Annotated in this window: 55 protein-coding genes and 2 tRNA genes (2 of these 57 cut by a window edge); 36 read left to right on the top strand and 21 right to left on the bottom strand. The window is 63.2% G+C overall.

The window, feature by feature from the left end:
• Positions 1–428, top strand: the 3' portion of a protein-coding gene (locus tag CTEST_RS09575) for a hypothetical protein (RefSeq protein WP_047253547.1). It extends 100 nt beyond the left edge of the window; only the last 428 of its 528 coding nucleotides appear in the window; its start codon lies off the left edge, out of view; the stop codon is at positions 426–428.
• Here CTEST_RS09575 and CTEST_RS09570 read toward each other — a convergent pair.
• The 6 genes from CTEST_RS09570 to CTEST_RS09545 form a co-directional block, all read right to left on the bottom strand.
• Entirely contained in the window at positions 425–1,453 is a 1,029-nt protein-coding gene (locus tag CTEST_RS09570; RefSeq protein ID WP_047253546.1) for an LLM class flavin-dependent oxidoreductase, read from the bottom strand. The genes CTEST_RS09575 and CTEST_RS09570 overlap by 4 nt on opposite strands.
• Positions 1,454–1,517: 64 nt before the next feature.
• On the bottom strand, positions 1,518–2,855 hold the full coding sequence (brnQ, locus tag CTEST_RS09565) for a branched-chain amino acid transport system II carrier protein (RefSeq protein WP_047253545.1): 1,338 nt from the start codon (positions 2,853–2,855) through the stop codon (positions 1,518–1,520).
• A 98-nt stretch (positions 2,856–2,953) separates the two neighbouring features.
• The gene (locus CTEST_RS09560) at positions 2,954–4,126 is read right to left on the bottom strand and encodes a hypothetical protein (RefSeq protein WP_047254378.1); all 1,173 of its coding nucleotides are present in this window, start codon (positions 4,124–4,126) and stop codon (positions 2,954–2,956) included.
• A 17-nt stretch (positions 4,127–4,143) separates the two neighbouring features.
• Positions 4,144–6,006, bottom strand: a complete 1,863-nt coding sequence (treS, locus tag CTEST_RS09555) for a maltose alpha-D-glucosyltransferase (RefSeq protein ID WP_083985548.1) — start codon at positions 6,004–6,006, stop codon at positions 4,144–4,146.
• A gap of 79 nt (positions 6,007–6,085) precedes the next feature.
• A complete protein-coding gene (locus CTEST_RS09550) occupies positions 6,086–7,252 on the bottom strand; it encodes a MalY/PatB family protein (RefSeq protein ID WP_047253544.1) in 1,167 nt (388 codons plus the stop codon).
• A gap of 20 nt (positions 7,253–7,272) precedes the next feature.
• A complete protein-coding gene (locus CTEST_RS09545) occupies positions 7,273–9,153 on the bottom strand; it encodes an ABC transporter ATP-binding protein (RefSeq protein ID WP_047253543.1) in 1,881 nt (626 codons plus the stop codon).
• Positions 9,154–9,299: 146 nt separating this feature from the next.
• On the opposite strand from CTEST_RS09545, the gene CTEST_RS09540 reads away from it, so the two are divergent.
• From CTEST_RS09540 to idi, 4 genes are all read left to right on the top strand, one after another.
• The gene (locus CTEST_RS09540; protein WP_047253542.1) at positions 9,300–9,815 is read left to right on the top strand and encodes a hypothetical protein; all 516 of its coding nucleotides are present in this window, start codon (positions 9,300–9,302) and stop codon (positions 9,813–9,815) included.
• A gap of 118 nt (positions 9,816–9,933) precedes the next feature.
• Positions 9,934–10,545: a DUF3558 domain-containing protein gene (locus CTEST_RS09535; protein ID WP_047253541.1), complete on the top strand. Its 612-nt coding sequence runs from the start codon at positions 9,934–9,936 to the stop codon at positions 10,543–10,545.
• Positions 10,529–12,190 (top strand): hypothetical protein, encoded by a 1,662-nt coding sequence (locus CTEST_RS09530; protein WP_144413262.1) that lies wholly within the window; start codon positions 10,529–10,531, stop codon positions 12,188–12,190. Before CTEST_RS09535 ends, CTEST_RS09530 begins: the two co-directional genes overlap by 17 nt.
• A 15-nt stretch (positions 12,191–12,205) precedes the next feature.
• Positions 12,206–12,757: an isopentenyl-diphosphate Delta-isomerase gene (gene idi, locus CTEST_RS09525; protein WP_047253539.1), complete on the top strand. Its 552-nt coding sequence runs from the start codon at positions 12,206–12,208 to the stop codon at positions 12,755–12,757.
• Here idi and CTEST_RS09520 read toward each other — a convergent pair.
• Complete coding sequence (locus tag CTEST_RS09520) at positions 12,754–14,016, bottom strand: carboxylesterase family protein (RefSeq protein WP_047253538.1); 1,263 nt, start codon at positions 14,014–14,016, stop codon at positions 12,754–12,756. The two genes, idi and CTEST_RS09520, sit on opposite strands and share 4 nt — an antisense overlap.
• A 42-nt stretch (positions 14,017–14,058) precedes the next feature.
• On the opposite strand from CTEST_RS09520, the gene CTEST_RS09515 reads away from it, so the two are divergent.
• The 3 genes from CTEST_RS09515 to CTEST_RS13765 are packed head-to-tail and all read left to right on the top strand — an operon-like array spanning position 14,059 to position 16,418.
• Entirely contained in the window at positions 14,059–16,065 is a 2,007-nt protein-coding gene (locus CTEST_RS09515) for a M3 family metallopeptidase (RefSeq protein WP_047253537.1), read from the top strand.
• Between the two features lie 9 nt (positions 16,066–16,074).
• Positions 16,075–16,266 (top strand): hypothetical protein, encoded by a 192-nt coding sequence (locus CTEST_RS09510; RefSeq protein WP_047253536.1) that lies wholly within the window; start codon positions 16,075–16,077, stop codon positions 16,264–16,266.
• 11 nt (positions 16,267–16,277) lie between these two features.
• The gene (locus tag CTEST_RS13765; protein ID WP_047253535.1) at positions 16,278–16,418 is read left to right on the top strand and encodes a hypothetical protein; all 141 of its coding nucleotides are present in this window, start codon (positions 16,278–16,280) and stop codon (positions 16,416–16,418) included.
• Here CTEST_RS13765 and malQ read toward each other — a convergent pair.
• Positions 16,415–18,559, bottom strand: a complete 2,145-nt coding sequence (gene malQ, locus CTEST_RS09500; protein ID WP_047253534.1) for a 4-alpha-glucanotransferase — start codon at positions 18,557–18,559, stop codon at positions 16,415–16,417. The genes CTEST_RS13765 and malQ overlap by 4 nt on opposite strands.
• A gap of 297 nt (positions 18,560–18,856) precedes the next feature.
• Here malQ and CTEST_RS09495 point away from each other — a divergent pair, with 297 nt between their 5' ends.
• Positions 18,857–20,623, top strand: coding sequence for an AMP-dependent synthetase/ligase (locus tag CTEST_RS09495; RefSeq protein WP_201774846.1), 1,767 nt, complete (start codon positions 18,857–18,859; stop codon positions 20,621–20,623).
• A gap of 5 nt (positions 20,624–20,628) precedes the next feature.
• The gene (locus CTEST_RS09490; RefSeq protein ID WP_144413261.1) at positions 20,629–21,933 is read left to right on the top strand and encodes a hypothetical protein; all 1,305 of its coding nucleotides are present in this window, start codon (positions 20,629–20,631) and stop codon (positions 21,931–21,933) included.
• Here the strand turns inward: CTEST_RS09490 and CTEST_RS09485 are convergent.
• Genes CTEST_RS09485 through CTEST_RS09475 form a run of 3 tightly spaced genes read right to left on the bottom strand, consistent with a single transcriptional unit; the run spans position 21,913 to position 23,530 of the window.
• Positions 21,913–22,566, bottom strand: coding sequence for a hypothetical protein (locus CTEST_RS09485; RefSeq protein ID WP_047253531.1), 654 nt, complete (start codon positions 22,564–22,566; stop codon positions 21,913–21,915). The two genes, CTEST_RS09490 and CTEST_RS09485, sit on opposite strands and share 21 nt — an antisense overlap.
• Positions 22,563–23,018 carry a hypothetical protein gene (locus CTEST_RS09480; RefSeq protein WP_144413260.1) on the bottom strand — a complete coding sequence of 152 codons (456 nt, stop codon included), beginning with the start codon at positions 23,016–23,018 and terminating at the stop codon, positions 22,563–22,565. Before CTEST_RS09480 ends, CTEST_RS09485 begins: the two co-directional genes overlap by 4 nt.
• A gap of 5 nt (positions 23,019–23,023) precedes the next feature.
• Entirely contained in the window at positions 23,024–23,530 is a 507-nt protein-coding gene (locus tag CTEST_RS09475) for a hypothetical protein (protein WP_047253529.1), read from the bottom strand.
• Positions 23,531–23,645: 115 nt separating this feature from the next.
• Between CTEST_RS09475 and CTEST_RS09470 the strand changes: the two genes are divergently transcribed.
• The 13 genes from CTEST_RS09470 (at position 23,646) to CTEST_RS09410 (ending at position 35,996) form a co-directional block, all read left to right on the top strand.
• Positions 23,646–24,323 (top strand): hypothetical protein, encoded by a 678-nt coding sequence (locus CTEST_RS09470; RefSeq protein WP_047253528.1) that lies wholly within the window; start codon positions 23,646–23,648, stop codon positions 24,321–24,323.
• The gene (hemW, locus tag CTEST_RS09465; RefSeq protein ID WP_047253527.1) at positions 24,323–25,438 is read left to right on the top strand and encodes a radical SAM family heme chaperone HemW; all 1,116 of its coding nucleotides are present in this window, start codon (positions 24,323–24,325) and stop codon (positions 25,436–25,438) included. The genes CTEST_RS09470 and hemW overlap by 1 nt, the downstream gene beginning before the upstream one ends.
• A 170-nt stretch (positions 25,439–25,608) precedes the next feature.
• Positions 25,609–26,619, top strand: a complete 1,011-nt coding sequence (gene hrcA, locus CTEST_RS09460; RefSeq protein ID WP_047253526.1) for a heat-inducible transcriptional repressor HrcA — start codon at positions 25,609–25,611, stop codon at positions 26,617–26,619.
• Positions 26,620–26,669: 50 nt separating this feature from the next.
• Entirely contained in the window at positions 26,670–27,794 is a 1,125-nt protein-coding gene (gene dnaJ, locus CTEST_RS09455; RefSeq protein WP_047253525.1) for a molecular chaperone DnaJ, read from the top strand.
• Positions 27,791–28,501 (top strand): 16S rRNA (uracil(1498)-N(3))-methyltransferase, encoded by a 711-nt coding sequence (locus CTEST_RS09450; RefSeq protein WP_047253524.1) that lies wholly within the window; start codon positions 27,791–27,793, stop codon positions 28,499–28,501. Before dnaJ ends, CTEST_RS09450 begins: the two co-directional genes overlap by 4 nt.
• 10 nt (positions 28,502–28,511) lie before the next feature.
• Positions 28,512–29,477, top strand: coding sequence for a PhoH family protein (locus tag CTEST_RS09445; RefSeq protein ID WP_047253523.1), 966 nt, complete (start codon positions 28,512–28,514; stop codon positions 29,475–29,477).
• On the top strand, positions 29,477–30,100 hold the full coding sequence (ybeY, locus tag CTEST_RS09440; protein WP_047253522.1) for an rRNA maturation RNase YbeY: 624 nt from the start codon (positions 29,477–29,479) through the stop codon (positions 30,098–30,100). Before CTEST_RS09445 ends, ybeY begins: the two co-directional genes overlap by 1 nt.
• Complete coding sequence (locus CTEST_RS09435) at positions 30,101–31,441, top strand: hemolysin family protein (RefSeq protein WP_047253521.1); 1,341 nt, start codon at positions 30,101–30,103, stop codon at positions 31,439–31,441.
• A gap of 28 nt (positions 31,442–31,469) precedes the next feature.
• Positions 31,470–32,321 carry a pyridoxal kinase PdxY gene (pdxY, locus tag CTEST_RS09430; protein ID WP_047253520.1) on the top strand — a complete coding sequence of 284 codons (852 nt, stop codon included), beginning with the start codon at positions 31,470–31,472 and terminating at the stop codon, positions 32,319–32,321.
• Positions 32,322–32,354: 33 nt separating this feature from the next.
• Positions 32,355–33,275: a GTPase Era gene (gene era / locus CTEST_RS09425; protein WP_047253519.1), complete on the top strand. Its 921-nt coding sequence runs from the start codon at positions 32,355–32,357 to the stop codon at positions 33,273–33,275.
• Between the two features lie 59 nt (positions 33,276–33,334).
• Positions 33,335–34,072 carry a DNA repair protein RecO gene (recO, locus tag CTEST_RS09420; protein WP_047253518.1) on the top strand — a complete coding sequence of 246 codons (738 nt, stop codon included), beginning with the start codon at positions 33,335–33,337 and terminating at the stop codon, positions 34,070–34,072.
• A 37-nt stretch (positions 34,073–34,109) separates the two neighbouring features.
• Positions 34,110–34,838 carry an isoprenyl transferase gene (locus tag CTEST_RS09415; protein ID WP_144413320.1) on the top strand — a complete coding sequence of 243 codons (729 nt, stop codon included), beginning with the start codon at positions 34,110–34,112 and terminating at the stop codon, positions 34,836–34,838.
• A gap of 18 nt (positions 34,839–34,856) precedes the next feature.
• Entirely contained in the window at positions 34,857–35,996 is a 1,140-nt protein-coding gene (locus CTEST_RS09410) for a VIT1/CCC1 transporter family protein (RefSeq protein WP_047253516.1), read from the top strand.
• Here CTEST_RS09410 and CTEST_RS09405 read toward each other — a convergent pair.
• Positions 35,993–36,421, bottom strand: coding sequence for a Fur family transcriptional regulator (locus tag CTEST_RS09405; RefSeq protein WP_047253515.1), 429 nt, complete (start codon positions 36,419–36,421; stop codon positions 35,993–35,995). The two genes, CTEST_RS09410 and CTEST_RS09405, sit on opposite strands and share 4 nt — an antisense overlap.
• A gap of 73 nt (positions 36,422–36,494) precedes the next feature.
• The gene (locus CTEST_RS13390; protein WP_083985546.1) at positions 36,495–36,962 is read right to left on the bottom strand and encodes an ArsR/SmtB family transcription factor; all 468 of its coding nucleotides are present in this window, start codon (positions 36,960–36,962) and stop codon (positions 36,495–36,497) included.
• A 312-nt stretch (positions 36,963–37,274) separates the two neighbouring features.
• Between CTEST_RS13390 and CTEST_RS09395 the strand changes: the two genes are divergently transcribed.
• The 3 genes from CTEST_RS09395 to CTEST_RS09385 are packed head-to-tail and all read left to right on the top strand — an operon-like array spanning position 37,275 to position 39,647.
• A complete protein-coding gene (locus CTEST_RS09395; RefSeq protein ID WP_047253514.1) occupies positions 37,275–38,654 on the top strand; it encodes a glycine--tRNA ligase in 1,380 nt (459 codons plus the stop codon).
• Between the two features lie 2 nt (positions 38,655–38,656).
• Positions 38,657–39,163 carry a hypothetical protein gene (locus tag CTEST_RS09390; protein ID WP_047253513.1) on the top strand — a complete coding sequence of 169 codons (507 nt, stop codon included), beginning with the start codon at positions 38,657–38,659 and terminating at the stop codon, positions 39,161–39,163.
• Between the two features lie 10 nt (positions 39,164–39,173).
• Complete coding sequence (locus CTEST_RS09385; RefSeq protein WP_047253512.1) at positions 39,174–39,647, top strand: hypothetical protein; 474 nt, start codon at positions 39,174–39,176, stop codon at positions 39,645–39,647.
• Positions 39,648–39,664: 17 nt separating this feature from the next.
• Here CTEST_RS09385 and CTEST_RS09380 read toward each other — a convergent pair whose 3' ends face one another.
• Entirely contained in the window at positions 39,665–41,704 is a 2,040-nt protein-coding gene (locus CTEST_RS09380; protein ID WP_047253511.1) for a TPM domain-containing protein, read from the bottom strand.
• Between the two features lie 108 nt (positions 41,705–41,812).
• Between CTEST_RS09380 and CTEST_RS09375 the strand changes: the two genes are divergently transcribed.
• The 3 genes from CTEST_RS09375 to CTEST_RS13110 all read left to right on the top strand — a co-directional run bounded on the left by CTEST_RS09375 (position 41,813) and on the right by CTEST_RS13110 (position 45,708).
• Positions 41,813–42,436, top strand: coding sequence for a YdcF family protein (locus tag CTEST_RS09375; protein ID WP_162488757.1), 624 nt, complete (start codon positions 41,813–41,815; stop codon positions 42,434–42,436).
• A gap of 45 nt (positions 42,437–42,481) precedes the next feature.
• On the top strand, positions 42,482–43,762 hold the full coding sequence (locus tag CTEST_RS09370; protein WP_047253510.1) for a deoxyguanosinetriphosphate triphosphohydrolase: 1,281 nt from the start codon (positions 42,482–42,484) through the stop codon (positions 43,760–43,762).
• 194 nt (positions 43,763–43,956) lie between these two features.
• A complete protein-coding gene (locus CTEST_RS13110) occupies positions 43,957–45,708 on the top strand; it encodes a hypothetical protein (RefSeq protein WP_052844361.1) in 1,752 nt (583 codons plus the stop codon).
• A gap of 26 nt (positions 45,709–45,734) precedes the next feature.
• Here CTEST_RS13110 and CTEST_RS09360 read toward each other — a convergent pair whose 3' ends face one another.
• The gene (locus tag CTEST_RS09360) at positions 45,735–46,160 is read right to left on the bottom strand and encodes a ribonuclease domain-containing protein (protein WP_047253509.1); all 426 of its coding nucleotides are present in this window, start codon (positions 46,158–46,160) and stop codon (positions 45,735–45,737) included.
• A 52-nt stretch (positions 46,161–46,212) separates the two neighbouring features.
• Between CTEST_RS09360 and dnaG the strand changes: the two genes are divergently transcribed.
• On the top strand, positions 46,213–48,126 hold the full coding sequence (dnaG, locus tag CTEST_RS09355; RefSeq protein ID WP_047253508.1) for a DNA primase: 1,914 nt from the start codon (positions 46,213–46,215) through the stop codon (positions 48,124–48,126).
• Here the strand turns inward: dnaG and CTEST_RS09350 are convergent.
• A complete protein-coding gene (locus CTEST_RS09350) occupies positions 48,123–48,365 on the bottom strand; it encodes a hypothetical protein (RefSeq protein WP_047253507.1) in 243 nt (80 codons plus the stop codon). The two genes, dnaG and CTEST_RS09350, sit on opposite strands and share 4 nt — an antisense overlap.
• A gap of 162 nt (positions 48,366–48,527) precedes the next feature.
• Here CTEST_RS09350 and CTEST_RS13690 point away from each other — a divergent pair, with 162 nt between their 5' ends.
• Together CTEST_RS13690 and CTEST_RS09345 are read left to right on the top strand one after the other, a co-directional pair.
• Positions 48,528–48,695, top strand: a complete 168-nt coding sequence (locus CTEST_RS13690; protein WP_158408160.1) for a hypothetical protein — start codon at positions 48,528–48,530, stop codon at positions 48,693–48,695.
• Between the two features lie 142 nt (positions 48,696–48,837).
• Positions 48,838–49,650, top strand: a complete 813-nt coding sequence (locus tag CTEST_RS09345) for a YwiC-like family protein (RefSeq protein WP_236686073.1) — start codon at positions 48,838–48,840, stop codon at positions 49,648–49,650.
• A gap of 51 nt (positions 49,651–49,701) precedes the next feature.
• Here the strand turns inward: CTEST_RS09345 and CTEST_RS09340 are convergent.
• Positions 49,702–49,774 (bottom strand) — tRNA-Asn (locus CTEST_RS09340).
• Positions 49,775–49,943: 169 nt separating this feature from the next.
• Here CTEST_RS09340 and CTEST_RS09335 point away from each other — a divergent pair.
• Positions 49,944–50,017: transfer RNA gene (locus CTEST_RS09335), tRNA-Ile, on the top strand.
• Between the two features lie 312 nt (positions 50,018–50,329).
• Here CTEST_RS09335 and CTEST_RS09330 read toward each other — a convergent pair.
• The 3 genes from CTEST_RS09330 to CTEST_RS09320 form a co-directional block, all read right to left on the bottom strand.
• Positions 50,330–51,274: an NADP-dependent oxidoreductase gene (locus CTEST_RS09330; RefSeq protein WP_047253506.1), complete on the bottom strand. Its 945-nt coding sequence runs from the start codon at positions 51,272–51,274 to the stop codon at positions 50,330–50,332.
• A gap of 400 nt (positions 51,275–51,674) precedes the next feature.
• Positions 51,675–52,196: an SRPBCC domain-containing protein gene (locus CTEST_RS09325; RefSeq protein ID WP_047253505.1), complete on the bottom strand. Its 522-nt coding sequence runs from the start codon at positions 52,194–52,196 to the stop codon at positions 51,675–51,677.
• Positions 52,197–52,198: 2 nt separating this feature from the next.
• Complete coding sequence (locus CTEST_RS09320; protein ID WP_047253504.1) at positions 52,199–52,501, bottom strand: metalloregulator ArsR/SmtB family transcription factor; 303 nt, start codon at positions 52,499–52,501, stop codon at positions 52,199–52,201.
• A gap of 102 nt (positions 52,502–52,603) precedes the next feature.
• Here CTEST_RS09320 and CTEST_RS09315 point away from each other — a divergent pair, with 102 nt between their 5' ends.
• The 3 genes from CTEST_RS09315 (at position 52,604) to uriH (ending at position 54,936) form a co-directional block, all read left to right on the top strand.
• The gene (locus tag CTEST_RS09315) at positions 52,604–53,395 is read left to right on the top strand and encodes a hypothetical protein (RefSeq protein ID WP_047253503.1); all 792 of its coding nucleotides are present in this window, start codon (positions 52,604–52,606) and stop codon (positions 53,393–53,395) included.
• 175 nt (positions 53,396–53,570) lie between these two features.
• A complete protein-coding gene (locus CTEST_RS09310; protein WP_052844360.1) occupies positions 53,571–53,978 on the top strand; it encodes a hypothetical protein in 408 nt (135 codons plus the stop codon).
• A 4-nt stretch (positions 53,979–53,982) separates the two neighbouring features.
• Complete coding sequence (uriH, locus tag CTEST_RS09305) at positions 53,983–54,936, top strand: uridine-preferring nucleoside hydrolase UriH (protein ID WP_047253502.1); 954 nt, start codon at positions 53,983–53,985, stop codon at positions 54,934–54,936.
• Here uriH and CTEST_RS09300 read toward each other — a convergent pair.
• Positions 54,927–55,531, bottom strand: partial view of an HAD-IIA family hydrolase gene (locus CTEST_RS09300; RefSeq protein WP_047254371.1) — the 3' portion only. Its footprint extends 196 nt past the window's final position; only the last 605 of its 801 coding nucleotides appear in the window; its start codon lies off the right edge, out of view; the stop codon is at positions 54,927–54,929. The genes uriH and CTEST_RS09300 overlap by 10 nt on opposite strands.

Below are 55,531 nucleotides of genomic sequence, written 5' to 3'. Positions count from 1 at the left end.
TCTTCCTTGGCCTGTATTTTTCCGCCCGCAGCCACAGCGATGACCGGCTGGCCTGGCTCTATCTGCTCGCCTCCGCCGCCCCCGCGGCTGGCATGCTCATTGCATTTCTCATGCTCATCAGCAGAATATGGAAGCGGACCCGACCGGTCCTGTTTATCGACGACCAGCGGGTCACCCTCCCGCGCACCGGCGTGAGCTTTCCGCTCGAACAGCTGGCACACCTACAGCTGTATTCGCGCCCGACAGAAGGCACTTTCCTGGTGGTGCTACCGCACCACGTCAGCGAACGGGTCCAGCGGCATCCCGAGGCGGTTGCCCCCTACACCGTTCGCTTTCCCGATGGGTCCACCCCGCAACCCTTCGAACTAGTCGAGTTGTTGCGGGCCCGAGTACCTGGACTCAGCGTGGACAAACTGGGCAGTATTTAGCCTCGCTGCCCCGGCGCCCCGGCGACGTGCGCCGGATCGAGCTCCCAAGCCTCCGCAAGCAGGTCGAGAGCCCGCAGGTTTTCGTCGTTGGAGGTGTTCTGCAGGGAGATCATGAGCTCATCCGCCTGGGCGAGCTCAGCGAAAGACTCCAAGTAGGAACGCACCTGAGCCCGATCGCCGACGGCGTTGTAGTGCAGCATCCCAGCAATCTGCTGGCCCTGATGAGAGGCCAAGAGGGCATCAGCCTGGGCATCGGTCAACTGACGGCCCTTTGCCAGCTGCGAGCGCACTCGGTTGCGGTACACGCCTTGTAGCTGGCGCTCAGCGTCCTCCGTCGTGTCGGCGGCCGTGACGTTGACCGCGGCGATGACATAGGGCTCGTTGAGCTCCTCCGAGGGCTGGAAGTTCTCCCGGTAGTAGGCCACGGCCTGCGTAAGCTGCTGCGGCGAGAAGTGCGAGGCAAAGGAGTAGGGCAGACCAAGGTTGGCAGCGAGGGAAGCACCGAACATCGAGGAACCCAAGATGTACAACGGCACGTTGGTGTTCGCGCCCGGAGTGGCGGCGACCCCCGGGATGGTGGATTCCCCGCGCAGGTAGCCATTAAGTTCCATGACATCCTGTGGGAAGGTCTCCGCGGCTCGCGGGTCCCGGCGCAGAGCCCGGCCCAAGGTGGTCATATCGGTGCCAGGCGCGCGGCCTAGACCGAGGTCGATGCGGTTGGGATAGAGCTCGGCGAGGGTGCCAAACTGCTCCGCGATGACATAAGGCGAATGGTTGGGCAGCATGACGCCGCCGGCACCGAGGCGAATCTTCTCCGTCTTCGCCCCGATGTGAGATATGAGCACGGCCGGTGCCGCGGAAGCGATCTGCGGCATGTTGTGGTGCTCGGAGTACCAGATGCGGGAATACCCCAACTGCTCTGCCCGCTGCGCCAAGGCCACCGACCGGGACATGGCAGACGCCGGGGTCTCGTCGGAGTAAATGAGGCAGAAGTCGATGAGAGAGAGGGGCAAGGGGGCTGACATGGAAAACCTTCCGTTTACGCTGACGTTGCTACCTCAGTGCAACGCCACGGACGGTGTCAATATTTCAGGCCGTGCTAGCTGCATGAAGCCGGCGGCGCGCCACCGCATCGATGCCGACACCCACGAGGAAGGCGGCCAGTGTCGGCAGCACCCAGCCGAGGGTGACATCGTGGAGCGGGGCCCAGGAAATGAGCGGATCAATGATCGAGCTGCCCCAGCCCAAGCCATCAAAGGTAATCAGGGCGGACCACACGACGGAGACCCAAATGGCCAGGCGGAAAGCCCAGTGGAAGGTGACCCACCGGCGCGCGAGGGGCTCGATGAGCGTGACAAAGATGAGCGTGATCGCCGGCGGGTAAATGAAACCGATGATGGGGGCCGCGATGGCGAGGACGGTGTCCAAGCCCATCGTCGCCATGGCGAAGGACATGACGGCGAAGATGACGGCCCACATCTTGTAGGACACGCGCGGCAGGAGCGAGGTGAAAAACTCGCTCGTCGCGGCGATGAGGCCCACCGCGGTGCTCAGGCAGGCGAGGAGGACGATGAGGCCGAAGACGAGCTGTCCGGGAAAGCCCATGGCTAGATGCGCGGCGTCGGCAAGCAGCCCGGCCCCATTGTCGTAGCGGCTGGGGTCGGGGATGATCTGGCCGATGTAGCCGAGGGCGACGTAGATGACGCCGAGGATCGCCCCCGCGCCAACTCCGGCGAGGATCGTGCCGCGGACCAGCGCCGAACCGGTGGGGAAGCTGCTGTGTTTGAGCGTGGAGATGACGATGATGCCGAACGCCAGCGACGCGATGGAATCCATCGTGAGGTAGCCCTCCAACAGCCCGGCCGCCAGCGGCGCATCGGCGTACTTCTCCGCCGGAGCTCCGGCGACGCCATCGAAGGTGCGCAGCGCGATGACCACGAGCACGAGCAGCAGGGCCAGCAGGACCGGGGTGAGGACCTTACCCAAATTATCGACGATCGCCGTCGGGTTCCACGCCAGCAGCAACGCCACACCGAAAAAACAGAAGTTAAAAGCCGCCGACGCGGTCAGCGTATCCCAGCCGGTCAGCGGCTGAAAAGCGGTCTCGAAGGAGACCGCACCGGTCCGGGGTAGCGCATAAAACGCGCCGATGGACAGGTATGCCACGACGGAAAACACCACGCCGAAGAACACGCCACCGCGGGAGGCGAGGTCGCGCATATCGTTGCCGGAGATGGCGATGGCCACGATCGCCAAGATCGGCAGCAGAACGCCGGTGCTGAGGAAGCCGATGATCGCCGGGGTGAAGCTCGTGCCCGCCTCCACTCCCAACATCGGTGGGAAGATGAGGTTGCCCGCTCCGAAGAACATGGAAAACAACATGAGCGCTGTGACAGCGATGGTCAACAGGGGCTTTTTCTTCGACATCTCTTCAGGGGTCCTCGCGCGGTGTGGTCAGGCAACAGAAAACGGAAACGTTTTCCCACGTTACCCGCACTTTCGGCCAGAAGCACAACCGAGGTGCGCTAAGGATTAAGCAAGCGACGCACCGCATCCAGCGGGATATCCACCCAATCTGGGCGGTTGTTGGACTCGTAGACCACCTCGTACAGAGCCTTATCCAAGACGTACGCATCGAGCAGGGACGACGGGGAAAGCTGATAGCCCTGCAAGAAGGCCTCCGTTGCCTCGGCCGCCCACGCTGCGGGATCGGCCGGGCCCGCGCCTTGGCCACTTCGGGCCGGGAAGTGCGCCGCGTAGTCGAAGGAACGAATCACCCCGGCGACGTCACGGAGCGGGGAATCCGGAAGGCGACGCTCCGCCAGCGGACGCGCCGGCTCCCCCTCGAAATCGATGAGCACGTAGGTGTCCTGGTTTCGCAACACCTGGCCCAAGTGGAGGTCACCGTGGATGCGCTGGATGGTCTGCTCCGCACCGTCACCATCACCGTCGGAGAGTAGACGGTAGACCTCACGGACAGAATCCTCATGCTCGGCGAGGACCGGGGCGCGGGTGATCATGTGGTCGAGGTGGTCTTCGAGGGTCGACACCACGCTCGCCAACGGCACAGACTGCGTGGGCAGCGCGTGAGCGAGGGCCTCGTGCACCGCGCGAGTAGCCTCCCCGAGGAGAGACGCCTCGGGCCCGAAATGGGCACCAAGAGCGGAGAAACCAAGGGCGTAGCGCCACCCATCATCGGCGTCGGGGATGAAATCCTGGATCATCGCCAACGTGTGATCCTCGCCATCGATGTTCTCAGTCACCCAGCCGCGCACCGCAGCCACGTGCGGCGAATCCGGGATCTGCGACAGTAACTCCACGTCCGGGTTCTGGCCCGCCTCCAGGTGGCGGAAGACCTTCACCATCGCGTTCTCGCCAAAGATCAGCGACGTATTGGACTGCTCGCCGCTGATCGCCCGGCCACCGCCATCCAGCCCGGGGGCGCTGCCGTGGAGCACACCGAACCCAGCGGGAGCACCGCCCGTGAGGGCGGCACCGTAGGTGCCAATGACCTCGGGCAGGTGGAAGACGTCGTTATCAGCGGCGTCGATAAGCACCTGATACAAATCGCTCGTGCCACCGTGATGGACGCGCACCACCTGCAACCGCCAACCATTAGCGATGGTGGCCTCACGGACGACATCGATGGAATCGATCGGCTCGGATTTCGCGCCGTAGAAGCGGGCGCCCTCCAGCATCCGGATGAGATTTTCCACTATTCCTCCTCGGACAAGTCAAACCAGAAGAAGCCATGCGGCGGCAACGTGACCACCCACGGATGCTCGCTGATCGGCGGGAACATCTCGCCGCCCGACAGCTCGCGCGGGGTGACACCGGCGTACTGCGCCAAATCCAGCGACACGGCCTGCGGGCGATCAGAAAGATTGTTCACGCACAGGATGCGCTCGCCGCGATATTCACGGATGAAGGTCAACACCGCATCGTTGGGGCAATCGACCTCCGTGTACGAGCCACGCCCGAAAGCGTGGTACTGCTGGCGGATGTGAATCTGCGCGCGCGTCCACTGCAGCAGCGAATTATCCCGCTTCATCTGCGTCTCGACGTTGACAGTGGCGTACCCGTACTGATCATTCTGGATCGCCGGCAAGTAAAGACGCTCCGGATCAGCCTTGGAAAAACCACCATTGCGGTCGCTTGACCACTGCATCGGGGTGCGCACCCCATCGCGGTCATAGAGCCAAATGTTGTCGCCCATACCGATCTCATCGCCGTAGTAGAGCACCGGCGAACCCGGCAGCGACAGCAGCAGCGCCGTGAACAGCTCCAGCTTGTTGCGATCACCATTGAGCAGCGGAGTCAGGCGGCGGCGAATACCCACGTTCGCCTTCATGCGCGGATCCTTAGCAAAATGCTTGTACATGTAGGCGCGTTCCTCGTCGGTGACCATCTCGAGGGTCAACTCGTCGTGGTTACGCAGGAAGATGCCCCACTGAGCGGTCTTCGGGATCGCGGGGGTATCCGCCAAGATCTCCGAGATCGGGGTCCGCGACTGCTGGTGCACACCCATGAAGATGCGCGGCATCACGGGGAAGTGGAAAGCCATGTGGCACTCATCGCCGAACTCCGGCTCACCGAAGTACTCGACGACATCATTGGGCAGCTGGTTGGCCTCGGCGAGCAGCACTCGGCCCGGGTACTCATCATCAATAACCCCGCGGACCTGCTTCAAAAACTCATGCGTCTCCGGCAAGTTCTCACAGTTCGTTCCCTCCCGCTCGAAGAGATAGGGGACCGCGTCGAGGCGGAAGCCATCCAGGCCCAAGTCCAACCAGAAGCGCATGACATCAAGCATGGCCGCGCGCACCGGCGGATGATCGTAGTTGAGGTCAGGCTGGTGGGAGAAGAAACGATGCCAGAAGTACTGCTTGCGCACCGGGTCATACGTCCAGTTGGACTCCTCGGTGTCAATGAAGATGATGCGGGCATCGGAGTACTCGGTCGGATCATCGGACCACACATAGAAGTCACCGTAGGGGCCCTCCGGGTCACGGCGAGATTCCTGGAACCAGGCGTGCTGATCCGAAGTGTGGTTCATGACCAAGTCCGTGATCACGCGGATGCCGCGCTTGTGAGCGTGGTCGATCAACTCGACGAAATCATCCACCGTGCCAAACTCCGGCAGCACCTCGCGGAAGTTACGAATGTCATAGCCGCCGTCCTTGAGCGGAGAATCATAGAACGGCGGAAGCCACAGGCAATCGATGCCCAGCCACTGCAAATAGTCCAACTTCTCCGTCACGCCCCGCAGGGAACCCGAACCCGTATTCTCCGGGTCGTAGAACGCGCGGACCAGGACTTCGTAGAACACCGCGTCCTTGAACCACTCGCGGTCCGGGCGCTCCCACGGGTTGTCACCGGGAGCGGGAGCTGGAGTTTCGAAGTCCTGCGACTTCGACTCCACGATGTAGCCCTGGGCATTCGTTTCCGGCCGAGTGGCGGAGGGGGCGGTGTCCGTATCCGCCAGCGGACCGGTAGCCAAACCGGGTTGCGAGGACTCCGTAGCATCGGAGGCGCCGGTGAAGCCGGTCTGGACATCAGTGGTGGTGTCTTCACTCATAGATTCAAGCGTAGGTAGTTTGAATGAAGAGTGCAGCCCTTTGTCGTTCCGGCAGGTCACCGGGCCCTTGGGGCGACTATTATTCGGAAGGCGAGCTCGCGAATGCTCGCACCATTGCCTGCTCCATGCGGCTGACAGTTTCCTCCAGGATTTCCCGGGACGTGCCAAAGTTCAGTCGGGCGTGGTGCAAGCCACCGTCACCGAAGTACAGACCATCGTTGAATGCGACGCGGGCGTGCTCGCGCAGCCAGATGGCCGGGCGCTCAAGGTGGCCGATAGCCGTGTCAGAGAAGTCCAGCCACATGAGGTACGTCGCCTCCGGGTTGCTCACCCGCAACCCCGGGATCCTCCGTGGCAACTCCGATACTAGCCAGTCGCGGTTGCCGCGGAGATACTCCAACTGCTGGTCCAGGAAGTCGATGCCCAGGCGGTAACAGGCAGTGGCGGCGAAGATACCCAGGGTGGACGTGCCGTCTTTGGCCACACCAGTCATGGACCCCCACGTCGTGAGATCTTGGGGATTGGTGAAGATGATTTGCGCGCACTTGAGCCCGGCGATGTTCCAGGCCTTGGAGGTGGCGGTCACGGTGATGCAGACCTTGGCAGCCGCCTCGCTGACGCTGGCGGCACACACATGACCATTGCCCTCGGCGTCGCCGTAGACCAGGGGAGCGTGGATCTCATCGACGAGGACGCGGGCATCATAACGATCAGCCAGCTCGCACAACTCGATGAGGAACTCGCGGGAGAGCGTATAGCCCAGGGGATTGTTCGGGGAACACAGCAGGATGGAGCCTGCCCCGGCGGCAAATTCGCGCTCGATATCGGCCAAGTCCAGGCCGCCGTAGGCATCGATGGTGTGCATCGCGCGGCGAGCGGTTTCAGGAACCTCGAGGAAAGGCGGGTACGCCGGAACCGGAACAATGACCCCCGAATCCGGGCGGGTCATATATTCGACGGCTAAGAGGAGACCGCGGACGACATCGGGCACGACGACCACCATCGCCGGGTCGATGCGCCAGCCGTAACGCTGCGCATAAAAATCGCTGAGTGCGGCGGGAAGATCAGACTCGGCGGGGGTGTACCCAAAGGACTCATTCTCCACCGCCTCCACGATGGCCTTCTTCACCTCTGAGCAGGTGAAAAAGTCACTCTCGGCGATCCACAGCGGGAGAACGTCATCGTCGTAGACGGTCCACTTGCGGGTCTGGCGGGTCTTTAGTTCATCAAGGCTAGGAAACTGCATGCCCCTAGGGTAGCGCCAGACTACTCGGCAGCATCGTCAGCCGCGTCGACCCCATCAGCGACAAAGCCATACTTCTTCAGACGGGCCCGGTCGGCGGCGGACGAGGACGCAGTGAGCTGGAGGAGTTCGGCGTAGATGCCGCCAGAGGCGGCAAGCTGATCGGGGGACCCGATCTCATCGACGACGCCATCGCGCAAGGTGACGATGGTGTCGACCGACGCGATCGTCGATAAGCGGTGGGCAATGATCAGTGTCGTGCGATCCTTCATCAACTCGTCCAGACCGGCCTGGACAGCGCGCTCCGACTTGGTGTCCAGCGCCGACGTAGCCTCGTCGAGGACCAGCACCGGCGCATCCTTAAGCATCGCCCGGGCGACCGCCACGCGCTGTTTCTGACCACCCGACAAACGCAGCCCGCGCTCACCGATAATGGTGTCGTAACCAGCGGGGAAGCGCGAAATAAAGTCGTGGGCGTTGGCCCGCTTCGCCACCTCGATGATCTCCTCCTCGGTGGCATCGGGGCGACCATAGGCAATGTTTTCGCGCACCGTACCGGAGAACAACGCCGCCTCCTGGAACACCACGCCAACGCTCGCGCGCAGCTGCGCAGCCGTGAGATCGGCCGTGTCACGCCCGCACACCGTCAACGAACCGCTCGACAACGGATACAGCCCCAACATGAGGTTGACCAGCGTCGACTTGCCGCCACCAGATTCACCGACCAAGGCCACCTTCTCGCCCTCCCGCGCGGAGAAGCTGACGTGGCTGATGACATCGTGGCCCTCCTCATAGGCAAACGTGACGTCATCAAAAGCTACGACCGGCTCATCCGCCAGGGGCTGCAGGGGAGTGATCGGCGTGAGGTCCAGAACCGGAACCCCGGAGGCTTCCGTGGCGGCAATGAGCTCCGCGTTCGCCGTCGGCTCGAACTCCTCCTCCATGACGCGGAAGTAATCCTTGGACCCGGCGATGGCCTTCTGCGCGGTATCCACAATCCAGCTCATCATGAACACCGGCTGCTTAGCCATGTTGACCAGCTGAATGAGCATGACCATGTCGCCGAGCGTGAAATTGCCATGCAGAGTCTGGAAAAACAGCACCAGATAGATACCGAAGAAAATGATGTTGAGCGCCGCGCCCCGCAACGTATCCATCTGATGCCACCAGCGCGACTGCGGGCGAGTGATGTCAACAGTCCGGCCGTAGCGCTGCCCAAAGTGATCCAGCTCGCGCACCTCAGAAGCGAAAGACTTCACCACCTTGACCTGGCCAATCACCTCAGCGAAGCGACCATTGGCGGCATCGATCTGTTCGTTTTTCTGCCCCTCCAACTTCTGCCAACGCTTCGACGACAGCGCCGTCAGCCACATGTACAGCGGAAACAGCGAGGCCAGCAGGATGGTGAGCGGCCAGTAGTACCACGCCGTGATCGCCAGCACCGCAATGACCTGAATGATCATCGGGAGGAAGTTATTAGCAAAGGACTGCAGGAACTGCGTCAGCGACGCGATCGACCGATCCAGCCGCGCGATCACCGTACCCGTGACCTGGCTATCAAAATAGCGCTGCGGCAGGGCCAACAGCTTCGCGTAATAGCGCGTGGACAGGATCTGCCGCATCCGCATCGCCATGACGTCGCCGACATACCCGCCGAAGTTCGTCATAATCTGGTTACCCAAATCAGCCAGCAACAAGGCGATGGCCAGCCACAACAGAGTCCGGGTGACCTGCTCGACAGTCGTATCACCCTGCAGTGTGCCCACAATCGTGTCCGTCGCCTCGCGGAAAATGAACGGCGACACCAGGCCCAGCGCCGCAGCGGCGGTAGAAATGAGCACCACACCCAGGTAGTACGGCCACAGTGCCGACGCACTCCGCGCTATTCGGGCTAAAGAATTCACTGCAGAACAACTCCACTTCGCTGACAGATCAACACCAAGGTTCAGAATCGGGATTATGCCACGATCTGCGGGGTACAGCCCAAGTCTCGCCGAATCCCTGGCTACACTGATCACAGACCACTTTGTAGAAAGGCTGCCACGTGAAAATGACCCGCCCTGTCGTCGGCACACTCGTCGTCTCCGCGCTGCTGCTCAGCGCCTGCGGATCTGGCAACGACGCCACCGCCCCGACCCCCACCGACTCCATCGCGGTCACCACGTCGGAAGCCCCCACCTTCGAGGCGAAAGAAGTGCAGCCCGTCACCGCCAGCCGCACCCAAAAGACCCTCGACCCGGGACTCAACGTCGAATTCACCTTCCAGGGCAGCTCTTATGCCAACTCTGGCGGCACGATGATCACGATTCTCGCGCACAACCTCAATGACGCCCCCGTCCCCACCGACGCCATCGGCACCCCAACCCTGACGTACAACTCTGGCGGCAGCCGCGTCACCGCGGAACCGCAGGCAGCGTCAGCCAGCGACGGCATCATCGGCCTCGACGAGCCCCTCGGCGCCGGAGCCTCCACCAACTTGCGCTACGTCTACAACGTCTCCTCCGGCAACCTGTGGGATGCCGAATTGAAGATCGGCAACGTCATTTTTAAGGGCAGTTTGAACTAGTTGCGTCACTCCGGGAACCGGGTCGTGATTTCCGGAGTCTAAATGTGGCGAGCACACACGTGCTCCGGATCTGCGTTAACGGCGATCCGTCCCGAGCCCACAAGGGGACAGCCCACTCATGCCTGCCCGCCGCCTTTTCATCCTCGCTGCTGCACTACTACTCACCGCCTGCACCCCGCTTATCGACGATGCTTCGTCCCCGACCTCAGCCGTCCCCTCCGGGCCGGCCACCACCTCAGCGGCACCGCAGCCGTTGGCGCTAGAACTGGCGGAGTTCGATCCCGAGGGAGACTTCACGGTCATTGACCCGTGCACGGAGATTCCCGAGGAGGTGTACGCGGCGGCGGGCCTGGGGGAGGTCACTTACGGGCCTTCTTATGAACGGGAGCTCTCGGCGAAATGTTCCTACAACGCTGACTCTGTCAGCAAAGATGGTCTGTTCATCGTGACAGGGGATCGGGTACCAAAGTCTCGGGTCATCGAGCTGGGGTATTTGCTTGAACCTCCGGTGCAATCAGCCCTGGAAGGGGTCTATTTTCACCACATGGGAGTTGATATCGGCACGGCTTGTAGTGCCGTCGTCCACACCACTCGGGGGAGGTTCGTGGTGAATTACGGGGAATTGAACACGGACACGACTCAGCTGGCCAATTGCGGCACAGCGCTCGAACACCTGGAAAGAATCATTCATCACTTGGGGGAAAACAATGGAAATGCACATCGTTCCTGAATCACTGCGTTTAGGATTCAAAAAGATTGCCGCAATCTCGGATCGCGCGGCATCAATGGCGGACAAAGCGGCGCAGGCGTCGCTCAATGGCAGCTTCTCCGGGGTCTCCGGGCTGGACCAACTCGGTGGTGGCCACGGAGGAGTCATCAATGGCGGAGCGGGTTCTGCTGCAAAAATCCTGGGAAGCTATGCCGAACAAGTCAACTGGCTCAGCAACGCGATGGCTGCCACCACGCAAGCGCTCACTGGCCAGAACACATTTGTTGGTCACGGGATGGACCTGGCCGATGAGGGCGGTTCGGTGGGAACCGAAGGAGTTGTCTTCCCGGAGCGACCGAGACCGCAGTTCGAGAATTTTGACTTTCAGCCGCCGTTTGTCACTCCGGCTCTGTCGTTAGAGCACCTATCGACGGAGTTCACGGCGACCAAGTTGAAGGAAGCAGTTGATGCGGCTGCTCGATGGAATCAGCTCTCCGCCGAAGCTGCTGTTATCGCGGACGATCTTCACTCGGTGGCCCGGGAAGTGGCGGATAGCAACAGCGGCGACGTGATCGATGCGGCGGTGGAGAAGATCGAAGGTGTCGCAATGGCCGGGGAGACCTTCGCCCAGAATGCTTCGATCATGCAGACCTCGGTGGAGCGGTTGGCGGCGATCAAGTCGCAGGGGGCGCACCGCGTGAATGTGGCGAAGATGAAGATCTACCCCATCTCGGACCCGGTCCAGCGAATGGCTGCTGAGCAGGCTTTCCTCCAGACGTTCCCAGCGACATTTAGCCCGTTCGTGACCACGGGCATTCCGCCAATTCGCAACCTCATGGTGATGGATGGCTCCGGGGATGGCGGCGGAGAGATCGCGCTGGGCATGGAAGACATTGAGGGCAAGGGTTCCAAGCACAACTCGACGGGAGTGCGCCCGGAGGGCATGACGCAGATGCTGCACGCCGCGACCCAGGCCATGGGAGAGGGCTCGTTTGGCACGGTTGAGCAAGGAATGGATGCACTGTCCGGGGTGGGGGCCGAGGGTGTTTCCACCACTGCCGCCAACGCCGCCACCTCGGCATTGCCGGCCCCGCCGATGTCCATGCCGGGTGGACTCGGACTGGGCGGCGGTGCACCGGCAGCACCGGCCTTTGGCGCTAGCGGAATCCCTGCCGCCCCGCTTCCCATGGGTGGGCAACGGCCCTCGTTGGGCACAATGGGGACAATGGCGGCGTCGGCAAGCATGCCGCCACTTCGCCCCATGATGGGCGAGCAGGGGATGGGTGGCGCGATGGGCGCCTACGGCATGGGTCGGGCAGGTACTGCCGGCGCCAGCGGTGGTCGGGGTGGCTCGGGGCCGATCATTGGTGGCGCCGGAAGTGGCGGTGTTCTGTCCGCCGTGCCGGGCACTGGCTTGGCACCCACGGCGACGCCTGCGGGTGCGGTGGGGACGGGGGCGTCCACACGCACTCCAGGGACTGGCACCGGGCGCGGCATGATGCCGATGATGGGTGCCCCGATGGCCGGAGGAGCCCAGCAGGGCAAGGCCAGCGGCAAGGTCCGGACCGTGACATCGGCGGTCGAAGAAGATGAGAACCTGGCGGCGTTGCTCGGGGAGCGCGCACCGGTGGTTCCGGGCGTCATCGGAGCATGGGTGCGGGGATAACCTACAGTTGGTGGCATGACTGACGCCGTTGAACTGGTAGTTCTCGCCGATTCCTCCGGGAATCCGGCGGGGACTGCGCCCAAAGCGACTGTGCACACGGACGACACCCCGCTGCACTTCGCGTTTTCCTGCTTCCTCCTCAACCACGAGGGGAAGCTATTAATGACGCGGCGGGCTTTGAGCAAACGGACGTGGCCGGGTATCTGGACTAATAGTTTCTGCGGCCACCCTGGTCCTGGAGAGTCAGCGGCCGACGCGGTAGCCCGGCGCAGCATCGAGGAGCTGGGGCTGCGCGAGGGGGCGATCGAAAAGATCACCGAGGTACTGCCGGACTTTAGCTACCGGGCCGTCGATTCCAGCGGGATCGTCGAGTGGGAGATTTGTCCAGTGTTCGTGGCCACGCTGGTGGAGGGGGAGGAACCGGCCCCGTCGCCGGACGAGGTTGATTCTCTTGAATGGGTCGATCCGGCTGCGGTGATCCAAGCAGTAGACATTGCCCCATTCGCCTTTAGTCCGTGGTTGGCGGAAGAACTGAGTGATCGGCGCCTGCGTCAGGCACTGACCTAAGCGCCGAATGCCTCCCGCACCATGCGGAGGGGGTCGCTGATGACCTCGTCGTGGCCGGTTTCCAGATTGAAGCGGAGCGCCTGCCGGCCGGTGTCGGGAGAAAATGCTGGCCACGGCAGTTCTTCGCCGCGGGCAAACGCCAGGAGGAGGTCGTGCAGGGGGCCGGGTTCCAGCCCGAATGCAACCGGAATCTCGGAACAGTGGATGGCGGGGCCGTGGGTGCGGACGAACTCGGTCATCCACACCTGCCCGGGGGTTTCCTCGGCGGCTTGGGAGACCCAGCGGCGGTTGGAGGCATCGCCAATGAGGCGGCCGACGATTCGCCGGGGGTCGATCGCGCGGGCCTGCTCTAACCAGGTGTCGAAGGAACCGGTCATGCCCATCCGGCGACTCATCCGCCGGGCGATCCCCTCGCGCCAGCGCAAGGAATCAGCTTTCTGGCCTGCGGGCATGTGATAGAACTCGTCGCGGGTGGAGGTGACCCACAGGGGGATCCTGGCAAGCTCGTGGCCATCGAGAGGCGAGGGGCCCAGCGCCATGTCCATGCCGTGAAAAGTCCGGAAGCGTTTATAACCGCGGTCCAGGGCTTTCGGGGAGACCCGGGATAGGGCATCGCGGGTAATCGGCTTCCCCAGCGCGATGCGCAGTGAGGTTTTGCGCTCGGAGAAAGAGGCGCGGGGAAAGCACGGCGACATCGCCATGACGCGGCGGAATCCTCCGCGGAAGTGATCTCGCCGGGCCAGCCACAGAGCCGTCGTTGCGCCGGCTGATTGGCCGACGAGGGTGACATTCGTCGGGTCGCCGCCGAAGGATTCAATGTTGCGTTGAACCCATTCCAGGCCGAGCTGGCAATCATCAATGCCACGGTAGCGATCGGGCTCGTCGTCATGAAAACGCGCGAAACCAGCGAGTTTCACCCGGTAGCCAATGTGCACGGTGACCACCCCGGAGTGGGCATTTGGGGTGCCGTCGGCACGGCGATCGCCGTGCGTGCCGTACTCGAAGCGACCGCCGTGGATGTAGACGACGACCGGAAGGTCGGCGAGGGGGCGAGCCGTTGACGGCGTGACAACGCTGAGGGCGATGGTCTCGGGGCGGTAGGTGGTGGCGTCGATAAGCTCTTGGGGTGCCAGGCGCGTGGCGTTGGCGAAGTCGCCGGGAATGTCCGAATAGGGGATGGAATGGAAGCGGGTGACGTCGCCGTCGGACACCCCGACGATGGTGCCGGCGGGGCAGCTAACGCGCACGGTGGTGGACATGGGGACAACGCTACCAACCGCGGATCGCTACCATCGGGCCTCATGACTGTGAATCCTCTGCTCCAGACCTCAGACCTGCCCTACGAGCTGCCCGCGTTCGCCGATATCACTCTCGAGCATGCCGTTGAGGCCTTCGAGGTGGGATTGGCCGAGCAGCGCGAGGAGATCGCCGCGATCGTCGCCGCGGATCCCACCTGGGAGAATGTTGTTGAGGCGCTGGAGAAGTCCGGCCGGACGCTGGAGCGGGCCTCCGCGTGGTTCTTTAACCTGCAGGGCACCGATTCCACCGATGAGATGGATGCCGTGGCCGCCGACATCGTGCCTAAGCTTTCGGCGCATTCCGACGCGATTTATCAGAATGCCGCGCTGTACCAGCTGCTTGCCGACGTCGTCGTTCCCGACGATGCGGAATCCCAGCGCTTGCACGAGCTCCTGTTGCGTCGCTTCACGCGCCGCGGTGCGGCTCTTGACGAGGCGGGTAAGCAGCGTCTGGCTGAGATCAACCAGCGCTTGAGTGTGCTCTCGGAGGAGTTCGGGCGCTCCCTCCTCGCGGACACCAAGCGCCTGGCCGTTCGCTTCTCCAACGCTGAACAGCTGGCTGGCCTGAGCGAATCCCGCATCGAATCCGCGCAGGCAGACGCCGATGGCGACGGCTACCTCCTGCCGCTCGAACTGCCGACCGTGCAGGCTGACCAGGCCCTGCTCACTGACCCGGCCTCACGGGCCGCCCTCTACGAGGCGTCGCAGCAGCGCGGAGACACCTCCAACGCCGCCAACCTCCTCGAGCAGGTCCAGCTGCGGGCGGAGCGGGCGCGCCTGTTGGGCTTTGACACCCATGCTGATTACGTCATCGCGGAGGAAACCGCCGGTACCGCTCAGGCCGCCCGCGACTTGCTCTTTGACTTGGCTCCGGCTGCCGCCGCGAACGCCGATGCAGAGCGAAAGCTCGCCTCTGAGCTGGCCGGCGAGCCCGTCACTGGGGCCGATTGGCCCTACTGGCAGGCCAAGGTCCGCGAGCGCGACTTCTCCCTCGACGACGAGGAGCTGTCGCGCTATTTCCCGCTGCGCCAGGTGCTGGAAAAGGGTGTGTTCTTCGCTGCTGAGCGCCTCTACGGCATCACCGTGGTCAAGCGTGATGACCTGCAGGGATATGCCGACGGCGTCGACGTGTGGGAGGTCAACGACGGAGGCGAGGGCATTGGCCTGTTGCTCACCGACTACCGCTCGCGTCCCTCCAAGCGGGGCGGGGCGTGGATGAGCTCGTTTGTTGACCAATCCGAACTGCTGGGTACCAAGCCCGTCGTGGTCAACGTCATGAGCATCACTCACCCGACCGATGGCTCGGAGCCGCTGCTCACGATCGACCAGGTCACGACCCTATTCCACGAGTTTGGCCACGCCCTTCACGGCCTGCTCTCGAAGGTCCGTTACCCCACGCTGTCCGGCACCAATGTCCCCCGCGACTGGGTTGAGTTCCCCTCCCAGATCAACGAAAACTGGGGCTTCGACCCGGAGGTCCTGCGACACTACGCCCACCACGTCGACACGGGCGAGGTCATCCCCGACGAACTCGTCGAGGCCGTCATTGCTGCTCGCCAATTCGGACAAGGTTTTGCCACCTCCGAGTACCTCGCGGCCGCCATCATCGACTTGGCATGGCATTCCCTGACGCCGTCAGAGGCAGCGACGATGGGGGACACCGCGGACTCGATAAGCGACTTCGAACAGCGCGCCCTCGAGGACGCAGGCCTCGTCGTTGATGAGCTGGCGCCGCGTTACCGCTCGACGTATTTCAACCACATTTTCGGCGGTGGCTACTCCGCCGGCTACTACTCCTACCTGTGGGCCGAGGCGCTCGACGCGGACGGCTTCGACTGGTTCAGTGCCCAGCCGGATGTCCGCGCCGCCGGTGAGGCGTTCCGCGACCTCATCCTCTCCCGCGGCGCGACCCTCGACTACGGCGATGCTTTCCGGCAACTTCGTGGCCGCGATAAGGATGTCGCGCCACTGCTGCGCCGCCGCGGGCTCGCCGGTTCTGACGTGCGCTAGATTAGTCCCATGCTTGACGACGTCCTCGACCGCAGCGCCGAAGTAGTGGTTTCCGCACCCCTGTGGTTGCAGATTCCACTGGTCATGGTCGTCGTCGTGCCGCTCGCCATCGCGGGCGCCATGTTGCTGCTGCGCGTGGTCGATCAGGGCGCCGCATGGGGAACGCGGGCGCTCAATTCCCTTCGGCGTCGCGGCGAGTAGACTGACCAACCATGGCCAATCCCGAGGAACTCCGCAAGCAGGACCAGAAGCTGCCCAAAGCCAAGCGCAAGTACCCGCAGTCGCGGGTTACTCAGTCGCTGTGGATCCTGCTGGCGATCGTGCTGGTGGCCTGGCTGATTACCCTGATCTAGGGTGCCCGGTGGGCTGATGCGGCGATGTCCTGGAACATCGCGTTGCCCGCCAGATCCTCAATGAGCACGGGGGTGCCGTTGATATCGCACAGGGGGATGCACCAGTTGGGGTACTGGTCGCGGGTTGTTCCCGGCTGATTTTGCGCGCGGACGTCGCCGACCATGTCCACCAATGACACGCAGGTCAGGGCGGAGGGAGTGCCCGCCATGAAGCGGTGGAGGCCGGCGATGAGTTCGGCGACGTCGCCACGCTCGTGTCGCTTGAGTCCAACGAATTCCACCTCGGCCAGCTCGGTTCCGTCGAATGAGCCGGTCTCGCGGACTCGATCGAGGACTTCTGCCTGCCACTCGAGGTCATCGGAGTCCTCGTCGGCGGCGTCCCGGGTGAAAAGTCCGAGTTCCTCTCGCAGCGTGATGTGCTCGCCGGCGAGGTAGCCGGCCGTCGGCGGGAGATCGTGCGTGGTCACGGAGCTCAGCGCCAGCTGCCGGTACTCGCTCTGGAGGCGGGGGCCCTTAACTGTGGGGGAGCCTTCGAACCACAGCACGGAGGTGCCCATGATGCCCTTCGCGGCCAAGACGTCCTGAATCCACGGCTCGAACGTGCCCAGGTCCTCGCCGATGACTACGGCCCCGGCGCGCTCAGCCTCCAGGGCGAGGATGCCGACGAGGGCTTTGTGATCAAAACGCACGTAGGTGCCCGTCGTGGGGGACTGCATGCGCGGGATCCAATAGAGACGGAACAGCCCAAGGATGTGATCGACGCGGATGCCGCCGGAATGGCGAAGCACCGTAGCCAGAAGGTCACGCCACGGCTGGTAGCCGGCTTCAGCGAGCTTGCGCGGATCCCAGGGCGGCTGGGACCAATCCTGACCATGCTGGTTGTAGCCATCCGGCGGGGCTCCCACGGAGGCGTCCGGGGCGAGGTACTCGGCGAGGTTGTGGGCATCCGCCCCGCCCGGGTGCACACCCACCGCGAGATCAGCCATGATGCCAATCTTCATGCCGGCGGCCTTCGCCCGAGCCTGGGCGGCGGCGAGCTGCTCATCGCAGAGGAACTGCAACCACATGTAGAAGCTGACCAATTCGTCTTCTGCCGGGGCGATCGAATGTGCGGCCTTGTTGTGAATGAGCTCGTATTCTCGCTGGGCGCACCAGGTAGCGAAGTCGATGAGGCCGCCGCCTTCGCGGTCGACGTAGGCGAGGAACTCCTCGGTGCGCTCCGGCGTGCGGGGCAGGTGATGGATCTCCCGCAGGACATCGAGCTTGGCTTGGAAGACCGGGTTGCGGTCAATGATCTCCCCGGATCGGTTGTCGGCGCGCAACTCGGTGGCCAGCTCGGTGATGTCGGCGCGGGTGTCTTCATCCAGGTTGGCCAGCTCGGGGACGTCCTCGATGCGCAAGTAAATGGGGTTGATGAAACGGCGCGTCGTCGGCAGGTACGGGGAGTCCTCCACCGGGGGGAAGGGCTCTCCGGCGTGCATGGGGTTGACCAGGAGGTAGTCGGCGCCGGCCTCGGTGGCCAGAATTTCGGCGAGCTGACCCATGTCGTGGAAATCGCCGATGCCCCAGGATTCCCGGGAACGCACCGAGTACATCTGCGCCATGACCCCCGTGGTGGGCTGGTCGACGTAGGAATCGGTAGTGGACAACCGGGCGGGGGTGATGACGAGGGCGCACTCTTTGAAGAGGTCGTTCGATTTCAGTTGCAGGCGGTGCCAGCCGAGCGGCAGATCGGCGGGGATGCGGAAGGTGGCTTCGCCCCAGGTGACGCCGTCGTTATCGGTGGTCGGGGGCGTCCAGTTCTCTTCCTGGGTGGCCTCCCGCGACGTACCATCCTCCAAGATGATAAGCACCTCGGCGGGGGCGCCGTCATGGACGTGGACCGGGAAGGCTACGGCGTTGCCTTCCGAGGTCACGATGCTCGGCGGCAGGGGTCGGGTGGCCTCCGCGAGGCGGAAGGCGGCCAGGGCCTCATGCAGCTCTGCGTCATCGGGGTGTTCGGACAGCTTGACGTCGAGGGCACGGAGGGTTTTGAGCAGGGTGTCGTCGGACACCGTGATCCCTTCACCGTCGCTGGCGGTGTAGTGCGTGGCGACGCCGTGGGCGTCGGCAAGTTCTCTCAACACATCCTGGTTAGTCACACCTGCACATCCTGCCACCTTGGGCGCCATTTTGCTGAAATTTGGAGGCTCGTTGGGTGCCGCGGCGGCGCGGTATGTGTCCCGGATCGGGGTTGGAAAGGGTAGCGTAATGAGGAAATCGTCATGTTTTGCTGTGGTATGCCAGGGGCATGCCTGGGCAATTCACGACGGGAAATCCGCCTAAATTGTCGCCAACCACGCCGTGAATGAACCACGATAGAGAGGACCTTGTCAGTGCAGGAGTACAGCACCCCGGCTGAATTTGAGATTGCCCCCGGCGAAACCTGCCTCACCGCCATGCTGGACATGGCGAAGGCTCGCCCCCACGGCGTCATGTTTACTCGCCCCGCCAATTACGAGTGGGTGAATGTCACCAGCCGCGAGTTCGTCGAGGAGGTGTACGAGGTCGCCAAGGGGCTCATCGCCGCGGGCGTCGAGCACGGCGATCGCGTGGCCTTGGTGTCTGCGACCCGTTATGAATGGTCGCTGCTGGACTTCGCTATCTGGGCCGCCGGCGCTGTGTCCGTTCCTGTCTACCCGTCTTCCTCGCTGTCCCAGATGCAGTGGATCATCGAGGATTCCGGCGCGGTCCTGGCCATCACGGAAACCCGCGACCACTCGGAGCTGCTTGGCCACCTCGTCCTTCAGGAGGATGGCACCCCTGGCCTGCAGGGTTCGCCCTCCCAGCTGCGGCGCGTTCTGGAGATCAATTCCTCGGCGGTTGCCACGCTGAAGTTTGAGGGCCGCGGGATCGAGGACGCAGAGGTTGACGCTCGCATCGCCAACACCTCCACCGATGACCTCGCCTCCCTGGTGTACACCTCCGGTACGACGGGTCGGCCGAAGGGTTGTCGCCTGTCGCATCGCAACTGGCTGTCGGAGGTCCGCGCGCTGCTGACCCACCCCATCGGCGGCATCGCCGTCCCCGGTACCCGCGTGCTCACCTTCCTGCCGTTGGCGCACGTGCTGGCTCGCGCCGTGTCCTTGTCCGTGGCCATCGGCGGCGCTACCCAGAACCACTGGTCGGACTTTTCCACCCTGTCCGTCGAATTTGCCCGCTCCCGGCCCAATCTCATCCTCGGTGTCCCGCGAGTGTTTGAAAAGGTGCGGAACTCGGCCGCAGCGAACGCCGCTGATGGCGGGGCGCTGAAGTCCAGCATCTTCGCCGGCGCCGAGAAGACCGCCATCGAATACTCCCGCGCTCTGGATACCCCCGAGGGGCCGTCGCGGGTGCTGGTGGCTAGGCACAAGGTCTTTGACCGGTTGGTGTACTCCAAGATCCGTGCCGCGATCGGTGATTCGGTGAAGTACTGCATCACGGGTGGTTCGGCCATGAGCCATGACTTGCTGCACTTCTTCCGCGGCCTCGGCGTCACCATCTATGAGGGGTATGGACTCACGGAGACGGCCGCGGCGGCGGCTGTCGATTTCGACGATCAAAAGATTGGCACCGTCGGTCGTCCGGTGGGTGGCACGACGATCCGCATCAATGAAGACGGCGAGATCCTCATCAAGGGTGACATCGTCTTCGACGGATATTGGAACAATGACGAGGCCACCGAGGAGTCCATGGAGGATGGCTGGTACAACACCGGCGACCTCGGTGAGCTGCTCGAATCGGGCCATCTGGTCATCACCGGCCGGAAGAAGGACCTCATTGTCACCGCCGGCGGCAAAAACGTCTCGCCTGGCCCCATGGAGGATTCGCTGCGCTCGCACCCGCTGGTCTCTCAGGCCATGGTCGTCGGCGACGGCAAGCCGTTCATCGGCCTGCTGGTCACCCTCGACGAGGATGCGATGACTCGCTGGAAGCTCAACCACAACATCCCGGAGAACAAGTCGCTGTCGGATTTGGCCACGAATCCGAGCCTGCGGGCAGAGATCCAGGATGCGGTGAACAGCGTCAACAACACCGTCTCGCACGCGGAGGGCATCAAGAAGTTCTACATCCTTGATCGCGACCTCACCGAGGAGGAAAACGAACTCACCCCGACGCTGAAGGTCAAGCGCAATATCGTCGCCCAGCGCTACGCCGACGCGATCAATCACCTGTACAAGCGGTAGTAACGATGGCCACCAGCTATGTAGGTTCAGCACTGCGGCGGGCACTCGCCGTGCCTATCGACGCCCTGCGGATCCTCCTCCGCCACTGGCCAGCTCTGCTCACCGTCATTGCCGTGGGCCTGGGGTTGCGTCAGCTGGTGATCTGGCTGGCGGTCACGGTCTCGGACTACTCGCCCCTCGCGGCGGCGTTGATCGTCCCTCTGGCCCCCATCGTCGTGATGACCTCGCTCATCACGGCCCTGTGGCTGGTCAAACCCTCGCTGCCCTATGTGTCCAAGGCCCTGGCCACCCCGGCCGACGGCGTGCAGGGCCGACTGCTTACGGTCGGTGGCCTGCTCATTCCCTTCCTTACGGTGTACGCCTCCAACGGGCTGCTCAAGGAAGACACCCGCGAGTACATCTACAACGCCACTCTGGCGGAGTCCTCAACGCGCTTCCTCACGGCTGACTTCGGGCGCGTGAACTTTGAGTTCGGCTGGGTTCTCATCTCGCTCGTCGTCGTTTCCTTGATCGTGCGCAAGCTCATTGGAGTTTTCGCGCTGGGAGAAAAGTCCGTGGGGTGGGCCGGCCTGTCGGCCTACCTCGAAGTCTTGTGGATGGTCACCTTTTCCACGGTGCTCACCACGTGGGTGGCCAACGGTCGCGACTGGCTAGCCACCCGAGCCGTGATCGCCCCGGTGATTGAGACCGCCAACCAGGTCCGTGATTGGAGCCTCGAGCTCGCCGGACCAGTCGGTGCTCTCCTCAGTTGGGTTGTCACAATCCTCTCGCGTGCCGACGACGTCATCATCATCCCCGTCGCCTGGCTCACCCTCGGCGCCACGATTTATGGCACCTCGTTGGTTGTTCCCAGCACCAAGAAGAAGAAGCGGGGGCCCGCGCACTCCAAGGACAGCCCCCGCCAGTTCTCTGAGCTGGCGGTGCGGCAAGCCCGCTCGACCATCGACACGGCCGCCCAGCCCATTGTCGGACCCGTCAAGGTCACGTGGTCGGGCCTGACCAAGGTTGCCGCCGCTGGTCTGGCTCCCATGGTTACTTTCTGCCTGTTGTTCATCACGGCCAAAGCTGCGGAAGTCGGCGTGCTCTACACGGGGCGGATGCTGCTCGGGCCACGCCCGATGATGGAGGCCGCCGCCTTCCACCCCTACATCGAGGTCGTGGGACGGATGGTGTACTTCATCGTCGCCATCGTGCTCATCGCCCCGGCCATCGATAGGCTGCTGTCGGCCACGGCACCCGATGAGGGCCCCACCCAAGCCCCCGTCCAGGGCCCGGTGGAACTCGAGGATTTAACCCTCGCTGAGGACTAGCCCCACCTCGCCGGAAACGTCGAGGTCGGTGAATTCCGCGTAGTCGGGCTCGACCCAGCGCACCTGCAGGCTGGCGGGCTGCGCGCCCTCGGGGACGATGAAATACGCGGTGGTGCTCCACGTTTCCGGGCGGGGAGCACTATCCTCAAACAGCCCGAAGGCCTCGTCGATCACGCCGTATCCCGGCCCCGGCGTGTCCGGCGGAGTGCAGGTAGACAGCTGCGTCAATGCGGGGGAGTAGGTGGCAAGAGCGCTGGTGGCCTGCTCGGAGGAGACGTACTCAAACCCCTCCTTCGTGACCAAGCGCATGGAGCAGGCGTTGAGGGGAACCTCCGGGGCAGCGGCCCAATCCAGGTCAATGGCAATGACGTCGATGGGGGTGCCGGCCACCATCGTTGGTTCATCGGCGGCGCGCACGCGGTGGACTCCAGTGACCGTGATGGCGGCGTCGATGGGATAGTCCTCGCCTTCCACCGTGGCTACCTGGGAGAAGTTGAGCTGCTCACCCGCGACGGCACTCTGCGCCCGGTGATACTCCGTCGGTAGGTACACATCGACTAGACGGAACGAGGACGCAGCCAGGGCGAAACCGACCGCTGGAACCACCGCCACGTACCACCAGTTCAGCTTCACTTCGAGGCCTCCAATGGCAGGATGAGCACGGCTCCGGACATTTCGGTCATCGCGTTGCGCACCCGCAGGTGCGCACCGACGAGCTGAGTGGGATCAACCTCGAAGGTGAACGTGCAGGGGGCGGGAAGCCCCGGCTGATGGACGCCGCATCCGGTGCCCATGGACGCATTGCTGCGCCCAGCGGCGTCGATAAGCGTGGCGTCAAGCGACTCAACCTCCGGGATGTCGCTGACCTGGGCATCAACCATGAGATACGTGCCCTGGGTGCCCACGCCGTTCCACGTGTCGGCGGTGCGGGTGCCGGTGATCTCAACGGTGCCCAGGGTCGGGGCGTGCGTGCCGGTGTATTCATAGGGCTTGGTCAGCACCGCCGCCGGAAACAGGCCGTTGACCCACGTGCCCAGGGAAATCGCCGTGAGGACAAAAATCGCCAGAGCGGTGCGTTGGCTCATCGCATTCACATCGATACCTCCATCACCGGCGTCGGATCGAACCACTGCATCGAACCGTCGAGGCGGGATTGGCGCCAGGTCATCGAATTGATCGCCAGCGAATCACCCGCGACCGGGATGAGAATGTCCACCGGCACCCCCGGGTTCAGCGTGCGCACCGGGAACCCATCGTCGCGGGTCATCGAGGCGTAGGTGGAGTTCTCCGCGCCAGGGAATTCAATGATGTTGCCCAAGGTCAGCGACTGGACAGGCCGGACGCCTGTGTTGAGGGCGCGCACCCGAAGCATCCCGTCCTCTGTGCCCAATACCGTCACCTCGACGGGGCTGGCCGCAACGGGTTCGCCGATGATCGACGCCAACTCTGCGCGCTCCACTTCCGGCTCGGCCGCCGCGAAGCCCCCGAAGATCCCCAACACACCCACGGTGGCAGCGGCACCGACCAGGAGGAGGTTCTCGCGTGTGAACAGGTCGCCCTTGAGCGCCTGCGCCACCTTCATCGCGGAGTTGGTCATGGACCTAGGATACCCCGGCGAGTCTCACACACTCACGCATATTCGTGGCCTAAAGTCAGCACCGGTCCAGGAAACTCTCAACCTGAACTTGACACCGATGTTGAAGGGGTAGCCGATGCACAAGATCGCTGCTGAGCTGCGCCACCGCGAATTGACCCAGGAAATCTACAACATCGGCGATGAAGTAGCCGAATACATCGAGCACCTCACCGAAGCCATCCGCGACTGGGACGCCGAACTCGTCGACGACTGCCTCGCCGAATTCTCCGACATCCTGGCCGACGCTCGCCGCGACTCCCGCACCATCGTCGGCGAACTCCTTGGCCTGCGCCAAGCACTCATCTCCGGCGTCCGCGCCGGCACCCTGTCTGCTTCCGCCGCCACCGACACCCGCCTCCCGGAGCCGTCGCTTATCGACGCCCCCGCCCTCACCGCCGCACATCCCGTCACCGGTTCACCGGTGACCGTCGCAGTGCTGTCGGAGGCCCTGGACGGGCGGACCGCGGACGTCGCCAAGCGACTCGACGAAGCCGTCGACTGGGTACTCACCCAAACCGACCTCGTCGCCACCGACCTCAACGCCGTCAGCCTCCCGCACTTCTACGGGCGAGTGGGCACCCTCGTGCGCGGCACCGTCGCCGCCTGGCTGAGCAGCGTCGCCGAAGAACACCCCGCCTACACCCGCACCATGCGCGGCACGAACCCCCCAGCCTTCCTCGTCGAACGCGCGCGTATCGACGCCGTCGTCGCCCGCGTCGCCGCCAAACGCGCCTCGCGGAACGCCGCTTCCTAATGTTCGGCCTCTACATCCACGTCCCGTTCTGCGCCACCCGCTGCGGCTACTGCGACTTCAACACCTACACCCCCGGCGAACTCGACATGTCGCCCGGCTCCTACCTCGACTCCCTCACCCGCGAACTAGCGATGACCGGCGTCGACCGCACCGTTGACACCATCTTCATCGGCGGCGGCACCCCCTCCCTCCTCGGCGCCGACGGCCTCGGACGCATCCTCGACTCCGTCCGCGCCAACTTCACCCTGGCGCCCAACGCCGAGATCACCACCGAATCCAACCCCGAATCCACCTCGCCCGCCTTCTTCGCCGGGCTCCTCGACGCCGGTTTCACCCGTATCTCCCTCGGCATGCAATCCGCCTCCGCCTCCGTCCTCCGCGTCCTCGACCGCACCCACACCCCCGGCCGCGCCGTCGCCGCTGCCCAGGAAGCCCTCGATGCCGGGTTCGAGCACGTCAACCTCGACATGATCTACGGCACCCCTACCGAAACCGACGACGACGTCGCCCGCACCCTCGACGCCATCCTCTCCACCGGCGTCGACCACGTCTCCGCCTACTCCCTCATCGTCGAAGACGGCACCGCCATGGCCCGCAAGGTCCGCCGCGGCGAGCTCCCCGCCCCCTCCGACGACGTCTTCGCCGACCGCTACGAGATGATCGCCGCCCGCCTCGATAGTGCTGGGTTCGCCTGGTATGAAGTCTCCAACTGGGCCCTCCCCGGCGGCGAGTGCCGACACAACGAGATCTACTGGCAAGACGGCGACTGGTGGGGAGCCGGCCCCGGGGCTCACTCCCACCTGGGCAACCGCCGCTTCTTCAACGTCAAACACCCCGCCCGCTACGCCGCGATGCTCGCCGAGGGCACTCTGCCCATCGCCGGCTCCGAAGTGCTTTCCGACGCCGACCGGCACACGGAAGCCCTCATGCTCGGCCTTCGCCTCCGAGCAGGCGTCCCGCTGGCCTCCATTGCTCCTGCTGGCCAGGCCGTCGTCTCCGGCTTCGTCGAGCGCGGGCTGTTGCGGCTCGTCGGCGATCGCGTGGCGCTTACCGACGCCGGCCGTCTCCTCGCCGACGGCATCATCACCGACATCCTCGTCGCCGAGGAGCGCTAACTCGCCCCTGTCGGTGGGCCAAAACCCGCACTTCCTAACAACTCTGGGCTTCAACCCCCTCCCGAACCCGCGAAGTTGTTAGCGAACGCTGCTTTCAACGGACGTCCTCAGGGACAGCCGAGCCGGGGATCGGTAAGGTAGGTCTAGCAATCAAGGGAGGTGAGTGCCAGATGGCTGGTTCAACAGATAGGCGCCGGCAGGAGGTTTTGCAGGCGATCGTGGCTGATTACATCGCCTCCCAGGAGCCGGTGGGGTCGAAGTCCCTGCTTGAGCGGCATAAACTCAATGTGTCGAGCGCGACGATTCGTAATGATATGGCGGTGCTCGAGGCGGAGGGGCTCATCGCGCAGCAGCATGCGAGTTCGGGGCGGATTCCTACGGAGAAGGGGTATCGGCAGTTTGTTGATCTCATTCACGGGGTGAAGCCGCTCTCGGCACCGGAGCGCAGGGCGATCCTCAGTTTCTTGGAGGGGGGCGTCGATCTGGAGGATGTACTGCGGAGGTCGGTGCAGTTGCTGGCCCAGCTGACCAGGCAGGCGGCGGTGGTTCAGTTGCCTAATCTGCAGGTCTCGCGGGTGAAGCACTGTGAAGTGGTGGCGCTGAGCCCGGTGAGGCTGTTGTTGGTGTTGATCACGGACACGGGTCGGGTGGAGCAGCGCAACGTCGAGCTCGATGAGGCGGTGGATGCGGACGCCGTGAGGCGTCTGCGGGACGCGCTCAACGGTGCGCTGGAGGGGAAGACGTTGACGGAGGCGTCGTCAAGCTTGGTGCAGTTGGCGGCGGATGCGCCGGAGGATATTCGGCATCCGTTGGTGCAGTCGGCGACGCGGTTGATTGAGACGCTGGTGGAGCAGCCGCGTGATCGGCTGATTCTGGCGGGGACGTCGAATCTCACGCGTCCGGGCCTGCCCAGTGTCATTGAGGCGCTCGAGGAGCAGGTCACGGTGCTGAAGTTGCTGGCGAGCGTGCCGGACCTGGGCAGTGTGCACGTGCTCATTGGCGGGGAGAATGAGGATGAGGATCTACATGAGGCGTCGGTTGTGGCGACCGGGTATGGGTCGGAGGGGCACACGCTCGGCGGTTTAGGAGTGGTCGGGCCCACATTCATGGACTACTCGGGAACAATTTCGAAGGTCTCAGCCGTTGCACGGTATGTTAGCCGTGTCCTCGCAGGCGAATAGCGGGCGAACAGCCCTGACAAACATGAAGAGTAAAGGAAGTCTAATTAACCGTGGCTCGTGATTATTACGGAATTCTGGGTGTAGCGAAGTCGGCCTCCGATGCGGAGATCAAGAAGGCTTATCGCAAGTTGGCGCGTGAATACCACCCGGATATCAACCCGTCTGCGGAGGCGGCGGAGAAGTTCCGTGAGGCGTCGGTGGCGCATGAGGTGCTCACTGATCCGGAGAAGCGGCGGATTGTGGATATGGGTGGGGATCCCATGGAGCAGGCCGGAGGGATGCCCAGTGGGGGCGGCGGCTTCGGCGATATCTTTGAGGCCTTTTTCGGTGGCGGCATGGGCGGCGGTTCGCGTGGCCCGCGTAGTCGCGTGCAGCCGGGCAATGATGCGTTGCTGCGGGTGTCCATCACGTTGGAGGAGGCTTTCGCAGGCGTGAAGAAGGACATCACGGTGGATACCGCGGTGGTGTGTGATCACTGTGAGGGCACGGGCTCGGAGTCGAAGTCTAAGCCGGTGACCTGCGATAATTGCCATGGTCAGGGTGAGATTCAGGAGGTGCAGCGTTCCTTCCTGGGCAACATTATGACGTCGCGGACGTGTCCGGTGTGCAATGGTTTCGGCGAGATCATTGAGGATCCGTGTACGCGTTGTGGCGGCGATGGCCGGATGAAGAAGCGCCGTGATCTGGTGTGCAACATCCCGGCTGGTATCGCCAACGGGATGCGCATTCGGATGGCCGGTCAGGGTGAGGTTGGCCATGGTGGTGGGCCGGCTGGTGATCTCTACGTTGAGGTGGCAACGCGCCCGCACCCGGTCTTCGAGCGGGAGGGGGACTCGCTGCATGTGGAGGTCGTCGTCCCGGCGATCGATGCGGCGCTGGGCGCTGAGGTGAGCTTGGAGGATCTGCAGGGTGAGACGCTGACCATCACGATTCCGCAGGGAACTCAGCCGCTGGAGCAGATTCATTTGTCGGGTCAGGGGATGCCGCGCCTGCGTCGGGAGGGCCGGGGTGATCTGATTGCGCAGGTCAACGTGGTGGTGCCGACGGATCTTGATGATAAGACTCGGAAGCTTCTTCAGCAGATCCGGGAGCATCGGGGTGATTCGTCCCGAGTGCAGCGCGATGATGAGGATGGGTCCTTCTTCTCGCGTTTGCGGGGTAAGTTCCGCCGATGAGCCTGCCGGTTTTCGTCCACCCCGGCCCGTTCGCGGGCACGGTCACCCTCGCTGGTGCGGAGGGTCGGCATGCAGTTGCGGTCAAGCGGATAGCGGTCGGTGAGCGCATCATGCTTATCGACGGCCGCGGTACCCGCGCCATCGTCACCGTCACCGCCACCACGGGCAAGTCGGAGTTGGTGGGGATCGTGGACGAAGTGGGCGCGGACAATCCACCGTCACCTGCGGTGACGATTGTGCAGGCCTTGCCTAAGGCCGAGCGTTCGGAATTGGCGATTGATCTGGCCACCCAGGCGGGCGCGGATGCGATTGTGCCGTGGCAGGCGCAGCGTTGCGTGGCCAAGTGGGCAGACAAGAAGCAGCAGAAGTGGGAAGCGGCGGCGCTGGCGGCGGCGAAGCAGTCCCGGCGCACGCGCATCCCGGAGATCCACCCGGTGGTTTCCACGAGGGAGCTGGCCGAGTTGGTGCGCGGCAAGACCGCGTATGTCCTGCATGAGGAGGCGGCCACCCCCCTGCGGGACGTTGATCTCAGTGCAGAAGAGATCATCCTCATCGTCGGGCCCGAGGGCGGGATCGGCGAGGAAGAGTTAGCGCAGCTGGCCGAGTCTGGCGTCCGCAGCGTGAAGCTGGGCCCCGAAGTCCTGCGGACGGCGAGCGCGGCGATGGTGGCCCTGTCTGCCATCGGGGCGCTGACTTCGCGCTGGTAGAGTCCAACGCATGGCCACACAGGTGATCACGAACACGGTGGAGCTCGACTCCGCGTACGCGCAGACGGTGCTGGGCATCAATGATGAGAACCTGCGGGTGCTGAACAACCAGATTGATGCCGATATTTTCGCGCGCGGGCATGTCATCCGGGTGACGGGGCCCGACCACGAGGTCGCGCGCGCCGTGAAGGTGTTGGATGAGTTGGAGTCCATCGCGCGGCGCGGGCACGTCATCTCGGCGGATGCGGTCAAGCACGCAGTGTCGATCGTGACGGTCGAGGCGCCGCAGTCCGTAGCGGAGGTACTGGCCAGTGACATCGTGAGTCGGCGCGGTAAGACAGTCCGGCCGAAGACGCTGGGGCAGAAGACCTACGTTGATGCGATCGATGAGAACACGATCGTGTTTGGACTTGGGCCCGCCGGTTCCGGCAAGACGTATCTGGCGGTGGCGAAGGCCGTGCAGGCGCTACAGTCGAAGCAGGTCAGTCGGATCATTCTCACCCGTCCGGCGGTCGAGGCCGGCGAGAAACTGGGCTTTTTGCCGGGCACGCTCAACGACAAGATCGACCCGTATCTGCGGCCGCTCTATGATGCGCTGCGGGACATGCTCGATCCGGAAATGATCCCCAAGCTCATGGAAGCCGGGGTCATTGAGGTGGCGCCGCTGGCGTACATGCGCGGGCGCACGCTCAACGATGCCTTCGTCATTTTGGATGAGGCGCAGAACACCACCCCGGCCCAGATGAAGATGTTCCTCACCCGCCTGGGCTTCGGCTCGCAGATGGTGGTCACGGGTGACATCACCCAGGTTGACCTGCCATCAGGCCAGAAGTCCGGGTTGCGGCTGGTCCGCCACATCCTCCGCGGCGTGGAGGGGATTCACTTTTCGGAGCTGAGCAGCCAGGACGTGGTCCGGCACGCGCTGGTGGGTCGCATCGTCGACGCCTATGACACGTATGAGGAGAAGCAGCACTAATGAGCATCGAAGTCTTCAATGAGTCCGGCTACGAGGGCGTCAACGAGGAGATGCTCATCGACGTCGCCTCCTTCGCTCTCGGCGAGATGGATATCCACCCCGATGCCGAGGCATCGATCCACATCGTTGATCTGGCCACCATTGAGGATCTCCACGTGCGGTGGCTCGACCTCGACGGCCCCACCGACGTGATGACGTTCCCCATGGACGAGCTCACGCCCGGCAGTGGCAGCGTCACCGGCGGGCGCCCCGATGCCCCCGCACCCGGTCCGGCGATGCTCGGCGACATCGTGTTGTGCCCCGAGTTCGCCGCCAAGCAGGCGCTGGCCGCCGGGCACGGCCTTGATCACGAGTTGGCGTTGCTGACGATTCACGGCAGCCTGCACCTGCTGGGCTACGATCACGCGACGGCACCGGAGGAGCGGGAGATGTTCGCGCTGCAGAATGAATTGCTCGCCGATTGGTACGACGACGTGAAAAAGCGCGGCATCGCCTACCAGCCCAAGCCGACCGGCCCGCAGGCGTTCCCCTCGGCGGCGGACCGGGAGGCGCTCGATGAGAAGCTCCCCGGAATCCCGGCAATCGGTGAACCGGCCGAGACCGCCGACCCCAAGGACTCCTAAATGGACGAGGGGTTAATCTGGCTAGCCGTACTCACGCTGCTCTCGCTGGCGTTGTCGGGGCTGCTGGGCACAGTCGAGTCGGCGGTGAGTTCCATTTCCCGGGCGCGCGTCGAGGGCATGGTCAAAGACGATGTGCGCGGGGCGCGGACGCTGTTGCAGGTGGTCAACCGCCGCGCGGACCACATCAACCTGCTCATCCTGCTCAAAACACTTCTCGACGTTTCCGCGGCCGTCTTCGCTGCCATCCTCGCCCGCGAGTACTTCGAATCGGATGTCTGGGCAATCACCATCGCGATCGTTTCGGTAGCGCTGATTAGTTACGCCGTGGTCGGTGTCTTTGGCCGGACCATCGGGCGAAAAAACCCCTATTCCGTATCGCTGCGTTCGGCGATGGTGCTGCAAGCGACGGCGGTGGTCCTCGGGCCGGTGTCCAAGATGCTCATCTGGGTGGGCAACCTCATCGCGCCGGGCAACGGTTTCCGCGATGGCCCCTACGCCACGGAAGTGGAGCTGCGGGAGATGGTGGACATCGCCCAGGAGCACGGCATCGTGGAGGTCGCGGAGCGCCGGATGATCCAGTCGGTGTTTGATCTGGCGTCGACGACCGCCCGCCAGGTGATGTCGCCGCGCCCGGAAATGGTGTGGATCGAATCGGAAAAGCATGCGGGCCAGGCCACGACCCTGTGTGTGCGTTCGGGTTATTCACGCATCCCGGTGATCGGGGAGAACATCGATGACATCATCGGCATTGTCTACCTCAAGGACCTGGTGCGGCGGACGTACCACCTGACGGACGGCGGGGCGTCGGTAAGCGTGACGGACGTGATGCGCCCGGCGACGTTCGTGCCGGATTCGAAGAACCTCGATGAGTTGCTGCATGAAATGCAGCGCGATCACATTCACATGGCGGTGTTGGTGGACGAGTACGGCGGGATTGCCGGGCTCATCACGCTGGAGGACATCCTGGAGGAGATCGTCGGCGAAATCACCGACGAGTATGACACCCGGGAAGTTGCCCCCATTGAGCCCGTTGGCCTGGGGCTTTATCGGGTGGTGTCCAGGCTGACGCTGGAGGATCTCACGGAGCGGATTGGGGATGACCTCGGAGTGGATATTGAATTCACCGAGGAGATTGGTGAGCAGGTCGACACCGTCGCCGGGCTGCTCGCCTACGAGCTGGGGCGAGTGCCACTGCCTGACTCGGTCGTTGAGACCTCTGGCCTGCGGCTGACCGCGGAGGGCGGGCGCGATCGGCGCGGACGGGTGCGCGTGGGTTCGGTGATTGTGGAGGTGCTGGAGGAGCCTGCGGGCGAGGACGACGGGGACGTCGATAAGCAGTAACAGCGGGGAACGTGGAAGAATTGGCCGGGTGAATATCCTCTCCATTCAGTCCCATGTCGCCTACGGGCACGTCGGCAACTCCGCATCCGTGTTCCCGCTGCAGCGCCTCGGCCACGAGGTGTGGCCGGTGTCCACCGTGAACTTCTCCAACCACACCGGTTACGGCGCCTGGCGCGGGCCGATGATCCCGGCTACCGATGTCGCCGATGTCATCGCCGGCATCGAGGATCGGGGAGTGTTTGAGCGTTGCGACGCCGTCCTGTCCGGCTACCAGGGAGGCTCCGACATTGCGGATGTCATCATCGAGGCCGTAGCCAAGGTCAAGGCCGCCAACCCCAACGCTTTGTACGCCTGCGACCCGGTCATGGGCAACGCCAAGTCCGGCTGCCACGTCTCCGACCTCATCCCGCCGCTGCTGCGCGACCGCGTCGTGCCCGTCGCCGACATCATCACCCCCAACCAGTTCGAGCTGGGCTACCTCACCGGCCTCGAGGTCGGGGACCTCGAATCCACCCTGGCAGCCGTCGACGCGGCGCGCGCCATGGGCCCGTCGACCGTGCTGGTTACCTCCGTGGAGCGCCCGGATCGCCCGGAAGGCACCATCGAGATGCTCGCCGTCAACGACGAGGGAGCCTGGATTGTGCAGACCCCCTACCTGCCGTTTAAGCGCAATGGCTCCGGCGATGTCACCGCCGCGCTGTTCACCGGGCACTACGTGGCCAGCCGCAATGCCGCCGACGCGCTGGCCAAAACGGCCTCCAGCGTCTTCGACCTGGTGGAGAAAACCTACGAGGCAGACTCGCGGGAACTTCTCCTCATCGATGCCCAAGATGCCTACGCCCACCCGCGGATGCAGTTCGAGGTCACGCAGGTCCGCTAACCTGTAGTTAAACCTCGAACCTAGGAGAAACACATCAGCAGTTTCAGCACTACCCCGGACGGCTTCCGCTCCGGCTTCGTCAGCTTCGTCGGCCGCCCCAACACGGGCAAGTCGACCCTCACCAATGCGCTGGTGGGGGAGAAGATCGCGATCACCGCGGACCAGCCGGAGACCACCCGCCATCCCATCCGCGGGCTGGTGCACCGCGAGGATGCGCAAATCATCGTCGTTGATACCCCCGGCCTGCACCGCCCGCGCACTCTGCTGGGCGAGCGCCTCAACGAGATCGTCAAAGAAACCTACGCCGACGTCGACCTCATCGGGCTCACCATCCCAGCGGATGAGAAGATCGGCCCAGGTGATCGCTGGATTCTGGACAATGTCCGCCAGGTCGCCCCGAACACGCCGATCGTGGGCATTGTCACCAAGATCGACAAGGTATCCAAGGATGAGGTCGGCGCCCAGCTCATGGCCCTGCACGAGCTGCTGGGCGGCGACAGCGACGTGGTGCCCGTATCCGCAGCCGATGGCACGCAGGTGGACATCCTCGCCGACGTCATCGCCAGCCTTTTGCCCGAGGGGCCGAAGCTCTACCCGGATGACCACCTCACCGATGACGGAACCGAAAAGCGCATCGCCGAACTTATCCGCGAAGCCGCGCTCGAAGGCCTCAAGGACGAGCTGCCGCACTCCGTCGCCGTCGAAGTCGATGAGATGCTGCCCAACGAGGAACGCCCCGATGTCCTGGACATCCACGCGATCTTGTATCTGGAGCGCGAGGGCCAAAAGGACATCATCAAGGGCAAAAATGGTCGCCGCTTCGGCCGGATCATTCACAACTCCCGCCAGGGAATCATCAAACTGCTCGGCCAGAATGTCTACCTCGACCTGCGCATCAAGGTGTTAAAGAATTGGCAGTCCGATCCCAAGTCCCTGGGCCGGCTGGGTTTCTAGTACGTGCATCCGAGGCCATGCATCCGAGGCCATGAATCCTAGGCGGTGAGTTCCAGCTCATGAGGCGCGAGTCCTATCGCGATCGGGCCCTGGTGATCAGGACCTATGACTTCGGCGAAGCCGACCGCATCATCGTCCTGCTCACGCGCCACCACGGGATTGTCCGTGGGGTGGCCAAGGGGGTGCGGCGGTCGAAGTCGCGGTTTGGTTCCCGGCTGCAGTCGTTTGTGGATAACAGCGTGACGCTGTACCCGGGCCGGAACCTGGAGACGATCACTGAGGCCGACACGGTGGCCTTTTATGGCTCCGGCATCATCGACGAATACCCGCGGTACACCGCAGCCTGCGCCGCCCTGGAGTCCGCGGAGCGCCTGGCGGCGCTCGATGGTGATGATGATCCCTGGTTGTTTGACCACCTCACTGAGACCCTCGCCCGGATGCAGGAGACTGCCTACCCGTCGATGGTGCTCGATTCCTTCCTCCTCCAAGCGATGGCGCACGCTGGGTGGGCCCCGAGCTTGTTCGACTGCGCCCAATGCGGCAACCCGGGCCCGCACCACGCCTTCCACCCGGCCGTCGGCGGTGCGGCGTGTGTCACGTGCCGTCCTCCGGGCTCGGCGGAGGTGGCTGAGGAAGCGCTGCACCTGATGTGGTTGCTGGCGCATTCGCACTGGCCCGCGGCCTTGGACCGCGCTGATCCTGAGCTTATTGATGCCGCTCATCGGCTCACCCGCGCCCACCTCCAGTGGCATCTGGAACAGAAGGTCACCAGCCTGGCGGTCATGGATCAGGTGTAGCCCGGGTAGTGGCACAATGGACCGGGTGACTGTGCCAATGCCGCCCCTTCCATCGATCCCCGCTGAATTTTTGCCGAACCATATCGCTTTGGTGATGGATGGCAATGGCCGTTGGGCGCAGCAGCGCGGACTCAAGCGCACCGAGGGGCACAAGCGCGGCGAAGCTGTCCTCATGGACGTGGTTGATGCGTGCCTGGCACTCGGTGTGCCATACCTGTCCGCGTATGCCTTCTCCACGGAGAACTGGCGCCGCTCCGCCGAGGAAGTCCGCTTCCTCATGGGCTTTAACCGCGACGTGTTGCGCCGCCAGCGCAATGAGCTCGACGCGAAGGGCGTGCGGGTGCGCTGGGTGGGCCGCCGTCCGCGCCTGTGGCGCTCGGTCATCCGCGAGTTCGAGATCGCCGAGGAGCAAACCCAGGACAATGATCGCCTCACCCTGGCCATGTGCGTCAATTACGGTGGTCGGGCAGAGATTATCGACGCCGCCCGGGCCATCGCCAGCGCCGCCGCCGCAGGTCAGTTGCGTCCCGAGGACATCACGGAGAAGAACTTCTCCCAGTGGCTCGACGAGCCGGACATGCCGGATGTTGATCTGTTCCTGCGCCCCTCCGGTGAGAAACGCACCTCGAACTTCCTGCTGTGGCAATCGGCGTATGCGGAGATGGTCTACCAAGACAAGTTGTTCCCTGACTTCACGGCAGAAGATTTGTTCGCGGCGGTAGTAGAGTATGCATCTCGTGACCGACGCTTCGGCGGCACGAAGTAGGAGCTGGGAGGAAGACGGATGGTTGAGGATCGGGTTGATGATCGCGTCGTGGACGATGCGGGAGTAGATGAACCGACGAAAGCACAGATCAATCGTTGGCGTCGTTACCTGGCCAATGAACGAGCCGAGGCAGCTGTCTACCGTGAGCTAGCGCGGCGGAAGGAGGGCGAGGAGCGGGAGATCCTCCTCGCCCTGGCGGACTCTGAGGCCCGCCACGAGGAGTACTGGCGCGACAAGCTGGGCAACTACGTCGGCTTTCCTCGCCAGCCTGACCTGCAGACTCGCTTCATGGGAGTGCTGGCCAAGCGCTTTGGATCGGTGTTCACCCTCGCCCTCATGCAGACCGCCGAATCCCGTAATCCTTATCTCAAAGACGAAGACGCCTCCCCGCAGATTGCCGCCGACGAACGCATCCACGCCGAAGTGGTCCGCGGCTTAGCCACCCGTGGCCGGGAGAAGATGTCCGGCGGCTTCCGTGCGGCCGTTTTCGGCGCCAACGATGGTTTGGTGTCCAACCTTGCCCTCGTCGTCGGCGTCATGGGCTCGGGTGTCAGCTCCAACATGATTTTGCTCACCGGCCTGTCCGGCCTGCTCGCCGGAGCGTTGTCCATGGCGGCGGGCGAGTGGGTGTCGGTGAAGTCCCAGGGTGAGCTGTTGGAGGCGTCGACGCCGCACCCCAAGGCGCACACCTTGCTTCCCCAGCTCGATGTCAACGCTAATGAGCTGAAGTTGGTGTATCGCGCCCGCGGCCTCAGTGAGCAGGAAGCCCAGGCCAAGGCCAATTCTGAGTTCGCCCGCATGGCCTTAGAGCAGGCGATTGGCTTGGACCGGGAAGATCACCCGGAGGGCATTGAAGCACCCACCCGCGCGGACGACGTGGTGGGCTCGGCGTGGACGGCGGCTGGATCGAGTTTCCTGTTCTTTGCCACCGGGGCGTTCATCCCCATCATCCCGTTCCTCTTCGGCGCTTCCCCGGCCACTGGGGCGCTCATCGCCGTGCTGCTGGTGTCCGGGGCGCTCATGATCACCGGTGGCGTTGTGGGAGTGCTCTCCGGCAAGGCGCCGCTGTCGCGGGCGCTGCGTCAATTGGCCATCGGCCTGAGCGCGGCGGGAGTGACGTACCTGCTGGGCCTGGCCTTCGGCACGGTATTGGGTTAGGGAGCTGGTTGTTGCTGGCACTGCGCGCACGTGCCGTAGATTTCGGCGTCGTGGCCGGAGAGGGTGTAGCCGTGCTCCTCGGCGACGCGCTGGGCCCACGTCTCGACGGGCCCGCCGTCGATTTCCTCCGTGCGCCCGCACTGCGAGCACACCAGGTGATGGTGGTGTGATTCGTTGACGCACTGGCGGTACAAGGTTTCGCCATTGCTCATGTGGAGCACGTCCACGGCGTTGATATCGGCCAACGATTGCAGGGTGCGGTAGACCGTCGTCAGCCCGACCTTGAGGTCGCGGGAATCCAGCTCGCGGTAGATCTCCTTGGCGGAGGCAAACGTGTCAATATCGGAAAGAACCTGCACCACCGCGGTGCGCTGGCGAGTGTTCCGGGCACCCAACTTCGGGGTTCCAGTCGGCAGGGGAGTCATGGGCAAGTGCTTTCTATGGAAGGCGATCGTTCGATCATCCTATTATCCATACTTCCGCACTTGTGCGTCGACGTTAGGAAAAACTCTGCGGCGTCGGAGGCGTTGGGGCGGGGTCCGGGATGGGATCCAGCGTGGGTTCCCCGGAGAGTGCGGCGGCGGGCGCATGCGCGATCTGACCAGCTCCGGCGTCACCTTCGGGCTCGGTTCCCCGCGGCAGGTTGATGATCGTCGCGGCGGCCTCCTCGGTCGGGGCGTTACGGTGCAACGCGATCGCCGCGAGGATGAGGTCGGCGGCGGCGGGTGCGACGAGGCGGTAGATGACCTCTCGCCCGCGGCGCTCGGAGTTGACGATGCCGGAGCGCTTGAGCACGCGTAGGTGCTGGCTGATCAACGGCTGAGATTTACCCAATCCGGCGACGAGTTCGTGGACGAAGTGCTCGCGTTCGGACAATCTCTGGATGATTTGCAGACGCAAGCGGGAATCAAGGGCACCGATGACGAGCTCGGCAGCAGCGAGGTCACTGTCCGAAAGAGGATTCATGGCTACTACACCTAACTCTTCACGCAGGCCGACTGCGAAAATGTCCTTCCGCCGCAGCCTTCACACATTGGTTCACACATTGGTTCTCGGACAGGCGTCCTGTCCGCGTTGATGATAATTCACAGTATAGAAAATAATTGCTTAACTCTAGACATTTCACCCCCGTCTGGTTCCCGGACCGAACAGCCGGTGGTTTCGTGCGCCGAAGTGATGGGCGCAGCTCGCCCCGATTCGGACTGGTTTCGGCCCGGGGCGCTACACTCGGTGTACTGCAATCGACTGTGATCCCCGACCAGAGGAGTCTGAAACCGCATGGCGTCCGTCATCGATACCGTCGTTAACCTGTGCAAGCGCCGCGGCCTTGTGTACCAGGCCGGTGAAATCTACGGCGGTTCCCGATCCGCATGGGACTACGGCCCGTTGGGCGTGGAGCTCAAGGAAAACATCAAGCGTCAGTGGTGGCGGCACATGGTCACCTCGCGCGCCGATGTCGTCGGTGTGGATACCTCGATCATCCAGCCCCGCCAGGTGTGGGTGAGCTCCGGTCACGTCGAGGTGTTCACGGATCCGCTGGTGGAGTCGCTGCACACGCACAAGCGCTACCGCGCCGATCACCTGCTGGAGGCCTACGAGGAGAAGCACGGCCACCCGCCGGCAAACGGCCTCGCGGACATCAATGACCCGGAGACCGGCCAGCCCGGCAATTGGACCGAGCCGCGCGCCTTCTCGGGCCTGCTCAAGACCTACCTCGGCCCGGTCGACGATGAAGAGGGTCTGCATTACCTGCGCCCGGAGACCGCTCAGGGCATCTTCGTCAACTTCAAAAACGTCATGACCTCGGCTCGGATGAAGCCCCCGTTCGGCATCGCCAACATCGGCAAGTCCTTCCGCAACGAGATCACCCCGGGCAACTTCATTTTCCGCACGCGCGAGTTCGAGCAGATGGAGATGGAGTTCTTTGTCAAGCCGGGCGAGGATGAGGAATGGCACCAGACCTGGATCGATGACCGCTACCAGTGGTACATCGACCTGGGCATCCGCCCCGAGAACCTGCGACTCTACGAGCACCCGCAGGAGAAGCTCTCGCACTACTCCAAGCGCACCGTGGACGTCGAGTACGCCTACCACTTCGCTGGTTCCAAGTGGGGCGAGCTGGAAGGTGTGGCCAACCGCACGGACTACGATCTCCGCGTTCACTCCGAGGGCTCCGGCGAAGACCTTTCCTACTTCGATCAGGAAACCAACGAGCGGTGGATTCCGTATGTCATCGAGCCGGCGGCCGGCCTGGGCCGGGCGATGATGGCTTTCCTGTGTGATGCCTACCATGAGGATGAAGCGCCGAACAGCAAGGGCGGCGTCGATAAGCGAGTTGTTCTCAAGCTGGACTACCGCCTCGCCCCGGTGAAGGTGGCCGTGCTGCCGCTGTCGAAGAAGGAGCCGCTGACCGAGCAGGCTCAGGCGGTGGCTGCGCAGCTGCGCGGGCTGTGGAACGTGGACTATGACACCTCGGGTGCCATCGGCCGCCGCTACCGCCGCCAGGATGAGATTGGCACGCCGTTCTGCGTCACCGTCGACTTTGACACGCTCGAAGACCAGGCCGTGACCGTCCGCGAGCGCGACACGATGGCTCAGGAGCGCGTGAAGCTCGATGACCTGCAGAACTACCTGGCCACCCGTTTGGCAGGTTGCTAGTCATGCACTTCACCAGCTGGGATCGCAGCGACACCGACGCCCCCGTCCTCCTCGCTGAGGACGGACCGCAGGAGCTCGGCCGCTTCGCCGCCGAGACCGCTGCCGTCAACGGGTCGACGTGGAAACTGGACTTTGACAAGAATGCGGGCGCTACCGCCACGCTTATCGACGGCCGCGTCTACCGCGCCGTCGGCAACTTCCGCAAGGACAAAACCATCGAGGTCGTCCTCGGGGAGAAGAAGTTCACCCTCGTCAACGAAAACAGCAGCAACTGGATCATCGACGATGCCGCCTCGAAAAAGGTTGCGCAGTTCTCCGGTGCAAACCACGGCGTGCGCAAAGCCATCCTCGAATTCGAGGGCGAAGCAGCCCTGCCGGTCGAAGAAGTCGCCGCCTTGTCGTGGTTCGCGCGGCTCATCCTGGAAAGCCGGTTGTCCAAGTCCTCCACGGCGGTGATCGGCACCCTCGCGATCATGACCGTCGTGGCGATCCTGGCGTTCATTTTCTAGGGCCCCCACCATGGCGGACGCGGCGGGAATCTTCGAACCGGCTCCCGAGGGACCGTGGGAGTGGATTGGCAATGAGCTCATCGACCCCGCAGGAGACACCATCGCGCGCGTCCGCTCCGACGTCCTCTACTGCGACTCCGAGCGCCTGCTCGTTGAGTCAGTCCCCGGACCCCGCAAATTCCGCGCCCGCGCCACCACCGGCGATGGCCGCGTGTTCACCCTCGCCCAATCCGGATTCACCGTCAACGTCCTTCACGCGCTGTGCGACGGCCGAGCCTACGAGCTCCGCCGCACAAACATCTGGCGCAAAGAACGCTACATCGTCGGTGAGCAGGGCATTGTCGCCTACGTCAGCCCCCTCATCAGCGGCAAAGTCCAGTTCCGCCCCGGCCCCGCCTACGCCTCACTGCCCACCGTGGACGCAGTGTTCCTCAGCTGGGGTTGCGTCCTGGTGGACTCCCCGGTGCGGCGGCCGCGGGTGTAGGTTCCGGTCGGCGTTACTTAGAACGACCCGCCGCGGAAGCCGCCACCCCCACCTCCACCAAAGCCGCCTCCGCCGAACCCTCCGCCACCGAAGCCACCACCAAAGCCGCCTCCGCGGCCACCGCCGGAGAGGATCTCATTGATCACCATGCCGGTGACAATGCCTCCCATGTTGGAGCCACCACCGCGGTTGGAGTACTGGCGACGCTGATAATCGTCGATGTCGGACTGGGCTTGCTTGGACGCATATTGTGCCGCCACTGTTGCTTGGCGGGCAGCCTCGATGGCGCCGCGGGTGTTGGTGGTGCGCTGTTGAATGGCCTGGGCGTGAAGCCGCTTGGCATCGGCAAGGTAGGTGCGGGCCTGGGCCTTGACTACACGGCCACGGGAGGCGATGAGGTCCTCGGCGCCCTGGATGGTGGCCGTAGCGGAGTTGAGCTGCTTGGCCAGGATCTGGAGCTGGCGCTCCTGGTTGGCGGTAGTTTCGCGGACCGTGTCAAGCTGTTCGTCGAGCTCCGCATCGATAGCTGTCAGAGAGGTGTAGGTGCCCAGCGGATCGGCGCTGGCGGTCGTGCGAGCCTGGTCGAGGGCGGCGACGGCGCGACCGACGACATCGTCAAGCTTGTTCCAATCGGCGGGCGCGCCCTGGGAGGTGCCGCGGCGCTTGAGGTCGCCTGCCTCGCCGATCTCCTGCTCGATTTCCTCGATGAGGGCGCCGACGTTGGCGCGGGCGGTGCTGATGTTTTCATCGGCGTGTTCGATGCCAGTGAGCAGGCGATCGGCGACCTCGATCGCGTGCTCGGAGTGGCGGATGGCCTCCACCAGCCCGCCTTGCTCGCCGGCTGGCTTGGCCTCGAGGTCACGGGCAGAGCCCAAGGCCCCCTCTGCCTCATCGAGCGACGCGGAGGCCATCTCGATGTTGTCATTGACACTGGCCAGGACCTCCGGAGTGTAGCGTTCGCGCAGCTGGGCCATGGTGTCGGTGGCCTTCGGGAGGCGAGCGCGCAGGTCGATGGTGCGCTGAGTCAGTTCGCCAATTTTGACATCGGCGGTAGCCAGGAGATTGCGCATCTCGGCGAAGGCATCGGCCTCGGCATCGAGCGCGCGATCGGCCTGTCCACAGGAGGAGATGATGTCCACGAGCATGGCTCGGCGCTCAGCTGGCGTCTCCGGGATGGAGTCATTGAGACGTTGCTGCAGGGCAAAGGCCTTTTGTAGCGTCGTCGTCGAGTGGTTCATGGCGCGGGTGAAGGAACGAGTGCGCTCGGGCCCGAACTCGGAAATCGCCAGGTCTAGCTCCTCGCGGCCACGGCGGATCGACTCGTCGGTGGAAACAAGCTCCTCCTGCGCGCGGTGCTCGAGGGTTTCCATCGGCAGCTCGAGCATGCGGCGCGTATCGGAGGGGTCGATACTGCGGGAATCCTCCAGCACAGCCGCATCGGTCGCCTTCCGCCTACGGCGGGAATACGCCCAGACGCCACCGCCAGCGGCGACGGCAGCTCCCGCGCCGCCGGCCAGCCACGCGGCGGATTCGCCGGACATTTCGCCGGAGGATGATGCGCCGCCGATGGCCGCCGAGGCAGCCTCGTACCAGTTATTGTTCACCAGCTCGGGGTAGGCGGCATCGTACACATCGTTGAGCTCAGCGTCGGTCCACTGATCGCCGCCGCTGAATCCGAATTGGCGGGTTCCGGTGGCAATAGCCAGCACGCCGGTATTCCCGCCGCCGTTGGCCGCGACGGCGGCTTTCGTCCACTCCTCGGGAGACATATCACCGAAGCTAGGCAAGTACACGACGAAAATCGACTTCTTTCCATCGATCTTGTACTGCTGGATTTTCGATTCCAGCTCCGCGCTCTGCGAGGCATCGAGCACCCCCGACTCGTCCGTCACCGGCGCCGACAAATGCCCTGGTGCGAGCGTATCCGTCGCTGTTGCTTGCGCCAGCACAGTCGACGGACTCAACGCCAGCGCAAGGGGAGCGCCGCCGAATAATGCAGCGGCGGAGATGCCAGCCGCGGCGGCCATGGTCTTCGGGCGAGGCATCGAGGGTTTCATGCGCACCAGACTACCGCCCAGCCTGGCACACTGTCCGATGTGAAAGCTCCCTATTTCCTGGCAGTCGTGGCATTGGCTGGTCCGGCCCGCATCCTCACCCATGCTTATTTGCGCCGCCGTTTCCCCCTCCCGCACGCCCGCTCCGCAGTTGTGCTCGGCACGGCCCAATATGATGGACGTCCCTCGCGGCAATTTGCCGCACGCCTGGACCACGCCGTCTTGCTGTGGGAGGAGGGCCGGGTGGAACATTTCTATCCCGTCGGCGGGAACCTGCCGGGTGATCGCTTCACCGAGGCGGAGGTTGGACGGACCTATCTCATCGACCACGGGGTGCCTGCTGAGCGGGTGAGCGCGGTGGGTCGAGGCAATGACACCCGCGGGTCGTTCTGCGCCCTACTCGATGAGTATCCCGATCTCGGCCCGGCCCTTGTGGTCACTGATCCTCACCACAGCTTGCGGGCGGAAAGAATCGCCCGGGAGCTGGGTATTGATGCTTACGCGTCGCCGACGCAGACGAGTCCCTCACGCTTCCCTCGTCCGTCGTGGTGGTTGACGCTGTCCCACGAGCTGGGCGGCCTGGCTGTGGTCGACGCCTCCCTTGTTGTCGGGCGTGACAAGGCGGAGGAATTGGAGAGTACGCTCCGGCGGATTCAGTCTGCCCTGCGGCCATCGCGGAAGGCGCGTCATCAGCAACTCGACGCGGAGAAGGCGGCGGGGGAGAATCCGTGCTGAGGCTCGCGGCAAATATGCTGGGTGGACGAGATTTAAAGGAGACTGATGTACCGCTATAACGCCGCTGACACCGCCCGCCGGTTCGACGAGGCACCCAAGGGTAGTGACTTCGAAAACGCCACCCCGGATCATCGCGGCGACTTCGGACGCGATCGTGCGCGAGTGCTCCATTCTGCGGCTTTGCGCCGGCTGGCGGACAAAACCCAGGTCGTTGGCCCCCGTGATGGGGATACCCCGCGCACCCGGCTGACGCATTCGCTGGAGGTCGCGCAGATTTCCCGCGGGATCGGCACCGGCCTTGGCCTTGATCCCGATCTCTGCGAGATGGCCGGACTCACCCACGACATCGGCCACCCGCCGTACGGCCACAACGGTGAGGTCGCGCTCAACGAGGTCGCCGGAGATTGCGGTGGTTTCGAAGGTAACGCCCAGACCCTGCGCATTCTCACCCGCCTCGAACCGAAGATCGTGTCCCCCTCCGGCGAGAGCTTCGGCCTCAACCTCACCCGCGCTGCCCTCGACGCTGCCTGCAAGTATCCGCGCACCCGCACCAACTCCGATGGCAGCGTCAACCGCAAGTACGGCTGCTACGACGAGGACGCCGAGATCCTCGCCTGGCTGCGGGAAGGCCACACCGACGAGCGCCCCGCGATGGAAGCCCAGGCGATGGACTGGTCAGACGACATCGCCTACTCCGTTCACGACGTCGAAGATGGCATCGTTTCCGGCCGCATCAACCTTCACGTCCTGTGGGACCTCGTCGAGCTCGCCGCCTTGGCGGAAAAGGGTGCGCGCGCCTTCGGCGGCACCCCCGAAGAGCTTCTCGACGCCGCCGATTCTCTCCGCCAGCTCACCGTCGTCGCCGCAGCCGCCGACTTCGACGACACCCTGCGCGGCTACGCAGGCCTCAAAAGGATGACCTCCGAGCTAGTGGGACGCTATGTCGGGGCGACGGTGCAGGCAACCCTTGAGGGAGCGCAGACAAGCAAGAGCACCCTCGGCCGCTACCACGGCGAACTGATCGTGCCACCCCAAGCTCTTGCCGAAGTGACGCTGCTGAAGACCATCGCCGTGCTGTACGTCATGGACAAACCCGCACACCTGGCCCGCCAAGACCGCCAACGCGAACGCATCTACCGCGTCTTCGACTACCTCACCGCCGGTGCACCCGGCTCCCTCGACCCGATGTTCCGCCAATGGTGGGAGGAAGCGGACACCGATGCCGCGCGCCAACGAGTCGTCATCGACCAGATCGCCTCGATGACCGAATCGCGGCTCGAACGAATGGCGAAGCGATCGGCCGATCTGGCTGCATTTATGGATTAGTCTTCCGCGTCCGAATGGGCGCTGACTGTCTCCACAATGATGTCGAGCACCTTTTGTATTGATTCTAAAACGACTTCCTACTAGGTCCGGTAACATCTCCGGAATTGCCAGAGTCAATGAGGGATGAGCGGACCAGCCGTAAAGATAGAGAATTCGCTGGCCGCGACAGCCTCGCATTCTTAGTGGAGACCCGAATGGATAGTCGTACCGATGTGCCGTCGGATCAGGACCTGACACCTGCTAGCCTCCGGAGCCACATCGAGCTCTGGATAAAGAACCACGTGGCAGCGACAAAAATACTAGTTGCTGCTGCCATCGTGGTGACTGTTCTGGCAGTCAGTGCGGTTATTCCGAGCTTTAGTCCCGATGCTCCTGAAGAAGCCTTTCCTGAGGTAGCTGCCCCCACCCAGCTGGAGCCCACTGATCCGAACCTAGACACTGACGGTGACGGTATCCCCGATCTTGTGGAGGAAGAGGGGTGGACGACACTTGCCGGTCACACCTATGTCACTGATCCTAAGAACCCTGACACTGATGGAGATGGGCTGACCGACGGCGTCGAAGCTGGTCAGCCTGCTGAGAATCTTGCAGAGGCGTCGCTTTACACTGGTGTCTCCGACCCTTTGAAGGCTGACTCAGACGATGACGGCCTAAATGACAAAGCGGAGGTCCTCGGATGGTCAACACAACGGGGCGAAACGTTTATCACCAACCCCATGAATCCCGATACCGACGACGACGGCCTTTCAGATGGAGACGAAGCCGGCGAAGTAGTCGACGGCCAGGCGGATAGAGCAGTCTATGTCGGGTTCTCGATCCCAACACTCGGCGACACTGATAGCGACGGGGTATGGGATGCAGAGGAAGCTAACTCGGGAACAGATCCTTATTCCCAAGACACCGATGGAGATGGACTTTCCGATTTCCTAGAGCTCAACCTGGTTGGTACTGATCCCAGAAATGAAGACACCGATGGAGATGGCTTCACCGACAAATATGAAGATGAAAACCGCCAATCCGATGGATTAGATCCACAATTTGAAGATGTGAAAGTCTCGAGGTGGGACTATGCCACCGACTTCGCAAAGGGTGCGTTTGCAGGCGATGCCATGCCTGTGGACTCTATCGCCTGGCTTGCCGGAAACCTGGCAGTCGGTGGGGCGAGCTTCCTTCCGGTGGTCGGTTGGGTTATTGGCGGGATGTCGGACATTCGTGATGCGGTTGTCGCAGCGATTAACAATGACTGGGTCGGTGTTGGCGTTAATGTTGTCGGAATCGTCCCGATAGTTGGTGACGTTACCTCGATCTCAAGAAAAGTCGAGAAGTTTCTCTCGACTAGCCCGCACTTAGCTCCGCAAGTTGCGCGCGTTGTTTCACAACTCAATCATGTTCCAGGCCCCGATCGAATCAGGGTCGTGAAAGCCATGCGACCTAACAGCTGGGAGTCACTGAAGAAAGCAGGGGCTGATGATGAGAGCTTGTATCGCCTGTCCACAATTGGCCGCATGGATCTCGACCGATTGAACAATCTGTTGGATCGACCTGGACATGTATCAGGAAGATCCGTTCAGTTCATGAATGACGGCAAAGCGGGAGAAGACTATTTAGAAAGAAGTCGAAGCAGGTTCTTCGCTAAAGCGGAAACTCAATTCTCGGAATCAACCAAAGGGTGCATTACCGTCTGTAATCCTCACATCAGGAGATTTGACGTCGTAGCTAGAGGGATTGCGCATGAGGCAAAGGTTGGGTTTAAGACCCTTGATTCCACTACGAGGAGGCAGATCGAATCGGATGCGTATCTTATCTCGACTGGGCAGATCAAAGGTGCTCACTGGCATTTCTATCCCAGTGCGTACACGAGCAAATTGGGTGCTAGCGATCCTTTGATAGACCTCCTTGAGGAGAAGGGAATCCGCTACACTATCCACCTTCCGAAAACTCGATGACGCAACCGTTCGCATCGCAGACGCTGCTAGTTCTCCGCGTCCGGGATCTCGCAGAAAGATCCGTAGTGGTCGTCGCTGTAGTACCAGACATCCGGGTCCGATTTGGAGCCTCCGCCAACGACGATGCGGCGTTCACCGCGGTGCCGCAGGCCCGGGGTGTCGACGGTGAAGCTGCGGTAGTAGGAGCTGCGCTCGTCGGGAAGCACGCCTTCGTAGTTGCCGAAGTGACCGCCGTCCTCGCCGGGGTACTCGTAGGGTCCGCCGGCGAGGATGTCATCGATGACGGGTGGGGCCTGGTCCGGTAGGCTGTCCACCGGACAGGTGGCGAGCCCGCTGGTGCTGGCGGGGGCGTCGATACGCTGGGGTGATGTGGTGAGATCGACGCCGAACCAGGCGGCGCCGGCGGCGAGCACAATGGCGCCTGCGACGGCGAGGGTGGAGTTCTTCTTCACGGGTCGATCCTAACGAAGGCACTAGTTTGACCTGCGCGGTACCCTGTTCGTTATGGCTAAGGGACGCATTCCGGAGAGTGATATTCAGGCGATCCGTGAGCGCGCTGCGATCGAGGAGATTGTTGGCGAGTACGTCCAGCTTAAGCCCGGTGGCGCCGATTCCCTGAAGGGTTTGAGCCCGTTCAAGGACGAGAAGACGCCGTCCTTCCATGTGCGGCCTAACCGTGGCTATTTCCACTGCTTCTCCACTGGTAAGGGCGGTGATGTGTTCACGTTCCTCATGGAGATGGAGCACATTTCCTTCCCGGAAGCGGTGGAGCAGGTTGCCCAGGAAATCGGGTACACGATCAATTATCAGGGGGGTTCGACGGGGGCGCGTCGAGAAGAACCGGGCACCCGCAAGCGGCTGATCGATGCCAACCGCGCGGCCCATCAGTTCTACCGCGAGCAGTTGGAAACCCCGGGGGCGCAGAAGGCGCGCGAGTTTCTGCTGGACCGCGGGTTTTCGCAGGAGCACATTTATGCCTTCGAATGTGGCTATGCCCCCGAGGGCTGGGATACGTTGACCAAGCACCTGTTGCGGAAGGGCTTCGAGTTTAAGGAGCTGGAGGCGGCGGGCCTGTCGAAGATGGGCCAGCGCGGGCCGATCGACCGTTTCCATCGGCGCCTTCTGTGGCCGATCAAGGACCTTTCGGGCAATGTCATCGGCTTTGGGGCTCGCAAGCTTTTCGATGATGACAACATGGGCAAGTACATGAACACCTCGGACACGATGCTCTATCACAAGTCCAAGGTGCTCTTCGGCCTGGATGTCGCGAAAAAGCACATCGCTGCGGGGCACCAGGCGGTCGTGGTCGAGGGATACACCGACGTCATGGCCATGCACGCCGCCGGAGTCACCACTGCCGTCGCGGCGTGTGGCACTGCCTTCGGTGAGGAGCACTTGCAGATCCTGCGGCGCCTCATGCTCGACGACAACTACTTCCGCGGCGAGCTCATCTACACCTTCGACGGTGATGAGGCCGGACAGAAGGCAGCGATGCGTGCCTTTGAGGGAGACCAGAAGTTCACCGGTCAGTCCTTCGTCGCCGTCGCCCCCGACGGGATGGACCCCTGTGACCTGCGTCTGGAGAAGGGCGAGGCTGCGGTCCGCGATCTCGTCGCCGACCGCATCCCCATGTTCCAATTCGTCGTCGAGTCCATGTTGCGTGAGCACAACCTGGACACCGTCGAAGGACGCCTCCAAGCTTTACGACGCACCGTCCCCGTCGTCGCCGGCATCAAGGATTCCGTCCTGCAGACGGAATACGCCCGCCAGTTGGCGGGCTGGATCGGCTGGCCCAACACCGACGAGGTGCTACAACAAGTCCGGGAGGAGGCGCGCCGCCCCAAGCCGGAGATGAAGCAGCGGCGAGCTACCCGGTTTGATAGCGACCAGTCCGCGCCCGTGCAGACGACTCCCACGATGCCGCTGCCCAACCCCCGTGATTCTTTCCTGTGGCCTGAGCGGGAATCGCTGAAACTGGCGCTGCAATATCCCGAGCTCGCGGGCACCTACTACGACGGCATTAGTCGGGAGGCGTACACCCACCCGGCGTATCGGATGGTTCGTCAGGCCATTGAGAACAACGGCGGGTGCGCAGCTGCGCACACCGGCGTGGACTGGATTGCCACCGTCGCGGGAGACATGGCCGATCTGGCGGGCCGTCAATTGGTGTCTGAGTTGGCCGTCGAGGACATCCCCGTCGAGGACGAGGCTCGGGCGGAATACACCGACTCGGTGCTTTCTCGCTTGCAGGAAGCACAGGTGGGTAACCACATCGCCCAGCTAAAATCACGCCTGCAGCGCATGCGGCCCTCCGACGACCCGGAGGCCTACAACACTCTGTTTGCCGACCTCGTGGCGCTAGAGCAGGCGCGCCGGGAACTCAACGAACGCGCCTTCCGCGGCCGGACCCCGGCCTAGTCCGAATCAGGCTCGAGGACCTGAGAACCGTCCGCCTGGCGGACGTTTTTCACCTCACGCATGCGCGGCTGCGGGTCGAGCTTATTAGCCACGGCCTTACGAGTAGCCGTCACTGCCGACTTAGCCACCGGTGAGTTCACCGCGGCCGAGTAGCCCTTCTTGATCTGCTCGAATCGACGGCGGCCAGCCTTGGTTCCGAGGACGTAGCCTGCGGCGGCTCCGACAACGAACTGGATCATGGGGTGCGTGCTCCTCAAAGTGGTGCGGACAGGAATGGGGACTAGCCTACCTGCGCACCGAGCGAACAGCATGGATGAAAGGGGAGACAAACAGCGCCCAATCAGCTAGTTTCATATCAATAACAATTTCTTAGTGAGAACTCAAACAGGGATTGGGCCTCGATGTTTGGTGAATTCGGTGGTGCAGGGCAGCTCTCGGCGCACGCGTCGGCGACGCTAGCTCTGACTGCCCTGCTCTACACCCACGTCGGCGATGACCGGTCCGCCCTCACCTCCGCCGCCTCGGCGGTGGCCCATCCTTACATCTCCGTGACCGACACAGAGTCCTGACCTTCCACTCCGGAATGCTGCCGGGCGAAATATCCAACTTTTGGATGATGTTAGAGTTGGCCTCATGGAAGCACGTGCCAGCACTACCTCGCGCCGTCCAGCTGCTTCTAGGAAGCGACGTCGCAAAGGAATCTCCCCTTGGGTGCCCAACCAGCACGGCGCCTGGGCGATGCTCATCAGCCCGGCGGTCCTAGGGCTCATTGCGGGAATCGTGACCTGGGTCCGGGAACCCGCGCCGGGATGGCAGCCAGCGATCGTGCTTCCCGCTGTCCTCATCGCGTGGTTCTTCGGCTACTTCGCGTTCTTCGCCTTCGGCCTCGTGGCTAAAGCGCGCACGCCCGAAAGGCGAGCGCAGTACATCACGCCGGTCTACGTATACGGCGGAATTTCTTTGGTAGGCATCGTGGCGGCTCTTCTGCTGCAGCCAGCCTTGTTGTGGTGGGCGATCCCTTTCACCCCGCTGGTCGCGATCGCAGTGTGGGAAACGTTGCAGGGGCGTCCTCGATCGACGGTCTCCGGAGTCTCCACGACGGTTGCATCCGCGCTCCTTTTTCCCGCGTTGGTCATGGTGGGGCAGGGGATAGGGGCAACGACCCCGCTTGCTCTCCCCTCATTCGCCTGGTTGTCGATGGCCTTCCTGGCTCTCTACTTCACCGGCACTATCCCGTTCGTCAAAACCATGATCCGCGAGAAAAACAATCCGCGTTACCTCTTTGGATCGATTGCTTATCACGTCGCCGCAGCATTGGCGGTAAGCGTCCTAGTGATCGCTTGGCGTCCGGGCCTGGTGGCCGCGGGGCTGATGCTTGCAACCATGCTCGTGGCGCTCGCCAGGGCTTGCTACATCCCTTGGTCCGCCAAGCAGGGGCAGCCGTGGTCCGCACGCCGCGTGGGCATGGCAGAAATGCCGATCCTCTTGCTCGCGTGCGGGGCCGTCCTGGCAGCGGTGTTGTAGCCCTGACATGCAAAAAGGCCCCGGAATTTCTTCCGAGGCCTTAATTATTTGCTCCTCCAACTGGGCTCGAACCAGTGACCCTTCGATTAACAGTCGAATGCTCTGCCAACTGAGCTATGGAGGATTAAATTGTCTGCCGCTCAGTCCTTATCGGTCCTGTGCAACGAGTCATAACTATAACGGGGTGGCGTCGAAAGTGGCAAATCGCCAGGTCATAGATAGATTCTTGCCGATCCGGGTGGGGGATTATTGGAAGGCCCAAAGGGGTAGATATACTGACCAAGTTGTAACTGGGGGCTGTAGCTCAGTCGGTTAGAGCCGCGGACTCATAATCCGTAGGTCGCGGGTTCGAGCCCCGCCGGCCCCACTTTGCACTGGCAAAACGCCCCCACAGACATCGCCTGTGGGGGCGCTGCCAGTAGGACTGCCGTGGTCAACAGCATGCGTCTGTCTCTAACTATTTATTTCCGCGATGCTGTAGAGGTTTGGAAGCGAGAAAGATGTCAGCGGTGATCGGTGGCTCCGTTCGCCAGTTCCCAGGTCCTCTGAAAGAACCCGGGCACTGACTAGTGAACACAAGATCCAGCTCGTAGCAGGTGTATCCCGCACAATCGACTACCTAGATGCCTCCCATTTTATGGTGCTGGAGTGCTGGCGAGACTAGTTCGAGGTGGACGCATCAGAACGTGAGCACAATGCGACCGTTCACCTGCCCGGCGTCGAACCTTCGATGAGCTTCGACAGCATCGGCGGCAGGGTAGGCGGCGGCCACATCTAACGGAAGTACTCCCGCCTCGGCCAGGTCACGCAGGCCGACGATGGCAGCGTGATCGGTCATGTGCTGGCGGACATTGACCATGGCCGACGTGATGCCTCGGTCCAGGTTGCCCAGATCAGTTCGCGTTGACACGACGCGGCCACCGTCGCGCACGACAGGTAGGTGCTGCTCGTGTGCCGGAGTTGTGTCGAACAGGCCGTCCACTCCACTGGGGGCCGTGATCTGCATCTGTTGGAGAAACTCGGCGCTTCGCGGCACGAAATCATCGGCCCCCAAGCGGCGCATCAGCTCGAGGTCCCTGTCGGCAGCCAACGCAATCACCCGGAGACCGTCGGCATGGGCGAGGGCGACGACGAAGCGGCCCACAGCACCGCCGGCACCTGCCACCAATAGCGAGTCGCCCTTGTTAAGGCCGAGTAGATCCAACCCGGCCCGTGCGGTGAGTGCGGGCATGAGGAAAGAGGCGGCCTGCTCAGCGCTGGAACCGAGCGGTGCTTTCGTTACCGACTCGGCAGGCAGCACCAGGTATTCGCTGTATCCGCCGTGTGTGCCGAAGCTGTTGACTAGCGCCACCGCGTCTGTGCCGAGTGTTAGGTCGCTGGATTCATCAACACCGGGGCCGATCGCATCAACGACCCCGGCAACGTCCATACCAGGGACATAGGGTTGGGGGGTGTCGCCGTACCACTCAGATAGTGCGCCTTGGCGCAGCATCACGTCGGCGGGGTGAATTGCGGCCGCCTTAACCCGCAACCGAATCTCGCCCGTGCCGGGCTCAGGGGTCGGCAGCTCAACCGTGTGCAGCACGTCGGGGCCGCCATAGCTCGTCAAACCTATTGCTTTCATCTCTACTTCCTTGAAGTGGTCTGAGTTTGTGGGAGTGGTGTATCGCGCGGCGTAGACGCCAGCGCAGTTTTCTGGGTCATAGGAGGTGCAGTATTCGCTCCAGGGGGTATCCGAGGGAGGATTGCAACTGGCGCCAATGATACCGCTGCATCTAACTGGCTGTGGGGGCCTGAATCCCGGAAAGAGGAGAAGGAGTTTCATCAAAAGGCGAAGGTAATCTTGGCGGTTCATGAATGCTTGGAGGCGTTTTGAGAGCGACAGCCGCATCGCGGGTCGCCCCTTGAGGTTCTGGGAGCCAGGCATACTGGGCAGATCGAGGTGGGAGATCTACGTAGGGGCCAACAACCTGGGCCCCTGAATTCCGTCAGCTGAGCTCACGGATCAATGTGCTGCGTGGCGACTAGTCATCATTCACGTAGTACGCGATGGTTTCCTCATCGAGGTTCCAGGCTTCGTCGACGGCAGATCCGGAAACAGCAAGCTGTAGTGAGTCGAGGATCATGTGCCAGCCCATTCCGAACTCCCTGGCGGGTTCCCTCGGGACCTCGCGGTGATTCAGGGAAAGCCTGGAGCCATCGGCAGTTGGTTGAATCTCCCATTTCACGATGGAAGGCGTGGGTACTCCATCCCAGTTCCACGAATGCTCTAGGTGGCCAGCCCCAGTTGTAGGCGCTTGAAGCGAGATGACGTCGCCGGTGGCTTGACCTTCGTCGCCGAAGTCGTACAGGACTTGTCCGCCGACAAGGGGTGAAATGGTGGACCCTGGCAGCCACTTGGAGAGTTTGTCGGGATCGACTAACCACTGCCATACAACCGATGGGGAAAATGGGAAATGTCGCTCGAAGTGGATCTGGAATGATCCGTCTTTACCGATGCCGAGGGAGCCGCGATGAAGCCCCGGATCGTCCGATTTTGAGGTCATGATTAGCCTTCCTTTTTCATTTCGGACTCGAGTCGGTCGAGAGCTGCGTTCCAACGTTGTCGCTGAGCTTCGAGCCAATCTAAGGGTCCTTCGAGGGCGTCTTTGTTCAGTGAGTAGATGCGTTGTCGTCCGCGAGGTTCGACCTCTAAAATCTCGCTCGCGGAAAGGATGTTGAGGTGCTGTGAGATGGCGGGACGGGAGACGGAAAAATGCCGTGCAATCTCACCGGCGGGACGGGGGCCGGTGGCCACCAGCTCGATGATCTTCCTTCGGGTGGGGTCGGCGAGGGCTTCGAATCCGTCCATGACCAAAGAGTAAGTGTCGGCTTACATAACTGTCAAGGGTGTGGACCGTCAATTCCCCACGCTATTGACCCACTCGCCACCCACTGCCACACTTGCTCCCCAATGAACATCTCTGATTTTCGTGACCTCTATGACCAGCAGCTGCGCACGTCCGCAGAGGTGGAGTCGGCCTCCAGCTACACCCGTCTGGGGCCGCTGTGGATGGCTAAGTATCCCGGCCAGGGGTTTATTACTTACCGATCCATCGCGTCCGAGGTAGACCTGGAAGCACTTATCCTGAAGGCCCTCGACTATTTCTCGGCTGATCCGAGCATCGAGGAAGTTGAGTGGAAAACTCGACAGCACGATGATCTCCCGGATCTCTCCCGTTTGCTGGTCAAAAACGGCTTCGTTTTCGATGAGCCGGAAACGGTGATGATCGGCACGGTGGAGTCGGCGCTCAGCGCGGGCGCCGGCCTGCCGCCGGGTTACCGCCTGGAGAAAGCACACAACGAAGAGGACCTGCGCGAGGCCACCACCCAGGCGGGCGCGGTGTTTGGTGATTCCCCTGAGCGGACCGAGCGGCGGTATGAGGAGCTTGTCGCGCGCGCGAACGCGGAGCCGAATAGCTTCGAGATGTGGCTGGTCCGCGGGCCGGCGGGCGATGTGGTGTGTACTGGCCGGGTTGATTTCGTCACGGGAACTGATTTCGCTGGGCTGTGGGGCGGGGCCTGCAATGAGGAGCATCGCGGTCAGGGGTTGTATCGCGCGCTGACCGCTCAACGCGCACGCTCGGCGCGGGAGCGGGGCAAGGAGTTTCTTCAGGTTGATTGCACGGGGTACTCGCGCCCGATCCTTCAGCGCGCCGGGTTGGTTCCGGTCACGGTCACCACTCCGGCTATCTGGACCCGCTAAAGCCTCAACCTCTACTTGAATAAACGGGGGTTGAAGTGGAGGTTTAGAGTTGCCGGTGTGACGGGTGGGGAGAATACTCGGTGACAATCGCAAGGTGCACGAGAGGCCGTTGGGGAAGACGAACCTCGTCTTGCACTGCTTAGGCAGTGTTCGTGTTGGCCGAAGGAAATTCGACATGACCACCCTTGCACCAGAACTCGCACGCTGGCTCGGCGCGGCCGATGCTTCGGTCATTGATGACCACCCGTGGGAGCACCCCGACGTGTCCGCTCACCTACCCGATACCGCCGCTGCCGCCGTCCTCACCGTGTCGGGGATGCCTCGAGCCGTGCGCCGGGACGTCGAGACGGCGATGGTCGTCTGCGTCCCTTCCGGGTCGCAGTTGTCCGTCCCGGGGGCTGATCCACTCACCGCCGAGTGGTTCACTGCATGGCGACGCTCCGTCGGCCCCACCGAGGGCGTCTACCTTGCCTGTCGGCAGGTCCTCACCGGCACGCCGGGTGAATTGGCGCACCTCAACACGGTGGTGAGCAATCTCGCGACCCGCCACCATTTCACGGCGGAGCTGGTTTTGGTTGACTGAAGGCATGACTCAGCCACGAAAGATCATCCTCGACTGCGATCCGGGACATGACGACGCCGTCGCTATGCTGTTGGCCGCGGGGAGCCCCGCCATCGACCTGGTGGGAGTGACCACCATCGGCGGGAATCAGACCTTGGATAAGGTCACCCGCAATGCTCAGCGCGTGCTCACCATCGCCAACCTGCACGATATCCCCGTCTATGCCGGCTGCGCCCGGCCGCTGCTGCGGGAGCCGCGCAATGCTGGAGATGTCCACGGCGACAGCGGCATGGACGTCGAAAATTTTGAGCTCCCCGACCCGGCGGTTGAGGTGGAGCAGGCTCACGCCGTCGACTTCATCATTGACACCGTCATGGCCTCCGAGCCCGGCAGCATCACCCTCGTGCCCATCGGCCCCCTGACCAATATCGCGCTGGCGGTGCGCAAGGAACCCCGCATCGTCGAGCGGGTCAAAGAGGTGGTGCTCATGGGAGGGGGATACCACGAGGGAAATGCCTCCGCCGTGGCGGAGTTCAACGTCATCGTTGATCCAGAGGCCGCGCACATCGTGTTCAACGAGCCGTGGGATGTGACGATGGTGGGCCTAGACCTCACCCACCAGGCGCTCGCCACCGATGAGATTGAGGCGGAAGTCAAGGCCATCGGCTCCGACATCGCAGACTTTGTCGTCGCGCTATTTGGCTCTTTCCGCAAGGCTTACCGAGCCAACCAGGGCTTCGAGCACCCCCCGGTGCACGACCCCTGTGCGGTGGCCTACCTGATTGATCCCGCGGTCGTCGATACGCAAAAAGTCCCCGTGGACGTGGAACTGAATGGCACGCTGACCGCGGGCATGACGGTGGCGGATTTCCGCGCACCGGCGGGGGAGGAGTGCCACACGCAGGTGGCAACCACCCTCGACCACCGCAAGTTCTGGGACCTCGTGATCGACGCTGTGCGGCGGTTGTCTCAGAAGTAGTAGCCGTCGCCGAAGGGATCGAGGATGTTGTCGGCGACGTCGGCAATGCTGTCAGCGATCCGGGTGGGGCGGTACGGGTACTTGCTGACCTCGGAGTCATCGGAAATACCCGAGCGGACCAAAATGGTGCGCATACCGGCCTCGAGCCCGGACTTCACGTCGGTGTCCATGCGATCACCGATCATGACGGCGCGCTCCGAGTGGGCGCCGATGACATTGAGCGCCGAGCGCATCATCACCGGATTCGGCTTGCCAATGTAATAGGGGTCCCGGCCTGTCGCCGCCGTGATGAGGGCCGCCACGGAGCCCGTGGCGGGGAGAATGCCCTGCGGGGCCGGACCAGTGACATCCGGGTTGGTGCAGATGAACCGCGAACCACCGAGGATCAAGTTAATGGCGGTGGTGATCGCCTCAAAAGAGTAGGTGCGGGTTTCGCCGAGCACGACGAACTCCGGATCTGCATCGGTGAGAATCCACCCCTGGCTGTGCAACAACGTGGTCAACCCCGACTCGCCGACGACATACGCCGTGCCCACCTGACGCTGATCCGTGAGGAAGTGGGCCGTGGCGGTACCTGAGGTCCAAATCCGCTCCG

Source organism: Corynebacterium testudinoris, assembly GCF_001021045.1.
Taxonomy (GTDB): domain Bacteria; phylum Actinomycetota; class Actinomycetes; order Mycobacteriales; family Mycobacteriaceae; genus Corynebacterium; species Corynebacterium testudinoris.
The sequence above is the reverse complement of the archived record's forward strand: the minus strand, read 5'-3'. Positions and strand labels throughout refer to the sequence as shown.

What these genes read in the sequence shown, in the direction of transcription:
- CTEST_RS09405 (WP_047253515.1), bottom strand. Translation starts at nt 36,421, where the DNA reads ATGACTCCCCTGCCGACTGGAACCCCGAAGTTGGGTGCCCGGAACACT.
- CTEST_RS09330 (WP_047253506.1), bottom strand. Translation starts at nt 51,274, where the DNA reads ATGAAAGCAATAGGTTTGACGAGCTATGGCGGCCCCGACGTGCTGCAC.
- idi (WP_047253539.1), top strand. Translation starts at nt 12,206, where the DNA reads ATGACTGACGCCGTTGAACTGGTAGTTCTCGCCGATTCCTCCGGGAAT.
- CTEST_RS09320 (WP_047253504.1), bottom strand. Translation starts at nt 52,501, where the DNA reads ATGGACGGATTCGAAGCCCTCGCCGACCCCACCCGAAGGAAGATCATC.
- hrcA (WP_047253526.1), top strand. Translation starts at nt 25,609, where the DNA reads ATGGCTGGTTCAACAGATAGGCGCCGGCAGGAGGTTTTGCAGGCGATC.
- CTEST_RS09410 (WP_047253516.1), top strand. Translation starts at nt 34,857, where the DNA reads ATGGTTGAGGATCGGGTTGATGATCGCGTCGTGGACGATGCGGGAGTA.
- CTEST_RS09385 (WP_047253512.1), top strand. Translation starts at nt 39,174, where the DNA reads ATGGCGGACGCGGCGGGAATCTTCGAACCGGCTCCCGAGGGACCGTGG.
- CTEST_RS09540 (WP_047253542.1), top strand. Translation starts at nt 9,300, where the DNA reads ATGACCCGCCCTGTCGTCGGCACACTCGTCGTCTCCGCGCTGCTGCTC.
- CTEST_RS09550 (WP_047253544.1), bottom strand. Translation starts at nt 7,252, where the DNA reads ATGCAGTTTCCTAGCCTTGATGAACTAAAGACCCGCCAGACCCGCAAG.
- CTEST_RS09510 (WP_047253536.1), top strand. Translation starts at nt 16,075, where the DNA reads ATGCTTGACGACGTCCTCGACCGCAGCGCCGAAGTAGTGGTTTCCGCA.
- CTEST_RS09470 (WP_047253528.1), top strand. Translation starts at nt 23,646, where the DNA reads ATGCACAAGATCGCTGCTGAGCTGCGCCACCGCGAATTGACCCAGGAA.
- CTEST_RS13390 (WP_083985546.1), bottom strand. Translation starts at nt 36,962, where the DNA reads ATGAATCCTCTTTCGGACAGTGACCTCGCTGCTGCCGAGCTCGTCATC.
- CTEST_RS13690 (WP_158408160.1), top strand. Translation starts at nt 48,528, where the DNA reads ATGTTTGGTGAATTCGGTGGTGCAGGGCAGCTCTCGGCGCACGCGTCG.
- CTEST_RS09370 (WP_047253510.1), top strand. Translation starts at nt 42,482, where the DNA reads ATGTACCGCTATAACGCCGCTGACACCGCCCGCCGGTTCGACGAGGCA.
- CTEST_RS09395 (WP_047253514.1), top strand. Translation starts at nt 37,275, where the DNA reads ATGGCGTCCGTCATCGATACCGTCGTTAACCTGTGCAAGCGCCGCGGC.
- CTEST_RS09535 (WP_047253541.1), top strand. Translation starts at nt 9,934, where the DNA reads ATGCCTGCCCGCCGCCTTTTCATCCTCGCTGCTGCACTACTACTCACC.
- dnaG (WP_047253508.1), top strand. Translation starts at nt 46,213, where the DNA reads ATGGCTAAGGGACGCATTCCGGAGAGTGATATTCAGGCGATCCGTGAG.
- recO (WP_047253518.1), top strand. Translation starts at nt 33,335, where the DNA reads ATGAGGCGCGAGTCCTATCGCGATCGGGCCCTGGTGATCAGGACCTAT.
- CTEST_RS09570 (WP_047253546.1), bottom strand. Translation starts at nt 1,453, where the DNA reads ATGTCAGCCCCCTTGCCCCTCTCTCTCATCGACTTCTGCCTCATTTAC.
- CTEST_RS09315 (WP_047253503.1), top strand. Translation starts at nt 52,604, where the DNA reads ATGAACATCTCTGATTTTCGTGACCTCTATGACCAGCAGCTGCGCACG.
- hemW (WP_047253527.1), top strand. Translation starts at nt 24,323, where the DNA reads ATGTTCGGCCTCTACATCCACGTCCCGTTCTGCGCCACCCGCTGCGGC.
- CTEST_RS09515 (WP_047253537.1), top strand. Translation starts at nt 14,059, where the DNA reads ATGACTGTGAATCCTCTGCTCCAGACCTCAGACCTGCCCTACGAGCTG.
- CTEST_RS09350 (WP_047253507.1), bottom strand. Translation starts at nt 48,365, where the DNA reads ATGATCCAGTTCGTTGTCGGAGCCGCCGCAGGCTACGTCCTCGGAACC.
- CTEST_RS09480 (WP_144413260.1), bottom strand. Translation starts at nt 23,018, where the DNA reads ATGAGCCAACGCACCGCTCTGGCGATTTTTGTCCTCACGGCGATTTCC.
- CTEST_RS09450 (WP_047253524.1), top strand. Translation starts at nt 27,791, where the DNA reads ATGAGCCTGCCGGTTTTCGTCCACCCCGGCCCGTTCGCGGGCACGGTC.
- CTEST_RS09435 (WP_047253521.1), top strand. Translation starts at nt 30,101, where the DNA reads ATGGACGAGGGGTTAATCTGGCTAGCCGTACTCACGCTGCTCTCGCTG.
- CTEST_RS09325 (WP_047253505.1), bottom strand. Translation starts at nt 52,196, where the DNA reads ATGACCTCAAAATCGGACGATCCGGGGCTTCATCGCGGCTCCCTCGGC.
- CTEST_RS09390 (WP_047253513.1), top strand. Translation starts at nt 38,657, where the DNA reads ATGCACTTCACCAGCTGGGATCGCAGCGACACCGACGCCCCCGTCCTC.
- uriH (WP_047253502.1), top strand. Translation starts at nt 53,983, where the DNA reads ATGACTCAGCCACGAAAGATCATCCTCGACTGCGATCCGGGACATGAC.
- CTEST_RS09445 (WP_047253523.1), top strand. Translation starts at nt 28,512, where the DNA reads ATGGCCACACAGGTGATCACGAACACGGTGGAGCTCGACTCCGCGTAC.
- CTEST_RS09380 (WP_047253511.1), bottom strand. Translation starts at nt 41,704, where the DNA reads ATGAAACCCTCGATGCCTCGCCCGAAGACCATGGCCGCCGCGGCTGGC.
- brnQ (WP_047253545.1), bottom strand. Translation starts at nt 2,855, where the DNA reads ATGTCGAAGAAAAAGCCCCTGTTGACCATCGCTGTCACAGCGCTCATG.
- CTEST_RS09530 (WP_144413262.1), top strand. Translation starts at nt 10,529, where the DNA reads ATGCACATCGTTCCTGAATCACTGCGTTTAGGATTCAAAAAGATTGCC.
- CTEST_RS09560 (WP_047254378.1), bottom strand. Translation starts at nt 4,126, where the DNA reads ATGCTGGAGGGCGCCCGCTTCTACGGCGCGAAATCCGAGCCGATCGAT.
- CTEST_RS09490 (WP_144413261.1), top strand. Translation starts at nt 20,629, where the DNA reads ATGGCCACCAGCTATGTAGGTTCAGCACTGCGGCGGGCACTCGCCGTG.
- CTEST_RS09415 (WP_144413320.1), top strand. Translation starts at nt 34,110, where the DNA reads ATGCCGCCCCTTCCATCGATCCCCGCTGAATTTTTGCCGAACCATATC.
- ybeY (WP_047253522.1), top strand. Translation starts at nt 29,477, where the DNA reads ATGAGCATCGAAGTCTTCAATGAGTCCGGCTACGAGGGCGTCAACGAG.
- CTEST_RS09475 (WP_047253529.1), bottom strand. Translation starts at nt 23,530, where the DNA reads ATGACCAACTCCGCGATGAAGGTGGCGCAGGCGCTCAAGGGCGACCTG.
- CTEST_RS13765 (WP_047253535.1), top strand. Translation starts at nt 16,278, where the DNA reads ATGGCCAATCCCGAGGAACTCCGCAAGCAGGACCAGAAGCTGCCCAAA.
- treS (WP_083985548.1), bottom strand. Translation starts at nt 6,006, where the DNA reads ATGAGTGAAGACACCACCACTGATGTCCAGACCGGCTTCACCGGCGCC.
- CTEST_RS09495 (WP_201774846.1), top strand. Translation starts at nt 18,857, where the DNA reads ATGCTGGACATGGCGAAGGCTCGCCCCCACGGCGTCATGTTTACTCGC.
- CTEST_RS09310 (WP_052844360.1), top strand. Translation starts at nt 53,571, where the DNA reads ATGACCACCCTTGCACCAGAACTCGCACGCTGGCTCGGCGCGGCCGAT.
- CTEST_RS09520 (WP_047253538.1), bottom strand. Translation starts at nt 14,016, where the DNA reads ATGTCCACCACCGTGCGCGTTAGCTGCCCCGCCGGCACCATCGTCGGG.
- CTEST_RS13110 (WP_052844361.1), top strand. Translation starts at nt 43,957, where the DNA reads ATGGATAGTCGTACCGATGTGCCGTCGGATCAGGACCTGACACCTGCT.